General features: G+C 60.0%; 52 protein-coding genes. 27 read left to right on the top strand and 25 right to left on the bottom strand.

The features are described from left to right. Nucleotides 1–79: 79 nt before the first annotated feature. Nucleotides 80–649: an antibiotic biosynthesis monooxygenase gene (locus BLU76_RS18310; RefSeq protein ID WP_092149367.1), complete on the bottom strand. Its 570-nt coding sequence runs from the start codon at nt 647–649 to the stop codon at nt 80–82. A 221-nt stretch (nt 650–870) separates the two neighbouring features. Between BLU76_RS18310 and BLU76_RS18305 the strand changes: the two genes are divergently transcribed. Next, nucleotides 871–1,830 carry a MerR family transcriptional regulator gene (locus BLU76_RS18305; protein WP_092223760.1) on the top strand — a complete coding sequence of 320 codons (960 nt, stop codon included), beginning with the start codon at nt 871–873 and terminating at the stop codon, nt 1,828–1,830. Between the two features lie 143 nt (nt 1,831–1,973). Here BLU76_RS18305 and BLU76_RS18300 read toward each other — a convergent pair whose 3' ends face one another. Together BLU76_RS18300 and BLU76_RS18295 are read right to left on the bottom strand one after the other, a co-directional pair. Continuing rightward, the gene (locus BLU76_RS18300) at nt 1,974–2,579 is read right to left on the bottom strand and encodes a hypothetical protein (RefSeq protein WP_092149373.1); all 606 of its coding nucleotides are present in this window, start codon (nt 2,577–2,579) and stop codon (nt 1,974–1,976) included. Between the two features lie 54 nt (nt 2,580–2,633). Further along, entirely contained in the window at nt 2,634–3,107 is a 474-nt protein-coding gene (locus BLU76_RS18295) for a PAS domain-containing protein (protein WP_063324428.1), read from the bottom strand. Nucleotides 3,108–3,260: 153 nt separating this feature from the next. Here BLU76_RS18295 and BLU76_RS18290 point away from each other — a divergent pair, with 153 nt between their 5' ends. The 4 genes from BLU76_RS18290 to BLU76_RS18275 all read left to right on the top strand — a co-directional run bounded on the left by BLU76_RS18290 (nt 3,261) and on the right by BLU76_RS18275 (nt 6,710). After that, nucleotides 3,261–3,716, top strand: a complete 456-nt coding sequence (locus BLU76_RS18290; protein WP_063324429.1) for a flavodoxin — start codon at nt 3,261–3,263, stop codon at nt 3,714–3,716. 136 nt (nt 3,717–3,852) lie between these two features. Continuing rightward, on the top strand, nt 3,853–4,635 hold the full coding sequence (locus BLU76_RS18285) for a class II aldolase/adducin family protein (protein ID WP_063324430.1): 783 nt from the start codon (nt 3,853–3,855) through the stop codon (nt 4,633–4,635). Continuing rightward, a complete protein-coding gene (locus tag BLU76_RS18280) occupies nt 4,635–5,537 on the top strand; it encodes an alpha/beta fold hydrolase (protein ID WP_092223758.1) in 903 nt (300 codons plus the stop codon). The genes BLU76_RS18285 and BLU76_RS18280 overlap by 1 nt, the downstream gene beginning before the upstream one ends. 261 nt (nt 5,538–5,798) lie before the next feature. Beyond that, complete coding sequence (locus tag BLU76_RS18275) at nt 5,799–6,710, top strand: SDR family oxidoreductase (protein WP_092149376.1); 912 nt, start codon at nt 5,799–5,801, stop codon at nt 6,708–6,710. Between the two features lie 106 nt (nt 6,711–6,816). Here BLU76_RS18275 and BLU76_RS18270 read toward each other — a convergent pair whose 3' ends face one another. The 3 genes from BLU76_RS18270 to BLU76_RS18260 all read right to left on the bottom strand — a co-directional run bounded on the left by BLU76_RS18270 (nt 6,817) and on the right by BLU76_RS18260 (nt 10,716). Further along, nucleotides 6,817–7,599 (bottom strand): ATP-grasp domain-containing protein, encoded by a 783-nt coding sequence (locus BLU76_RS18270; protein WP_092223756.1) that lies wholly within the window; start codon nt 7,597–7,599, stop codon nt 6,817–6,819. A gap of 124 nt (nt 7,600–7,723) precedes the next feature. Further along, nucleotides 7,724–7,975 (bottom strand): bacteriocin immunity protein, encoded by a 252-nt coding sequence (locus BLU76_RS18265; protein ID WP_092149382.1) that lies wholly within the window; start codon nt 7,973–7,975, stop codon nt 7,724–7,726. After that, a complete protein-coding gene (locus BLU76_RS18260; RefSeq protein ID WP_092149385.1) occupies nt 7,972–10,716 on the bottom strand; it encodes an S-type pyocin domain-containing protein in 2,745 nt (914 codons plus the stop codon). Before BLU76_RS18260 ends, BLU76_RS18265 begins: the two co-directional genes overlap by 4 nt. A 630-nt stretch (nt 10,717–11,346) precedes the next feature. Between BLU76_RS18260 and BLU76_RS18255 the strand changes: the two genes are divergently transcribed. The 4 genes from BLU76_RS18255 (at nt 11,347) to BLU76_RS18240 (ending at nt 18,220) form a co-directional block, all read left to right on the top strand. Further along, on the top strand, nt 11,347–13,140 hold the full coding sequence (locus BLU76_RS18255; protein WP_092223754.1) for a DUF1302 domain-containing protein: 1,794 nt from the start codon (nt 11,347–11,349) through the stop codon (nt 13,138–13,140). A 22-nt stretch (nt 13,141–13,162) separates the two neighbouring features. Next, complete coding sequence (locus BLU76_RS18250) at nt 13,163–14,530, top strand: DUF1329 domain-containing protein (protein WP_063324435.1); 1,368 nt, start codon at nt 13,163–13,165, stop codon at nt 14,528–14,530. A gap of 304 nt (nt 14,531–14,834) precedes the next feature. Next, nucleotides 14,835–17,387: a helix-turn-helix transcriptional regulator gene (locus tag BLU76_RS18245; RefSeq protein WP_092223752.1), complete on the top strand. Its 2,553-nt coding sequence runs from the start codon at nt 14,835–14,837 to the stop codon at nt 17,385–17,387. 131 nt (nt 17,388–17,518) lie between these two features. Continuing rightward, a complete protein-coding gene (locus tag BLU76_RS18240; protein WP_092223751.1) occupies nt 17,519–18,220 on the top strand; it encodes a hypothetical protein in 702 nt (233 codons plus the stop codon). On the opposite strand, the gene BLU76_RS18235 is transcribed toward BLU76_RS18240, so the two are convergent. Beyond that, nucleotides 18,185–19,006, bottom strand: coding sequence for an IclR family transcriptional regulator (locus BLU76_RS18235; protein ID WP_092149397.1), 822 nt, complete (start codon nt 19,004–19,006; stop codon nt 18,185–18,187). The two genes, BLU76_RS18240 and BLU76_RS18235, sit on opposite strands and share 36 nt — an antisense overlap. A gap of 151 nt (nt 19,007–19,157) precedes the next feature. Between BLU76_RS18235 and hmgA the strand changes: the two genes are divergently transcribed. From hmgA to maiA, 3 genes are read left to right on the top strand one after another with little or no spacing between them, the layout of a single operon-like run. After that, a complete protein-coding gene (hmgA, locus tag BLU76_RS18230) occupies nt 19,158–20,462 on the top strand; it encodes a homogentisate 1,2-dioxygenase (protein ID WP_092223750.1) in 1,305 nt (434 codons plus the stop codon). A 3-nt stretch (nt 20,463–20,465) separates the two neighbouring features. After that, nucleotides 20,466–21,770, top strand: a complete 1,305-nt coding sequence (gene fahA, locus BLU76_RS18225) for a fumarylacetoacetase (RefSeq protein ID WP_092223749.1) — start codon at nt 20,466–20,468, stop codon at nt 21,768–21,770. A gap of 10 nt (nt 21,771–21,780) precedes the next feature. Then, nucleotides 21,781–22,416 carry a maleylacetoacetate isomerase gene (gene maiA, locus BLU76_RS18220; protein ID WP_092223747.1) on the top strand — a complete coding sequence of 212 codons (636 nt, stop codon included), beginning with the start codon at nt 21,781–21,783 and terminating at the stop codon, nt 22,414–22,416. A 165-nt stretch (nt 22,417–22,581) separates the two neighbouring features. Here the strand turns inward: maiA and BLU76_RS18215 are convergent, their stop codons facing one another. Next, on the bottom strand, nt 22,582–23,385 hold the full coding sequence (locus BLU76_RS18215; protein ID WP_063324442.1) for a SirB1 family protein: 804 nt from the start codon (nt 23,383–23,385) through the stop codon (nt 22,582–22,584). A 187-nt stretch (nt 23,386–23,572) separates the two neighbouring features. On the opposite strand from BLU76_RS18215, the gene BLU76_RS18210 reads away from it, so the two are divergent. Further along, nucleotides 23,573–24,592 carry a Glu/Leu/Phe/Val dehydrogenase family protein gene (locus tag BLU76_RS18210; protein WP_003205422.1) on the top strand — a complete coding sequence of 340 codons (1,020 nt, stop codon included), beginning with the start codon at nt 23,573–23,575 and terminating at the stop codon, nt 24,590–24,592. A gap of 268 nt (nt 24,593–24,860) precedes the next feature. Here the strand turns inward: BLU76_RS18210 and glyA are convergent, their stop codons facing one another. The 5 genes from glyA to BLU76_RS18185 all read right to left on the bottom strand — a co-directional run bounded on the left by glyA (nt 24,861) and on the right by BLU76_RS18185 (nt 30,294). Further along, nucleotides 24,861–26,099: a serine hydroxymethyltransferase gene (gene glyA / locus BLU76_RS18205; protein ID WP_092223746.1), complete on the bottom strand. Its 1,239-nt coding sequence runs from the start codon at nt 26,097–26,099 to the stop codon at nt 24,861–24,863. An 11-nt stretch (nt 26,100–26,110) separates the two neighbouring features. Further along, complete coding sequence (gene thrC, locus BLU76_RS18200; protein WP_092223742.1) at nt 26,111–27,364, bottom strand: threonine synthase; 1,254 nt, start codon at nt 27,362–27,364, stop codon at nt 26,111–26,113. Nucleotides 27,365–27,457: 93 nt separating this feature from the next. After that, nucleotides 27,458–27,889 carry a Rid family detoxifying hydrolase gene (locus BLU76_RS18195; RefSeq protein ID WP_003205417.1) on the bottom strand — a complete coding sequence of 144 codons (432 nt, stop codon included), beginning with the start codon at nt 27,887–27,889 and terminating at the stop codon, nt 27,458–27,460. A gap of 30 nt (nt 27,890–27,919) precedes the next feature. Next, nucleotides 27,920–29,092 carry an NAD(P)/FAD-dependent oxidoreductase gene (locus BLU76_RS18190; RefSeq protein ID WP_092223740.1) on the bottom strand — a complete coding sequence of 391 codons (1,173 nt, stop codon included), beginning with the start codon at nt 29,090–29,092 and terminating at the stop codon, nt 27,920–27,922. Further along, on the bottom strand, nt 29,089–30,294 hold the full coding sequence (locus tag BLU76_RS18185; protein ID WP_063324446.1) for a benzoate/H(+) symporter BenE family transporter: 1,206 nt from the start codon (nt 30,292–30,294) through the stop codon (nt 29,089–29,091). Before BLU76_RS18185 ends, BLU76_RS18190 begins: the two co-directional genes overlap by 4 nt. Nucleotides 30,295–30,636: 342 nt before the next feature. On the opposite strand from BLU76_RS18185, the gene BLU76_RS18180 reads away from it, so the two are divergent. Beyond that, nucleotides 30,637–32,028, top strand: a complete 1,392-nt coding sequence (locus tag BLU76_RS18180; RefSeq protein WP_092223738.1) for an aminotransferase-like domain-containing protein — start codon at nt 30,637–30,639, stop codon at nt 32,026–32,028. 74 nt (nt 32,029–32,102) lie between these two features. Here the strand turns inward: BLU76_RS18180 and BLU76_RS18175 are convergent, their stop codons facing one another. Continuing rightward, entirely contained in the window at nt 32,103–32,363 is a 261-nt protein-coding gene (locus BLU76_RS18175) for a YebG family protein (protein WP_063324447.1), read from the bottom strand. A gap of 315 nt (nt 32,364–32,678) precedes the next feature. On the opposite strand from BLU76_RS18175, the gene BLU76_RS18170 reads away from it, so the two are divergent. Next, complete coding sequence (locus BLU76_RS18170) at nt 32,679–33,179, top strand: phosphate-starvation-inducible protein PsiE (RefSeq protein ID WP_063324448.1); 501 nt, start codon at nt 32,679–32,681, stop codon at nt 33,177–33,179. Here the strand turns inward: BLU76_RS18170 and BLU76_RS18165 are convergent. After that, entirely contained in the window at nt 33,176–33,493 is a 318-nt protein-coding gene (locus tag BLU76_RS18165) for a DUF3509 domain-containing protein (protein WP_063324449.1), read from the bottom strand. The genes BLU76_RS18170 and BLU76_RS18165 overlap by 4 nt on opposite strands. Nucleotides 33,494–34,001: 508 nt before the next feature. On the opposite strand from BLU76_RS18165, the gene BLU76_RS18160 reads away from it, so the two are divergent. Beyond that, entirely contained in the window at nt 34,002–34,412 is a 411-nt protein-coding gene (locus tag BLU76_RS18160; RefSeq protein ID WP_092223736.1) for an HPF/RaiA family ribosome-associated protein, read from the top strand. An 81-nt stretch (nt 34,413–34,493) separates the two neighbouring features. Here the strand turns inward: BLU76_RS18160 and fecA are convergent, their stop codons facing one another. The 4 genes from fecA to BLU76_RS18140 all read right to left on the bottom strand — a co-directional run bounded on the left by fecA (nt 34,494) and on the right by BLU76_RS18140 (nt 39,391). Next, entirely contained in the window at nt 34,494–36,833 is a 2,340-nt protein-coding gene (fecA, locus tag BLU76_RS18155) for a TonB-dependent Fe(3+) dicitrate receptor FecA (protein WP_092223734.1), read from the bottom strand. Between the two features lie 108 nt (nt 36,834–36,941). After that, nucleotides 36,942–37,901 (bottom strand): FecR domain-containing protein, encoded by a 960-nt coding sequence (locus tag BLU76_RS18150; protein WP_092223732.1) that lies wholly within the window; start codon nt 37,899–37,901, stop codon nt 36,942–36,944. Continuing rightward, entirely contained in the window at nt 37,898–38,386 is a 489-nt protein-coding gene (locus BLU76_RS18145) for a sigma-70 family RNA polymerase sigma factor (protein ID WP_092149430.1), read from the bottom strand. Before BLU76_RS18145 ends, BLU76_RS18150 begins: the two co-directional genes overlap by 4 nt. 129 nt (nt 38,387–38,515) lie before the next feature. Next, nucleotides 38,516–39,391: a helix-turn-helix domain-containing protein gene (locus BLU76_RS18140; protein ID WP_092223730.1), complete on the bottom strand. Its 876-nt coding sequence runs from the start codon at nt 39,389–39,391 to the stop codon at nt 38,516–38,518. A 136-nt stretch (nt 39,392–39,527) separates the two neighbouring features. On the opposite strand from BLU76_RS18140, the gene BLU76_RS18135 reads away from it, so the two are divergent. Further along, a complete protein-coding gene (locus BLU76_RS18135; protein WP_072344318.1) occupies nt 39,528–40,430 on the top strand; it encodes a DMT family transporter in 903 nt (300 codons plus the stop codon). A gap of 222 nt (nt 40,431–40,652) precedes the next feature. Here BLU76_RS18135 and BLU76_RS18125 read toward each other — a convergent pair whose 3' ends face one another. From BLU76_RS18125 to norR, 5 genes are all read right to left on the bottom strand, one after another. After that, a complete protein-coding gene (locus BLU76_RS18125; protein WP_063324456.1) occupies nt 40,653–41,624 on the bottom strand; it encodes a 2-hydroxyacid dehydrogenase in 972 nt (323 codons plus the stop codon). Nucleotides 41,625–41,739: 115 nt separating this feature from the next. Beyond that, nucleotides 41,740–42,489, bottom strand: coding sequence for a YkgJ family cysteine cluster protein (locus BLU76_RS18120; protein ID WP_092223725.1), 750 nt, complete (start codon nt 42,487–42,489; stop codon nt 41,740–41,742). Nucleotides 42,490–42,568: 79 nt separating this feature from the next. After that, nucleotides 42,569–42,895, bottom strand: a complete 327-nt coding sequence (locus tag BLU76_RS18115) for a hypothetical protein (protein ID WP_072344311.1) — start codon at nt 42,893–42,895, stop codon at nt 42,569–42,571. Nucleotides 42,896–42,996: 101 nt separating this feature from the next. Beyond that, on the bottom strand, nt 42,997–43,899 hold the full coding sequence (locus tag BLU76_RS18110; RefSeq protein ID WP_057451776.1) for a chemotaxis protein CheV: 903 nt from the start codon (nt 43,897–43,899) through the stop codon (nt 42,997–42,999). A 366-nt stretch (nt 43,900–44,265) separates the two neighbouring features. Then, nucleotides 44,266–45,822 (bottom strand): nitric oxide reductase transcriptional regulator NorR, encoded by a 1,557-nt coding sequence (norR, locus tag BLU76_RS18105; protein WP_092223723.1) that lies wholly within the window; start codon nt 45,820–45,822, stop codon nt 44,266–44,268. A gap of 152 nt (nt 45,823–45,974) precedes the next feature. Here norR and hmpA point away from each other — a divergent pair, with 152 nt between their 5' ends. The 10 genes from hmpA to BLU76_RS18055 all read left to right on the top strand — a co-directional run bounded on the left by hmpA (nt 45,975) and on the right by BLU76_RS18055 (nt 54,391). Further along, nucleotides 45,975–47,156 (top strand): NO-inducible flavohemoprotein, encoded by a 1,182-nt coding sequence (hmpA, locus tag BLU76_RS18100; RefSeq protein ID WP_092223721.1) that lies wholly within the window; start codon nt 45,975–45,977, stop codon nt 47,154–47,156. Nucleotides 47,157–47,465: 309 nt separating this feature from the next. Continuing rightward, nucleotides 47,466–47,975 carry a disulfide bond formation protein B gene (locus tag BLU76_RS18095; RefSeq protein ID WP_033062546.1) on the top strand — a complete coding sequence of 170 codons (510 nt, stop codon included), beginning with the start codon at nt 47,466–47,468 and terminating at the stop codon, nt 47,973–47,975. Nucleotides 47,976–48,068: 93 nt separating this feature from the next. Then, nucleotides 48,069–48,416 carry a hypothetical protein gene (locus tag BLU76_RS30925; RefSeq protein ID WP_139199636.1) on the top strand — a complete coding sequence of 116 codons (348 nt, stop codon included), beginning with the start codon at nt 48,069–48,071 and terminating at the stop codon, nt 48,414–48,416. A gap of 333 nt (nt 48,417–48,749) precedes the next feature. Then, nucleotides 48,750–49,697, top strand: coding sequence for a ubiquinol oxidase subunit II (gene cyoA / locus BLU76_RS18085; RefSeq protein WP_057451773.1), 948 nt, complete (start codon nt 48,750–48,752; stop codon nt 49,695–49,697). A 3-nt stretch (nt 49,698–49,700) separates the two neighbouring features. Next, nucleotides 49,701–51,731, top strand: coding sequence for a cytochrome o ubiquinol oxidase subunit I (gene cyoB / locus BLU76_RS18080; RefSeq protein WP_092149448.1), 2,031 nt, complete (start codon nt 49,701–49,703; stop codon nt 51,729–51,731). A 3-nt stretch (nt 51,732–51,734) separates the two neighbouring features. Continuing rightward, nucleotides 51,735–52,361 carry a cytochrome o ubiquinol oxidase subunit III gene (locus tag BLU76_RS18075; protein ID WP_063324462.1) on the top strand — a complete coding sequence of 209 codons (627 nt, stop codon included), beginning with the start codon at nt 51,735–51,737 and terminating at the stop codon, nt 52,359–52,361. Further along, nucleotides 52,362–52,697, top strand: coding sequence for a cytochrome o ubiquinol oxidase subunit IV (gene cyoD / locus BLU76_RS18070; RefSeq protein WP_014340102.1), 336 nt, complete (start codon nt 52,362–52,364; stop codon nt 52,695–52,697). A gap of 11 nt (nt 52,698–52,708) precedes the next feature. Continuing rightward, a complete protein-coding gene (gene cyoE / locus BLU76_RS18065; protein ID WP_063324463.1) occupies nt 52,709–53,596 on the top strand; it encodes a heme o synthase in 888 nt (295 codons plus the stop codon). 139 nt (nt 53,597–53,735) lie between these two features. After that, nucleotides 53,736–54,080: a toxin gene (locus BLU76_RS18060; protein WP_092223719.1), complete on the top strand. Its 345-nt coding sequence runs from the start codon at nt 53,736–53,738 to the stop codon at nt 54,078–54,080. Next, entirely contained in the window at nt 54,077–54,391 is a 315-nt protein-coding gene (locus tag BLU76_RS18055; RefSeq protein WP_063324464.1) for a helix-turn-helix domain-containing protein, read from the top strand. Before BLU76_RS18060 ends, BLU76_RS18055 begins: the two co-directional genes overlap by 4 nt. A 186-nt stretch (nt 54,392–54,577) precedes the next feature. Here the strand turns inward: BLU76_RS18055 and BLU76_RS18050 are convergent, their stop codons facing one another. Then, entirely contained in the window at nt 54,578–55,282 is a 705-nt protein-coding gene (locus BLU76_RS18050; RefSeq protein WP_072348620.1) for a hypothetical protein, read from the bottom strand. Nucleotides 55,283–55,354 lie beyond the last annotated feature (72 nt).

Here is a 55,354-nt window from a genome sequence, read left to right as displayed (position 1 = left end):
TCGTCGAACACAAATGATGTGAACGACACAAATCTACTGTGGGAGCGGGCTTGCTCGCGAAGGCGGCATCCCGGTTAAATCACTGATTCTGTGTGAAAGGCTTGGCCGGCAACGTCCGCTGTGGCGCGCCGTTGAGCCAGTTCGCCAGCAGATGGGTCGACATCGGAATAAACAGGTAGACCATCAGTGGCGTCAGGATCAGCGTACTGATAAACACGCGGCTCAACAGGCCCAGTTCGCCCAGCAGCGGCCCCAACAGGAAATTGAACAACAGCGAGACGGGAAAAAACGCCAGCCAGATGGCCACGGCCTGTTTCCAGCGTGGCGGACGCTGACCGGCCGCGCCGAACCAGCCATCGATGCCGCGCACGCGGTGTTCGGAGGGATGGGCAAACAGATCGCTGCCCCGTCCCAGCCACGCCGTGCGGGAGGCTGAGTGTTCCCAGGCGTGCAGCGTCTGCTCGTCGGCAAACCGGAAGATAATCTGGAATTCATCGTCCTGGGGCGGTGGCGCGAGCACGCCTGAGCCCAGGTAGCCGGGAAAATCGGTTGCCAATTGTTCGCCTTCGCGCAACCAGGCGATCAGATCCTGATAGCGTCCATGGGCGACGCGGCGGGCAACCATCAGGGTGACGGGTGAGGTAGACATTATGCATCTCCGTAAGACAGGCGCGGCACTCCGGGTAGGAGGTTCGCGGGGGACGCCCCCGGGGTGGTGGGCAGCGTCTGGTCGCCAAAAAACAGGCAAGGATTATTCCTGATTGTGCGTAAAACAACAAAAACGCACATCGAGTACGTTTGTCCTTGTCATGACATGTCCGGGGAGGGGTAAACTAGGATCCAATTTCCCAGCCGGAATTGTCTGCCAAAATGAGTGTAATCACAGAGGATGGCTTCGTTTTCCAGGCATCAGGCGCCTTCAGACGGGAAGACCTGTTTCCCATTCGCGAAGTCGCGCGCATGACCGGCGTTAACCCCGTGACCCTGCGTGCCTGGGAGCGGCGCTACGGTTTGATCCAACCTACACGCACCGAAAGTGGGCATCGCCTGTACTCGTTGGGCGATATTGAAAAAGTGCGCAGCATCCTGGCTTGGATCGAGCGCGGGGTGGCCGTCAGCAAAGTGGGAAGGATCCTGGCGAAGACCGAGTCGGTGCAACCGGTCTCCACGCTGATTTCATCCGATCAGGTCAGGGCCGATCATGCCCACTGGCAACAACAGGTGGCGGACGCGGTTAGCAACTTTGACGATGTGGAGCTTGATCGTGTCTATGGGCAGGTCTTTTCCACCTATACCGTGCCGATCGTCTTCCAGGACATCCTGATGCCGCTTTGGCGACAACTATTGCAACGCCAGCAGACGTTTGGGAAAACCAGCGAATGGGTGTTTCTTGATGGTTTCCTGCGTTCGCGCATCATCCAGCGGCTTTTATTCAAGCGCGAAGGTACGTCGCCGCGTGTCCTGGCCTGCGCGATTGCCGATCATTGCCATGAACTGGAGTTGCTGGTCACGGGGCTTTTCCTGTCCAAGGCGGAAGTGGGCGTCAGGCTGTTGTCGATCGGCCTGCCGTTCGAGGAACTGACCCTGGTGTGCCAGAAGATCCAGCCGGTGGCATTGGTGCTGGTTTCCAATCATGCGCCGGCTCCAGACTTGCCAAAGCGCCTGGGCAAATTGGCAATGAGCCTGGATTGTCCTTTGATGCTGGCCGGTGATGCATCCGATCTGGCACAGGAGAGCCTGGTTGGATCGCCGGTCGGTTGCCTGGGGAATGAGGGGACAGTGATGCGCCAGCGCCTGCGTCAATTTCTGGCAGGCAACCTGGATACCTGAATGGAGTGTTCTGTATCGCAAGTACTGTTCCTTTATGACGGCGTCTGTTGCCGTCATGCTGCGTCGGGCTATGACTCGTCGCGGCGTCTTGCCTGACGACACCAGCCACCCGTCAAAAAGAAACGTGTTTGCGAAACAGGATACTAGAGGTGCATGGTCGGATGGGTCAGGCGATGTTGCTGCAGGATGTACTGGCGCAGGCGCTCGGTCTCGTCCTGGTCATTCTGGCTCAGGTGGTAGGCAAACAGGCCGCGATCGGTTTCCCGTTCGAAGCTGCCTCGCAGCGAAATTCTCTCGTAGCCTGATGGGCTGAACCACAAGGCAAACTGCTTCGGCGGTTTGGTCCGACTGCGGTTTTCCAGCAATACGCCCTTGCAGGAGACTTCGTGGACCCACAGCGGTCCCGGCTGCCCCTTGATGTTTTCCAGCGCCACCGGCTCTTCGAGCGCCAGGCGCCATGGGCGAATCTTCGGTCCGTCCTCGTAGATGCTTGGCACACCCAAGCGCAGGTGCATCGCATGGAATTCGTCTTCCACCAGATGCAGCGGAAAGGTCATTTGCTGGTTTTCGAAATTGGCTTGCAGCGTAACCTGCTCATTTGCCGCCAGACGTGTCAGCAAGTCACGGATCTGCGACCCACCGTTTACCAGCAAGCTCGACGTGACATCCCGCTCGTTCAACTGCGGGTTGTGTTGCATGGTCCGGATGAAATCCAGTTCATCCTGCGTCAGGAGGGCATCGCGCTGCATGATCTGCTCGAAATGATAATTTACGTGTTCACTGGTGATTGTAGTGACTGACCATTAATTCGTGGTTTTGTTTGAACCGTCCGTCGCTTCGAGTCGGGCAATTGTCTGCCGCGCTTCGGCCAGCTCCTTTTCCAGCTGGGCGACGCGTTGTTGAGCCTTGACCTGGGTCGTGACGTCTTTTTGCACACCCACGAAATAGGTATGCCCGTCAGCCTGGTTTTTTACCGTGGACAGTGACAACTCATTCCAGAACGGCGTGCCGTCCTTGCGGTAGTTGCGCAGCACCTCACGACAGGTACCGCCCTCTTTCAAGGCTTTGCGAATGGGCTCCAGCGAGGGCTGGTCCCGATCACCCGATTGCAGGAACCGGCAATCCTGATAGAGGATTTCGTCGCGGTGATAACCGGTCAATCGTTCGAAGGCCGGGTTCACGTAGATCAGGATATTGTCTTCACCTTCTTTTTCGGCGATGACAATCCCATCGTTCGAAGCATTGATGACCAGTTGCATCAGTTGAGCGTTGATCATGGGGAGAACCCTTTGAACATCCTTGTAGAAGCAGCATTCTAAAAGAAATCGATAGGCTGTCCACTGGCCATTAGGGCCGTTGAGAGCCATTCGCAGCCTGACAGGTGCAACTGTTACTATCCTGGCTCTTTTTTCAGGTTCAGGATCAGATCGATGAAAGTCGCCATTCTTTCCGGCTCAGTGTATGGCACCGCCGAAGAAGTCGCCCGGCACGCCGCCAAACTGCTTCGCGAGGCAGGCTTTGAATCCTGGCACGACCCTCGTGCGACCCTGGCGGATGTGCAGGCATTCGCACCGCAGGCCGTGCTGGCAGTGACTTCCACGACCGGCATGGGTGAGTTGCCGGACAATTTGATGCCGTTGTATTCGGTCATCCGCGACCAGTTGCCCGGGTTCTTTCGCGGTTTGCCTGGCGCGGTGATCGGCCTGGGCGACGCCAGCTACGGGGATACCTTCTGCGCCGGTGGCGAGCAGATGTGCGAGCTGTTCGTCGAATTGGGCGTACGTGAGGTGCTGCCGATGCTGCGTCTGGATGCCAGCGAGAGCGTCACGCCGGAAACCGACGCCGAGCCATGGCTTGCTGAGTTGATTGACACGTTGCGCCCTTGAAGCGGATGCGCTGACTCGTTCGGCCAGTAAGCTGGCTGCGAACGCAACTACCGCCTCTGAAAGAGCTGACTAGACTGATTTTCTTGCGTACGACGTTTCGATCGAAACATATAACAAGAAACCAGAGGTCAGAGCCGTGAGCGTAGCGCCCGTCCAAACGACACTCAGCATCAAAGATCAGGTCAGTGCGGCCGAATGGCAAACCCGGGTGGACCTTGCCGCCTGTTATCGGCTTGTTGCGCTGCACGGTTGGGATGACCTGATCTTCACCCATATTTCCGCAAAGGTTCCCGGTACCGAGGATTTCCTGATCAACCCGTTCGGGATGATGTTCCATGAAATCACCGCCTCGAGCCTGGTCAAGGTCGATCAGGCCGGCAACAAGTTGATGGACAGCCCCTACGAGATCAACCCGGCCGGCTACACCATCCACAGCGCGGTGCATGAGGTACGCCATGATGTGGCCTGTGTGCTGCACACCCACACCGCTGCTGGCGTGGCGGTATCGGCCCAGAAACAGGGGGTGCTGCCGATCAGCCAGCAATCGCTGTTCGTGCTGTCGAGCCTGGCCTATCACGCCTACGAAGGTGTGGCCTTGAATCACGAAGAAAAGGCTCGCCTGCAGGCGGACCTGGGCGAGAGCAACTTCCTGATGCTGCACAACCATGGCTTGCTGACCTGCGGCGGTACCATCGCCGATACCTTCCTGATGATGTTCACCTTTCAGCGGGCCTGTGACATCCAGGTCCTGGCGCAGAGCGGCGGGGCCGAGCTGATTGCCATCGAGCCGCAGATCCTGGCTGGCGCCCGGGCGATGATCGCCGGGGTGACCAAAAGCGCCCAGGGCATGGGCGGCGCGTTGGCCTGGCCGGCGTTGTTACGCAAGCTCGATCAACAAGACGCCGGGTATCGAAGCTGATGCCCCTGGCCCAGATTCCCCTGCGTATCTGGCGCCAGCGCAGCCAGATCTTCATGTTCCGAGGTCATGCCATCCGTTACTGGGTGGCCGGGCAGGGCGAGCCGCTGCTGCTGATCCACGGGTTCCCCACAGCCAGTTGGGATTGGCACTACCTGTGGCAACCGTTGGCGCAACGTTATCGGGTGATCGCGTGTGACATGCTCGGTTTCGGCGACTCCGCCAAACCGACGGATCACGTCTACAGCCTGCTGGAGCAAGCCGATCTGCAACAGGCCCTGCTCGCGCACCTGAATGTGAGGGGCGCGCTGCATGTGTTGGCCCACGATTACGGTGATAGCGTGGCCCAGGAACTGCTGGCGCGGCATTACGAAGCGCGCATCCATCTCGCCAGTTGCGTCTTTCTCAATGGCGGCCTGTTCCCGGAAACTCACCGCCCAGTCTGGGCCCAGAAACTTTTGCTCAGCCCCCTGGGGTGGCTGCTGGGGCGGGCGTTCTCCCGGGAAAGCCTGGTCAGCAGCTTTCGGCAGATTTTCGGCCCCAGGACCACCCCCACCGAAAGCGAGCTGGATGATTTCTGGAGTCTGGTGGAAGCCCATCGTGGCCCGTGGATCATGCACAAGCTCATAGCCTATATTCCCGAACGCCGTGTGCAGCGGGATCGCTGGGTGCAGGCGATGCAGCGCGGCGACGTGCCGTTGCGGGTGATTGACGGCGCGGTCGACCCGATTTCCGGAGAACACATGGTGGCGCGCTACGAGGCCCTGATCCCGAGCCCGGACACAGTGTTGTTGCCCGACATTGGTCATTACCCGCACACCGAGGCGCCGGTGCAGGTGCTCAAGCATTACCTGGCGTTTCGCGAAGCCATCGCCGCGCCGCACAGACAAATGGCCTGTTCATGACGATACCTTGTGGGAGCGAGCTTGCTCGCGAACGCGTCAGCACATCCAGCATCTATTCTGATTGAAAGACCGCTATCGCGAGCCTGCTCGCGATAGCGGTGCCTCTGCCAGCAGGAAAATCGAATAGGCCGCTGTGGCTTGGGCCCGCATCATCCCCTCACCTTATCGCCCACCATTCACTTGCAACCGTGTTGATTGTGACCGGTCGACTTGTGCCGGACACTCGTGTCCATTGTCCTGTCCGCCTGCTGGAGTTCTGCCATGAGTGAGTCTGTGCGCTTCGAAGATAAAGTCGTGATCGTCACGGGAGCCGGCGGGGGCCTGGGCCGCGCCCATGCGCTGCTGTTCGCCAAACAAGGCGCAAAAGTGCTGGTCAACGACCTTGGCGGCTCGGCTCAAGGGGAAGGGGCCAATGCCTCGGCAGCAGACCGGGTGGTCGCCGAAATCCGCGAGGCGGGCGGCATCGCCGAGGCCAACCACGACTCGGTGACCGATGGCGACAAGCTGGTACAAAATGCCCTCGACGCGTTCGGCCGGGTTGATGTGGTGGTCAACAACGCCGGGATCCTGCGGGACAAGACCTTTCACAAAATGGACGACGCCGATTGGGACCTGGTCTACCGCGTCCATGTCGAAGGCGCCTACAAAGTCACCCGCGCCGCATGGCCGCACCTGCGTGAACAGAATTATGGACGGGTGATCTTCACCGCGTCCACGTCCGGCATCTACGGCAACTTCGGCCAATCCAACTACGGCATGGCCAAGCTTGGCCTGTATGGCCTGACCCGCACCCTGGCCATCGAGGGGCGCAAGAACAATATCCTGGTCAACGCCATCGCCCCCACAGGCGGCACGCGCATGACCGAAGGCCTGATCCCGCCGCAGGTATTCGAGCAACTCAAACCTGAACTCGTCAGCCCGCTGGTGGTGTACCTGGCCAGTGAAACCTGCCAGGAAACCTCCGGCCTGTTCGAAGTGGGCGGCGGCTGGATGGGCAAGGTGCGCTGGGAACGCAGCCTGGGGGCGGGCTTTGATCCGCGCAAAGGGTTTTCGCCCGAAGACGTCGCCGCCCATTGGCAGCAGATCTGCGACTTCGAGCATGCGGTGCACCCGAATGACAATCTGGAAGCCTTGAAAGAAATGATGGCGAACTTGCAACACCACGCCATTTAAGTCTCATTACCTGGGCCGGTTGTCGCCCGCTGCGGTAACCGTGCTCATGGAAAATATTTTTGCACCAGGGCCGCCAGGTTCGCGGCGGTCTCGATAGGGCACAGACCTATCCCGCACGGCTCAACATCCAGGCAAAGCGCTCAGCGGGCCATTCCTTGCGGTCTGATACCTGCCCGTCGCCGAGCTCGACCACCCGCAGCACACCGTCTGACCTGAGTACTACGTCGACCGAGAAAAAAGGACTGTCGATCAGCCGTGCGCATTCGGTCACCAACTCAGGAATCTCATCGGTGCCGCCATAGGTCTGACCATGGAATACAAAATAGCGACGCTCGGTTTCTTCAATGTAATCCTCTCGTCGCCTGACGCATATACCGCCTTCAATCTGCCCCCGGTATTGGCGCATCTCTTCAACAAGCGGTGCTATGCCTTCGGGAGTGTCCACTAGACTGCCACCACCGGTGTTAAGTGACTTTACGTAGTCCTTGATGAAGTAGCCTGGCCATTGCAGGTCTTCGAGCGCTTGAACGAAGTTTGCATCGCTGTCCAGCACCACCGTTTCGCTCGTATAGGCAGTCAACAACGGATACCACTGTGGCAGGTGATGACAGTGTCGGTATTGCGTGGCGTTGGTGACTTCAATGACGCCTTTTTCACGCAGTTGGTTAACCAAAGCAGCATAAGCGTCGGGTGTCAGCATCCACCCGCGGTACAAAATCGAGTCTCCGGGCGTGAGGGATGCAGAAGTCTTGAAAAGGCCCGCTTCGAAATCTTCAAAAGAGAACAGCACAGTCCTCAGTCCCGCAGTCATTACCGCTTCGTACTCTTCAGCGTACTGCTCGTCAGGACGTTTTTTATAAAATGGGTCGCTAGGATAGAGGAGGTGCATTGCTTCTTACCGATGAGGAGTGGATGGTCAAAATGCTGCTGGGTTCGGTACATCATGACGCCGGAGTCGAGAGACCCCTGCTGCCGATTATTCAGCAGCAAGGGGCGTTCAAATATCTGGAGCGTCAGGGTTGCTTGAAGCCTGGTTTACCGTTGGCTGCACGCCAGTTTTTTATCTCGTCGACTATCGCCTCAGAGCTTTCCTTGCCAGGCTCTGGATAAAATAGAAGATCTGATCCTGCGGGGTGCTCTGAGATACGCTTGAAATCCAAGACTGCGTTGTTATGTGCTTTTTCAGAAGGAAAATTTCCTTCTGAAATTTTTATTATGAAGGCGAGAAATTCTTTTTCAGTTATTTCGGTTATCGATTTCTTCATTGTTTGTGCTCTCTATGAATTTCAATATGTCTTTTAGGGGTGGCGAGAGTGATATTGTCAATGTCGTAAACTCCACCATTTAAAGAAATGTATTGTTTATGGTGAAGCTCATATTTGGTTCGTGCGCCAATCTGTTCAGTCTCCTTGGTATAGGCAGAACGACCTTTTTTCATTTCTACTAGATTACGTGAATTAAATTGTTGCGAAAGTATAGGATCGCCAGCGACGGCTTTCCAAAAAGCCTCCCGAAACTTCCTGAAACGCCTAAACTCCTTTCCCCTCAACTGATCCGCAATCTGCGACGGAATGGGTGCCCCTTCACCTTTCGATGCTGCATCCGTCCACACGCCTGAAACCGGAGCCCCCATTCCCAGCGCAACCCCAGGGTCTTCCCGTCGATCCCTGAACATGACGTACAGAGGCGGCAGGCCTGAGTCGATTGGGAAAACGAAAACATAATCATCGAAGCTGTTTGCGGTTATTTCGGGAAACGGATCGATCCTTCCCTCTATGGGCGTTACCGATGCGCCTGTATAAACAGGCGGGGCGGGCGGCTCGGCGGGAAGGGCCGTGGAGCTGTTTCCGGGTTGAACGACCGGCGTCCACGTCAAGGTTCTGGGTGGGGTTTGTTCAGTTGTAGCGATGTAGAGGTTCTGTTGTGCGTTATAGGTAACCGGCACCACTCTGGTTTTTGACGGGTGGGTTACACCGTCGGTGTTGATCACGAGGATTTCGGATTGACCATCCACGGTTGCTTGAGAAGTGAGGCGTACCGGCAAGTCAACGAATCCGTCGGCCGCCGCGATTGCATGCAAGTCGTGGTGATGTGTCGGTGCGAGCTCCGAGAGTGGCGTGCTGAACGCATATCGCTCGGGTAATTCACCGTTTGCCAGCTTGGGTGAATAGAGCAGCGCCGCAAAACCCGCCAAGGTCGGCGCTGCCACTGCGGTAAGCGATTCGACAGCCATGGCGACTGCGGCTCGTAGCGCGGCCTGGATGGCCAAGGTCGCTTCCGAACTTATGGCCAGGCTACTGCCGACAAGCGTGAACACCGGACCGGCTGCGGCCGCCGCGCCCGGTATAGGATAGGCGCGGCCCGCCAGGACTTGTTCCAGTGCTTGTGCCTGGGCTACGCCTAGGATCTCGGCTTCGGCTGCCTTGCGTGCCTCTTCCGTGGAAGCCCATTCAGAAGAGTTGTTAAAGACGGTATAGATGGGCGGAATACCCGACTCAACCGGGAACACCGTGACGAACCCACTACCAAAATCGTAATCCTCCAGCTCCGGATCCTTATCGACCCCTCTGGTTATGGCCCAGGGGGTTCCGCCCTCATAGAGGTCGATCTTCGGCACGATCGATGGCAGTGTCGTGGATGCATCCGTCTCTTTTACGATAGGCGTCCAGGTCATCAAGGTGGATGAGCCATCTGGACTGTAGGATTTGTAGACGTTGCTGTGAGGGTCGAGTGTTGCAAGCCTGACCGGCACGCTGGAGGGCACCGATGTTCCGTCGGCACTCGCGACGACGAACATCATCTCGTCGTCGGTGGTCATGGAACCCAGCACCACCGGGAGATTGACCTCTCCCTTCGATGTTGCGACTGCCAGCAAATCATCGGTGTTGGCTGGAGCTAGTTCTGACAGCGGAACACTCAGGGCGTAGCGTTCTTCGTTGCCCAGCTCCGACGGGTCAATCAGTGACGCAAACCATGCAACAGTGGGTAATGCCGTTGCGGTAACTGTTTTTAGGATCGCCGAAACCGCGGTGCGTAACTCATCCGTGATGCCCGAGGCGGTCACCCGGTTGGGGGCGAAGGTCCCACCTGCGATTGTAAATACTGGGCCGGCGGCTGCGGCGGAGCCCGATACTGGAAATGTACGGGTAGCCCGGGCTGGTTGACGTGCCTTTTTGACTTCTGCCTGACGCCTCGCTTCCTCCGCCTCCAGTTCTTCAGCAGCGGCCCACCTTTCGGCCTCCCATAAGGCCATGGCGGCATCGTGGGCTTGTTTAGCAGCTACTGTTGCGGCAATCCGTGCAATCCGTGCTTGTTCTTCAGCCGCGCGTTTAGCCTCGGCTTCGGCGGCCTTGCGCGCCTGTTCCTGAGCCACGCGTTTGGCTTCAGCTTGAGCCTTTGCCCGAGCCTCCGCGGCTGCTTTTGCGTTTGCCTGGGCAATGGCTTTGTTGTGTGCGGTTAAGCGAGCATCCAATAGCTTGATCTGCTCAGCCAGGAATTTTGCCTCGTACGCCGCAGCATAAGAAACATTCCACTTGGAAATTGCGTTGTAGTAAGCCCTTTCACCTCCACGACGGCCAATGAGCTCGAACCCCTTATAACGAGCGTCTTGAGTTTTGTGAGTCAGTGGATCATGACCATAATAAAGATTGGCTATCGCTATGTGTTCTTGATGATCTTTTCTCGCTTTGAACAGTTGTAGCTTGAGTGTTCGTAATTCAATTTCGGCTGCATCGGTTCCACGAGGGACCACCGCAGCAACGGCTGCTCTTGTTTTGGCGAGTTCGGCGTTGGTTATATGAGTGATATTCCTGACATTTTCTTTGAAGAGCTCTTCGGTAGAAGTGTTGCTTTCATCTAGCCAATCAAGAGCATAATCAACGGCATCGTATGCACGATCAGAGTGGTCTGGGCCTGACACGCGCCTTGCGTTAAACCCAAACCCGTCAGGTGACGAAGGCGTGCGAGGTATACCTCTATTTACAAGTAGATTTTTTTCTTGCTGCATATCGAGTTCCTTTCGAATCGAATCTGAATAGCCATGCCGTGATTCAATACGTGCAGTCGTTCATGGCTATTTGCGTAGTCACCCATCCTGGGCGACCAAGGAAACTATAAGTTCGTTCTCTTAAAACAGGCAGGTGAGCCTTTCCGACAACAACGTAGGAAACAAGAAGTTTTAACTCGGAAATAGGCGCACATAAAAAAGGCCGCTGCAAAAAGCAGCGGCCTAAGCGTGACGTTGCAAAGGAGCTACAAACCAACGTCGGTAAACACGGGATGATGGACCGATACGCCAATCCATCCGAAGACGGTGTGCCAGGCATGAGGGATGCCATGAGGCTTGTGCTTGCAGGCCCGTTGCCCTGAAAGCCCGGCCAGCATAGGCATCGAGCCCCGCGGGAAACAGCCCGGATTCAGGCATGCACCGTTGCAGGGCGCGTAACAGTCGAAGGCTGGGCATGGGTATGCGCGGCGCTGATGACCCATCATCCAGTCCATCCATGCACGGCGCAAAGGCCTGCGCCGCATGGGCTGTAATCCTTTTTAGGTACAGTGCGAATACCTCCTTGGTGCGCTTATCGCCCCTGGCGTGCGGCAGTAGGGTGAAGCCTCTGTCACTCACCGGGGAAGACGCATGACAACAATAACAATGCGCGCCATCTTCAAGCCGCAGGCGCTGGCCGTCGCGGTGGCCTTGGGTTGCTGTGCCCAGGCGCAGGCCGTTTCATTCAACATTGGCGAGATCGAGGGTCAGTTCGATTCGTCGTTGTCCGTGGGCGCAAGCTGGGGCATGCGCGATGCCGACAACGACTTGGTTGGCACGGTCAACGGCGGTCGGGGCCAATCGTCCACCGGTGATGATGGGCGGCTGAATTTCAAGAAGGGCGAGACCTTTTCCAAAATCTTCAAAGGCCTGCACGACCTTGAACTCAAGTACGGCGATACCGGCGTGTTCGTGCGTGGCAAGTACTGGTATGACTTCGAACTCAAGGATGAAGGCCGCGAGTTCAAGGACATCAGCGACAGCAATCGCAAGGAAGGCGCCAAGTCCTCGGGGGCGCAGATTCTCGATGCATTCGTCTATCACAACTATTCCATCGCCGATTTGCCGGGCACCGTGCGCGCCGGCAAGCAGGTGGTCAGTTGGGGGGAAAGTACCTTCATCGGCAACTCGATCAACAGCATCAACCCGGTGGACGTGTCCGCGTTCCGTCGCCCTGGTGCGGAGATCAAGGAAGGCCTGATCCCCGTGAACATGCTGTTCGCCTCCCAGGGCCTGACCGACAAGCTCACCATCGAAGGCTTCTATCAGTTGGAGTGGGACCAGACCGTGGTGGATAACTGCGGCACGTTCTTCGGCAACGATGTGGTGGCCGATGGTTGCACCAGTGGCTACACGGTGGGCAGCCCGGCGATTGCGCCGTTCGTGCCATTGACCGAGGCATTCGGCCAGGGCATCCAGGTGTCCAGCGAAGGGGTGATCATTCCCCGTAGTGGCGACCGCGATGCCCGTGACTCCGGCCAGTGGGGTACCGCGTTGCGCTGGCTCGGCGATGATACCGAGTACGGCCTGTACTTCATGAATTACCACAGCCGCACGCCTACTGTTGGCACCATCACCGCAGGTTCCTCTACGCTGGCGGCCTTGCCGGGAATGATCTCGATTGCCAACATTCTGGCCCCAGGCAGCGGCAGCGGCCTGGCGCAAAGCGTCATGCTGGGACGCGGTCAGTATTACCTTGAATACCCGGAAGACATCCGCCTGTACGGTGCCAGTTTCTCCACGACGTTACCCACCGGCACCGCCTGGACCGGGGAAGTCAGCTACCGTCCCAACGCGCCGGTGCAGGTCAATACCAACGACCTGACCCTGGCGCTGCTCAACCCGATTGTCGGTGGCGCGACCTCGCCCATCGCGACCTCGGCCGGGGCGGATAACACCGGCTACCGGCGCAAGGAAGTGACCCAGGTCCAGAGCACCCTGACGCACTTCTTCGATCAGGTGCTGGGGGCTGATCGCCTGACGCTGGTTGGCGAAGCGGCGGTCGTGCATGTCGGTGGCCTGGAGTCCAAGGACAAGCTGCGTTATGGCCGTGACTCGGTCTACGGCCAATACGGCTTCCAGGGCGACACCGATGGTTTCGTCACCTCGACATCATGGGGCTATCGCGCCCGGGCCATCCTCGATTACTCCAACGTGATCGGCGGGGTGAACTTCAAGCCCAACATGTCCTGGTCCCACGACGTGGCCGGCTATGGCCCCAACGGTCTGTTCAACGAAGGCGCCAAGGCCATCAGCGTTGGTGTCGATGCCGACTACCGCAACACCTACACCGCCAGCCTGAGCTACACCGACTTTTTTGGCGGCGATTACAACGTTCTCGAAGACCGCGACTTCCTCGCGTTGAGCTTCGGCGTGAACTTCTGATCTGGCTGACAAGGAAAACCCAATGCGCAAGATGATCCTGCAATGCGGTGCCCTGGCCCTGAGCCTGCTGGCCGCGAACGTGATGGCGGCGGTCTCGCCGGATGAAGCGAATAAACTGGGTACCAGCCTTACGCCGTTGGGCGCGGAAAAAGCCGGCAATGCCGATGGCTCGATTCCGGCCTGGACCGGCGGCATCCCGAAAAACGCCGGTGCCGTGGACAGCAAGGGCTTTCTGGCCGACCCGTTCGCCAATGAAAAACCGCTGTTCACCATCACCGCCGCGACCGTGGACAAGTACAAGGACAAGCTGTCCGAAGGCCAGGTCGCGATGTTCAAGCGCTACCCGGAAACCTACAAGATCCCGGTCTATCCGACCCACCGCAGCGTGGGCCTGCCGCCGGAAATCTACGAGTCGGCCAAGCGCAGCGCCCTCAACGTGAACGCCATCAACGACGGCAATGGCCTGGCCAATTTCACCGGCAACCGCTACTACGCCTTCCCGATTCCCAAGAGCGGCGTGGAAGTGCTGTGGAACCACGTCACCCGTTATCACGGCGGCAACCTGCGCCGGGTCATCACCCAGGTGACGCCGCAGACCAATGGCAGCTTCACGCCGATCCGCTTCGAAGAAGAAATCGCCGTGCCGTTCCTGATCAAGGACGCCGACCCGGAAAAGGCCAGCAACGTGCTGACCTATTTCAAGCAGGAGGTCACTGCCCCGGCACGTCTGGCCGGTAACGTACTGCTGGTGCATGAAACCCTCGACCAAGTGAAGGAGCCACGCCTGGCCTGGATCTACAACGCCGGCCAGCGCCGGGTGCGTCGTGCCCCGCAAGTGGCTTACGACGGCCCGGGCACCGCCGCCGACGGGTTGCGCACCTCCGACAACTTCGACCTGTTTTCCGGTGCGCCGGATCGCTACGACTGGAAGCTGGTCGGCAAAAAGGAAATGTACATCCCGTACAACAGCTACAAGCTCGACTCGCCAAGCCTCAAGTACGACGATGTAATCAAGGCCGGTCATATCAATCAGGACCTGACTCGCTATGAATTGCACCGGGTCTGGGAAGTGGTCGGCACGGTCAAGCCCAGCGAGCGGCACATCTATGCCAAGCGCCACATGTACATCGACGAGGACAGCTGGCAGGCGGCGCTGGTGGATCACTACGACGGTCGCGGCCAGTTGTGGCGGGTGGCCGAAGGTCATGCCCAGTTCTACTACGACCATCAGAACCCGGGCTACACCCTGGAGGCGCTCTACGACATCATTGCCGGCCGCTACATCGCGCTGGGCATGAAGAACGAAGAGAAACACAGCTATGAGTACGGCTTCGAAGCCCGGGCCGCCGACTACACACCGGCAGCGCTGCGTTCGACCGGGGTTCGCTAACCCTTCGGACGGACACCGCATCTGTGGCGAGGGAGCTTGCTCCCGCTGGGGCGCGCAGCGGCCCTGAAACCAGACGGCTCGATGTATCAGGTGCATTGAGTGGACCGTTTTGGGGCTGCTGCGCAACCCAGCGGGAGCAAGCTCCCTCGCCACGGGACCGAGTCTGATTTGAACCCGACATGACGACCGGCAGCGCTCCTGCCGGTCGTTTCTTTATGAGCGCCAATCAGCGCGCTGAATACTTCTCCAAAGCTCGGCGACACAGGACTAGGGTGGTGAAATAACAATAAACAGGATCACCCACATGACCGCCATGACCCCGTGTCCGGACCGTCCAGGATTGTTGCCTCGCCTGTCCTCGACGCACGTGCCGCGGCGGTCCCTGAGTGAGTCTTTGCTGACGTCCGAAGCGCGGGTAAAACTGCTTTGCGCGCCAGCGGGCAGTGGCAAGAGTGCATTGTTCGCCGAGTGCTTCCTGCAGGCTCCCGCCGGGTGTCGGTTGCATTGGTTGCCATTGGGGGGCGCGGCGTTGAGCGCGGTGCAACTGTGCGAGCGCCTGGCCCAGGCCCTCGGGTTGCCGATGCTTGATGAAGCGGGACTGCTGGCCCACCTGGCGCGTTTGCAGACACCTACGTGGTTGTTCCTGGATGACTACTGCCGGGTGCCGAATCCCGAACTGGACCAGTTGCTCGACCGTCTGTTGAACACCAGCAGTCCAGCGTTGCACCTGTGGCTCAATAGCCGCCGCCGTCCCCAATGCAACTGGCCGCGGCTGTTGCTCGATGACGAACTGCACGAGTTCGATGCGCAGGCGTTGTTCTTTACCCCGGACGATGTCCTGCCATTGCTGCGTCATCTGCCCGGCCCCCAGGCTGCCCGCACTGCCCGCGAGGTGATTCAACGTAGTGGCGGCTGGTGTGCCGGGGTGCGCATCACGCTGCTGGAACGTTGCGATTGGGCGCGCAAACATGCAACGCCCGGACGGCCGGGGACCTTGGTCGACTATCTGGAGTACGAACTGTTCAGCGCGCTGACTCCAGACCTGGCGCAGGCCTGGCATGTGCTGGCGCATCTACCGCGCTTCAATGCCCGGCTATGCGAGCATCTGTTCGGCGACACCGTGGGCGTGCAATGCCTGCCCTTGTTACTGGACCTGGGATGTTTCATCGAACCATGGGAGCAGACGTCGGACTGGTTGCAGATTTTTCCGGCGCTGGCCCGGCTGGTACGTGAAGAGCCCTGGCCGCAGGGGCGTTCCTGGCATCGACGGGCCTGCCAGTGGTTTGCTGCCGAGCAGGACTGGCAAATGGCGTTCGAGCAAGCCATGTTGGCCGAGGAGTTCGAGACTGCCGTGAGTTTCTTGCAGCATCTGAGCTTCGAGCACGTCTTGCAGCGTCGCAACGTGGTGCTGTTGCTGGGCCTGCACGATCAACAAGGTGAAGCGCTGACCCTCTGTACGCCACAATCGGTGGGGTTGGTCACCGCTGCGCTGTTGTTCGCCGGACGCTTCAACCAGGCGTCGACATGCATTGAGCAGTTGGCCAGGTTCATGCCGCAGCCTTCGGCCTGCCGGCAGCGACAGCTGCTGGCCAGGTGGCAGGTCTTGCAAGGCTGGTTGCTGCACCTCTCGGGCGATGGCGAACAGGCGCGCGAGCACTTTCTCCAGGCCCAGGCCAGCCTGGACCCCGAGGCCTGGGCCCAACGGTTGCTGTGCCTGGGTGGGCTGACGCAGCAGGCGCTGCTTGAAGGCGAACTGGCTTCCGCGCATCGGATCAACCGCCAGGCGCTGTGCCTGGCGCGCGCACAGGGTTCGCTGGTGTTCGAAGGATTGCTGGAACTGGATCACGCCCAAGTCCTGGAACAACGTGGCGCGCCTCATCGGGCCGATCATCTGCTGGCCGCTGTCCAGGCGCTGCTGGATAAACCAGGCCAGGACTTTTCCCCGTTGTTGGGACGTATTGCCCTGCGGCGCGGGCGCCTGGCGTTGCGCATGGGGTTTGAAGAGCGCGCCGCCGAGCAGTTTCAAGCGGGTCTGGAAACGGGCCTGCACAGCCTGGACAAACAGGTGCTCTACGGATTTCTCGGCAAGGCCAGCCTGGCTGCCAACCAGGGCGATTATGGCGAGGCCTTCATGCAACTGCGCGATGCCGAGCGGATCATGCAGCAGCGGCACATCCCCGACACCGTTTACCGTGGCGTGTTATTGCAAACCAGCTGTCAGTTCTGGTTGCAACAGGGGCGGGCGGAATTGGCCCATGAAGTCTTGACCCGCGTCTTGCGCCACTTTCGTGGGCCGCAGGCCAAGCACGCACCTCCCGCGACGCTGGAATTGATTGCGCGACTTGAATACCTGCTGGTGCTGGCCGAGGTCTACCTGCAACGGGCACAGGAGCCGCAGGCGTGCCTGCAAGCCATGATCACCCGGGCACAGCAGAGTGAAATGCACAGCCTGGAGACCGAACTGCATCTGGTGTTGACGGAGGTTGTCTGGTTGTCCGGCGATCGCTCCCAGGCCCGGACACTCCTGCAAGAAGGGCTCAAGCGAGTCACGTGCTGGCGGGCCCAGCAAGCCTTGTGCGAGCTGCGTTTGCGCCAGCCCGAGCTGGGCCACTGGACGCAATCGGCAGCGCCCATCGAACCATCAACGGCTGGCGCCGAAGATACGTTACTCAGTCACCGAGAGCTTGAAGTTCTGCAATTGATTGCACAAGGTCATTCCAATCAACAAATTGCCGAGCAACTGTTCATATCGTTGCACACGGTAAAAACCCATGCGCGTCGCATACATAGCAAGTTGGGGGTGCAGCGGCGTACTCAAGCAGTTGCGAAGGCTAAAGTCATGGGGGTGATGGGGTAGGTTGAAAACAACTCCCGAAGGTCTTTACGCACGCTTACATTTGTCTTTTTACAGTATGGGGTTTGTCTGATGTATAACTAAGCCTGCGGATCGAACAGGAAGTTCGGTCTATGACATGACAAGGATGTCTTATGAATACCAAGTTGTTTTCTTCTTACTCTGAAAAACTGCTCGCACTGAAGAATACCCGTGTGGATTTTGCCGTGCAGGTGTTGTTGGGGCGCTATTTGGAAGCGCTGGGTGTCAATCCGTTCAGCAGTTATCTGAATACATTGGCAGACTTTCCGAATCCCGAAGTTGGCTCGTCCGAAACCCTGTTCGATGAAGCATTGGCCTGGGTTGAAAAGCAGCGGGTGCCCAACTACAAACAAGGCGTCAGTAACGTGTTCAACAAGCGTTATTCTTTTGCCGTTGAAGACCGTGTCAGGGCGCTGGATTTGATCGCGTTCGAAAAAATCGTTTCGGATATCGTCACCCAACTGACTGAAAAACCTGCAATGGATTTATCCTGGCGTTCCATCAAGCCGTTGTCGGTTGAGGATATTCATGGTGCATTGAAACTGCACTTGCCCGGGGTCGATCTGGATAAAGTCTACGTCACCGGTTTTGTTACCCATGGCGCTGGTGAGCGCGTGGTGTCTTCTTCTGAACCGCTGGTCGACTATCTACTGGGCCATTTCGACAATAATGAGATTCCCTACCACTCCAAAGGCGATCACCAAGCTATTTACATGGTGCCCTTCAGTGGGGATGACCGTCATCTCCATCCGCGACTTGCCCCCGCTCACCTCAATGATCTAATGATCAAGATTGTCCCGGATTTCCTGGGCTGATTCCGAACTCGCTTCATAGCCCATTCGCCAACTCACGGCCTGGGTCGCTGCCAGCAGGCGTTGCGCCGCCGGGCCGTGCTCGTCGGCATGGAACAGCGAGGTCGGGCCAACGATGGTCATGACCGCTGTCACTTGGCCGACGGCATTGAATACCGGGGCGGACAAGGCATCCACCCCCGGCATCAGCAAGCCATGCACATGGTGCAGGCCGCGGCTGCGAATCTGCTCGCACAACACGGCGTAAGCGCGGTCGTCGGCGAGGGCGTGGTGCTCGGTGCCTTGTACTTCCTGTTCGCGCAAGCCGATGGTCTCGCGCTCCGGCAGATAAGCGCTGAATACCAGCCCCGTGGACGAACTGAGCAGTGGCAATACCGAGCCCAGTTGCGTTACCACGGTCACGGCCCGCACGGCGGGTTCGATGCGCACCACGGTCGCGCCATGGTTGCCCCACACCGCCAGGAAGCAGGTTTCGTTCAAGTCGTCGCGCAATTCGGCCAGGGGCAGGGCGGCCACTTGCAGCACGTCCATGCCGTTGAGCGCTGCCAGGCCTACGCGCAGGGCCTCGCGGCCCAGGCCGTAGTGGTTGGTGGCGGCGTTCTGCTCGGCAAACCCGCTGGCGATCAAGGCTTGCAGATACCGATGAACCTTGCTCGCCGGCATTTGCACGTGTTCGGCCAGCCGCGACAGCGACGTGGAGGGCGACAGTTCGGCCAGGGCCTTGAGGATGTCGGTGCCGACTTCGGCCGAGCGGACTTTCTGTTTACCGTTGCTGAGCGGGGTTTCCATGGAGGCGCTGGGTCCTGAGGCGAATGGGCGTCTTTATAGCTTGACGGTCGCTGTCGAGCAAATTACGTTATGCGTAATTGAATTACGATAAAAACAACCCGGTACGCCTCAACCACTCCGTTGAGTGACGGGCCGCATTCCTGGAGGCTCCATGAACCTCGTTTCCCCAGCGTCGGACCTGGCTTACCAATCAGGCTTCGGCAATGAATTTGCCAGCGAAGCCTTGCCCGGCGCCTTGCCCGTCGGCCAGAACTCGCCGCAGAAAGTCCCATACGGTCTCTATGCCGAGTTGTTCTCCGGTACGGCGTTCACCATGGCTCGCAGCGAAGCGCGGCGTACCTGGATGTATCGCATCCGACCGTCGGCCAATCACCCGGCCTTCACCAAGCTCGAACGGCAACTGGCGGGTGGCCCATTGGGCGAGGTCACGCCCAATCGCCTGCGTTGGACCCCGCTGGAGATCCCCGCCGAGCCTACCGATTTCATCGACGGGCTGGTGTGCATGGCGGCTAATGCCGGTGCGGACAAACCGGCCGGCATCAGCCTTTATCAGTACCGCGCCAACCGTTCCATGGAGCGGGTATTTTTCAATGCCGACGGTGAATGGTTGATCGTGCCGCAACTGGGACGGCTGCGGATCGCCACCGAGTTGGGCGTGCTGGAACTGGCACCGCTGGAAATCGTCGTGCTGCCCCGGGGCCTGAAATTTCGCATTGAACTGCTCGACCCGCAGGCCCGTGGTTACCTCGCCGAAAACCACGGAGCGCCGCTGCGCCTGCCGGATCTCGGGCCCATCGGCAGCAATGGCCTGGCGAACCCACGGGACTTCCTGACACCGGTCGCCCATTATGAGAACCTCGCGCAACCCACCTCGCTGGTGCAGAAATTCCTCGGTGAGTTATGGGGTTGCGAGCTGGATCATTCGCCCCTCGACGTGGTGGCCTGGCACGGCAACAACGTGCCGTATAAATATGATCTGCGCCGCTTCAACACCATCGGCACGGTCAGCTTCGATCACCCGGACCCGTCGATTTTCACCGTGTTGACCTCGCCCACCAGCGTCCACGGCCTGGCCAACCTCGATTTCGTGATTTTCCCGCCACGCTGGATGGTGGCAGAGAACACCTTCCGTCCACCGTGGTTCCACCGCAACCTGATGAACGAATTCATGGGCCTGATCCAGGGTGCCTACGATGCCAAGGCCGAAGGTTTCCTGCCGGGCGGCGCGTCCTTGCACAGCTGCATGAGTGCCCATGGCCCGGACGGCGAGACCTGTACCAAGGCGATCAATGCTGAACTGCAGCCGGTGAAAATCGACAACACCATGGCGTTCATGTTCGAGACCAGCCAGGTGCTGCGTCCAAGCCGTTTCGCCCTGGACTGCCCGCAACTGCAAACCGACTACGATGCATGTTGGGCCTCGCTGCCTGTCACGTTCGACCCGACCCGGAGATAACCCATGACTCAACTTTCCCCTGCCCGTAGCTGGGTCGCCTGTGCCAACGGCCATGCGGACTTCCCGTTGCAGAACCTGCCATTGGGTATCTTCAGTGTCGATGGCGGTGCCCTGCGCAGCGGCGTGGCGATTGGCGAGCGGATTTTCGATTTGCAGGCGGCGCTGCACGCGGGCTTGTTTGACGGCGCGGCACGCCAAGCTGTCGAAGCCATGGCCGACGGCCAGTTGAATGGGTTTTTCGACCTTGGCCGAGGCGCCCGGGTTGCCCTGCGTGAGCGACTGCTGGAACTGCTGCGCGAGGACAGCCCCCTGCGGGGCAAGGTCGAAGCCCTGGGCGCGAAACTGCTGCTCCTCGCTGCCGACTGCCAGATGCACCTGCCGGCCAGGATCAACGACTACACCGACTTCTACGTCGGTATCGAGCATGCGCAGAATGTCGGCAAGCTGTTCCGCCCCGACAATCCGTTGCTGCCCAACTACAAATACGTCCCCATCGGTTACCACGGTCGCGCCTCGACCATTCGCCCGTCCGGCACCGACGTGCGTCGCCCCAAGGGCCAGACCCTGCCGGCCGGCCAGACCGAGCCGACGTTCGGCCCGTGTGCACGGCTGGACTATGAGCTGGAGCTGGGCATCTGGATCGGCAAGGGCAATGCCCTGGGCGAACCGATCCCTATCGGCGATGCCGCCGAGCACATTGGCGGGTTCTGCCTGCTCAACGATTGGTCGGCCCGGGACATCCAGGCCTGGGAATACCAGCCCCTGGGGCCGTTTCTGTCGAAGAGTTTCCTGACCAGTATTTCGCCATGGGTGGTAACGGCTGAAGCCCTGGAACCGTTCCGTCGTCCGCAACCGGCACGCCCGCAAGGCGATCCGCAGCCGCTGCCGTATCTGCTGGACAAGCGTGACCAGGCCGGTGGTGCCTTCGACATCGAATTGGAAGTCCTGTTGCTGACCGAGGCCATGGGCCAGCAAAACCTGCCGGCCCAGCGCCTGACCCTGAGCAACACCCAGTACATGTACTGGACCGTGGCGCAAATGGTCGCGCATCACAGCGTCAACGGTTGCCAGTTGCAGGCCGGCGACCTGTTTGGCTCGGGCACCTTGTCGGGCCCTGAAAACCATCAATTCGGCAGCCTGCTGGAAATCACCGAAGGCGGTAAAAAACCGATCGAACTGGCGTCTGGCGAAGTGCGCCGATTCCTCGAGGACGGTGACGAAATCATCTTGCGGGCCCGTTGCCGCCGCGAGGGTTTCGCCTCCATCGGCTTCGGCGAGTGCCGGGGCAAGATCCTGCCGGCGCGTTGAGGGGCAGGGCATGGAACTCTACACCTACTACCGCTCCACCTCGTCCTATCGGGTGCGCATTGCGTTGGCGCTCAAGGGGCTGGATTACCAGGCCTTGCCCGTCAACTTGATCGCTGCGCCTGGGGGCGAGCATCGCCAGCCAGCCTATCTGGCGATCAACCCCCAGGGCCGGGTACCGGCGTTGCGTACCGATGAGGGCGCGCTGCTGGTGCAATCGCCCGCCATTATCGAATACCTGGAGGAACGTTATCCACAGGTGCCGCTGCTCAGCGCCGACCTGACGGTGCGCGCCCATGAGCGTGGCGTCGCCGCGCTGATCGGTTGCGATATTCACCCCCTGCACAACGTCAGCGTGCTCAACAAATTGCGGCAGTGGGGCCACGATGAAACGCAGGTGACGGAGTGGATCGGGCACTGGATCAGCCAGGGATTGGCGGCCGTGGAGCAGTTGATGGGTGACGACGGCTATTGCTTCGGTGCAGAGCCGGGGCTGGCGGATGTGTACCTGATCCCGCAGTTGTACGCGGCTGAGCGGTTCAATGTGTCTTTGCAGGCGTATCCACGGATTCGTCGGGTCGCGGCATTGGCGGCTGGGCATCCAGCGTTCCAACAGGCGCACCCGGCGAATCAGCCGGATACCCCCTGAGGGCTTCACACGGTTCTGAAAACCAGGTGATCCCCTGTGGCGAGGGAGCTTGCTCCCGCTGGGACGCGAAGCGTCCCCAAGCTTTTCGGCGGTTGCTGCGCAACCGAGCGGGAGCAAGCTCCCTCGCCACAGGGCCGTCATCGCTCCTGAACAAAGTCCACCGGTTCAATGCACCACCGAATTCGGCGGCAAATGCCCCAGCCGCTCGGTCAACCGGATTCGCTGGATCGGATCGTCGCTGAGCATCAGGGCATGCTCCAGGTCGAAGCGTTCGGCGTTGGGGCAATCGAGTCGCTGGTACAGGCTGGCGCGGGCCAGGTAGTCGGCGGCGCTGGCGTTGCCCAGTTCCAGTACCCGTTCGGCGTCGATCAAGGCGGCGATGTAATCGTCGTTCGCCAGATGCAGTTGACGCAGGTTGCGCGACAGGCGCTGCAGCATCTGCATCGGCTCGGCATTGACCAGGTGTTCAGCCTTGAGCTGCATGTTCGCGCCGTATTGGCGCTGTAGCAGTTCCCGACAGTCATTGGGGTACAACCGACGGCCGCCGCACGGATCGAGCAGGTGATCGGCGCCGGGTACCTTCAACAGGAAATGCCCGGGGAAATTGACACCGACCATCGGAATTTCCAGGCCTCGGGCCAGTTCCAGGGCAATCAGCCCGAGAGCCAGGGGCTGCCCGCGTTTGCGTGCCAGGACTTTGTCCAGCAACGCTGCTCGTGGTCGCAGAGGCGTGAAGTCGTCCTGGGCGAAGCCCAAATCATTGAGCCGTCGCAGCAAGGGCTGGCCCAGTTCGCTGACAGGCAGCATCGGCAGGCCATGGCTGACCCGCTGTTGCAGCTCCTTGAAATCCTTCAGCAAGGCCGGTACGTCGACCTCGCGATCATGTTCGGCGGCGATCCACAGCGCCGCTTCGAACAGCGCCGGTGGGGAGCGGTGCAGACAATCAAAAAAGGCTTGGCGCGGTTTCATCGAACTCTCCGGGCTACGCTCCCGTTTTAGCCCTGCCGTGGATTTTCGTCCAGTCTCGGACAGAGGCTATGACAGGTTATGCCGAAAAAGACTGAGCACGGTGGCGACTTATTCCTGCGTGCTCCAGCAAATTTCGACTGCGCGCCTATACTGGCGAAACAAACAAAAGTGATTCGGGAGCCTTTCGATGTTTGCTCTCATGCAAAGCTCCCGCCTTGAATCGCTGCACCTAAGCGTAGACCCGGCAACCGGGTTGAAGGCGGTGATTGCCATTCATTGCAGTCGTCCGGGGCCCGCCCTGGGGGGGTGTCGTTATCTTGCCTACCCCGACGACGAAAGTGCCGTGGCCGATGCCGTACGCCTGGCCCAAGGCATGAGTTACAAGGCGGCGCTGGCCGGCTTGCCCGTGGGCGGCGGGGTGGCGGTGATCATGCGCCCCGCCCATGTCGAGAGTCGGGCAGCGTTGTTCGAAGCCTTTGGTCGTTGTATCGAGCAGTTGGACGGTCGCTATATCACGGCCATCGACAGCGGCACGTCGGTGGCCGACATGGATTGCATCGCCCAGCAGACTCGCCATGTCACCAGCACCACCGCCTCGGGAGACCCCGCGCCCCACGCGGCAATGGGGGTTTTTGCCGGTATTCGTGCCACCGCCATGGCCCGCCTGGGCAGCGATAACCTCGAAAGCCTGCGGGTGGCGATCCAGGGCCTGGGCAACGTCGGTTATGCCCTGGCCGAACAACTGCACGCCGCAGGTGCCGAGCTGCTGGTCAGTGACATTGACCCAGGCAAGGTGCAATTGGCGATGGAGCAACTCGGCGCCCATCCGATCGCCAACGACGCGCTGCTCAGCACGCCCTGCGACATCCTTGCTCCTTGCGGGCTGGGTGGGGTGCTCAACAGCCAAAGCGTGGCACAACTGCGCTGCTCGGCCGTTGCCGGCTCGGCCCATAATCAGTTGAGTAACCTGCAAGTGGCCGACCAGTTGGAAAGACGTGGAATCCTCTATGCGCCGGACTATGTGATCAACTCCGGTGGCCTGATCTACGTCGCCCTGAAACATCGCGGCGAAGAGCTGTCGACGATCACCGCGCACTTGTCGAAGATCGGTGCCCGGCTCACGGAAGTCTTTGCCCATGCCCAGGCGGAGAAGCGCTCACCGGCCCGGGTGGCCGATGAGCTGGCGGAGCGTTTGTTGTACCGCTGAAAAGCCAATTGTGGGAGCGAGCAAGCTCGCTCCCACAGGTTTTTTCTGGTGCTCCCAGACTGACTATTCCCGCCAACAAAACACCAACCCTGTGGCGAGGGAGCTTGCTCCCGCTCGGCGGCGCAGCCGTCGTAAAACCGGCTGGCGCGGTCTGCCTGAACGGTCGCGGTGATCCAATGGGGCCGCTTCGCAGCCCAGCGGGAGCAAGCTCCCTCGCCACGGTTTGTGCTCGCCTCTATTGCATTGCGCTTAAGCGACGGGTGTTGGCTTACCTCAACAGATACACCGGAAAGCATTCGCACAAATGCATCACTCGACGCCGGGTGTTGTCCAGGCGTGATGCGTTGTCCGGCTGTTCCAGCAGGTCGGCGATCAAGTTCGCGACTTCGGCACATTCCGCTTCACCAAAGCCACGGGTGGTCAGCGCCGGCGTGCCGATGCGAATGCCGCTGGTGATGGCCGGTTTCTGCGGATCGTTGGGGATCGCGTTTTTATTCAAGGTGATATGGGCGCTTTCCAGCAACGCTTCGGCGTCTTTGCCGGTGATGTTCATCGAGCGCAGATCGAGCAGGAACATGTGGCAATCGGTACCGCCGGACACCACACGCAAGCCGCGTCGGGTCAGGACGTCGGCCATGACGCGGGCGTTGTCGATCACCCGCTGCTGGTAATGCTTGAACCCGTCGCCCAAGGCTTCGTTGAACGCCACGGCCTTGGCGGCGATGACGTGCATCAGCGGGCCGCCCTGGTACACCGGGAAAATCGTCTTGTCGAGCAGGGCTCCATATTGCGCCTTGGCCAGAATCAGGCCGCCGCGCGGGCCGCGCAAGGTCTTGTGGGTGGTGGAGGTGATGAAGTCGGCGATGCCAACCGGCGACGGATAGACGCCCGCGGCGATCAAGCCGGCGTAGTGCGCCATGTCCACCATCAGGTAGGCACCGATTTCATCGCAGATCTTGCGAAAGCGCTGGAAGTCGATGGTCCGGGAATAGGCCGAGGCCCCGGCGATGATCATCTTCGGCCGGTGTTCCCTGGCCAGGGCTTCCATTTCTTCGTAGTCGAGGGTTTCGGTTTCCGTGTCCAGGCCATAGGAAAATGCCCGGTAGATCTTGCCGGAAAAATTCACCGAGGCGCCGTGGGTCAGGTGGCCGCCATGGGCCAGGGACATGCCCAGGATGGTATCGCCGGGTTCAAGTACCGCCAGGAAAACCGCCTGGTTGGCTTGGGAGCCGGAGTGCGGCTGCACGTTGACGTATTCGCAGTTGAACAGCTTGCGAGCGCGTTCGATGGCCAGGTTCTCGATTTCGTCGACGACCTTGCAGCCGCCGTAGTAACGCTTGCCCGGATAGCCTTCGGCGTATTTGTTGGTGAGCACGGAACCCTGGGCCTGGAGCACTTCCTCGCTGACATAGTTTTCCGAAGCGATCAGCTCCAGGTGGGTTTCCTGGCGGTTGCGCTCGCGGTCGATCAGGCGGGCAAGGGTGGGGTCGAAATTTTGCAGGCTCATGGTGCGATTCCCTAGATAAGCGCCTCGGCCAGCGGCGCAGTCACGTGATGCGGCAACACCCGTGGCTGGCTTTTGGTCGAGTCGGATAGAAAAATGGAGGTGTCTTTCAAACCGCTGCCGGTGATCAGGATCACGGCGGTTTGCGGTGTGTCGGGGTGTGTTTCGGCGTACTTGAGCAGACCGGCGAAGGCACTGGCGGCGCCGGCTTCTGGAAACACGCCGGTGCTGGCGGCCAATCTCGAGGCGGCGGCGACAATGCTCGGATCGCTGACACAGATGAACTCACCGCCGCTGGCGGTGACCGCACGCATGGCCTTGAGGCGATCACGCGGCAGCGCCACATTGATGCTGCTGGCCAGGCTGGTGGGGGGGCGGCGCTCGGTTTTCTGCATCGAGCGGTCGTTGCGCCAGGCGCGGTACATGAAGTTGCTGTGCTCGGCCTGCACGCCGATCAGGCGAGGGATGCGTTCGATCCAGCCCAATTGCAGCAAGTCGAAAAAGCCTTTGTAGACCGAGCCCAGGATGCAGCCGTTGCCGACGGGCACGAACACCAGGTCCGGCACTTGCCAGTGGAGTTGTTCGCACATCTCGAAGGCGACGGTCTTCTTGCCTTCGCTCATGTACGAGTTGATCCCGGTGGTGCGGTTGTACCAGCCGTGCTCTTGGCAGGCGTTGAGACATTGTTCGAAGGCTTCGTCATATTGCCCGTCGACCAGCACGATCTCGGCGCCGTAGCCCTGCATCTGCGCGAGCTTTTCGCGGGGCGCGCTCTTGGGCAGGTAAATGACGTTGTGCAAGCCCAGGCTGGCGCTCATCCCGGCCAATGCCGAAGCGGCATTGCCGGTGCTGGCCACTGCCACGGTGCGTGCACCGGATTGCAGGGCGTGGGCTACCGCCAGGGCGCTGGCGCGATCCTTCAACGACCCGGTCGGTTGCCGCGATTCGTCTTTTACGAAGACTTTGATCCGGGCGCCCTTGCCGAGCAATTCCGGGCGCGAGTACAGCGGCGTGTTGCCCACCAGTAACGGTGGAATGAACTGCGTCGAGCTCAACGGCATCAAGCGGTCATAGCGCCACATGCCACGGGCGTGGTCATGGGCCAGGCTGTCCCGGGACCATTCGCGCTTGAGTGCCGGGTAATCGTAAAGCGCGTCCAGGGCACCATCGACTTTGCAATGAGGGCAGTAATAGCTGACCTCATGGGGCTGGTAGCTTCGATCGCAAACCAGGCACTGCAATACATACTCTCTGTACGAATTTTTCATGTCACCCTCCGAAAGTACGCTGTGCTGGTGCTTTCCTTGCCAACGTCGGTCCAGCTCACCAGACCGACGGGCACTCCGCTGACAGAAGGTGTTTCAGATCACCATGATGGCGTCGATGGCAACCAGGGTGTTGCGTGCCAGTGCACTGGCGCCCGCGGTGGTGCGGGCCGGGTAGGGCTTGGTGAAGTACTCTTCCATGACGCGGTTGAGGGTCGGGAACTCACTCAAGTCAGTGATGAACGCCGTGACCTTGACCACGTTCGCCAGGGTGCCACCTGCCGCTTCGGCCATTTGCACCAGGTTGTCGAGGGTCTGGCGCAGTTGGCCTTCGAAATCCTTGGCCAGCACTTCGTTGTTCAGCGCCGAGACCGGGGTCTGTGCCGACAGGTAGATGGTCTGCCCGTGGCTGACCTTGATGCCCTGGGAATAGGTACCCAGCGGCAATGGCGCCTTGTCGGTGAAAATGACGTTCTCTTCGCCCAGGAAAGGTTTGGCGGCGGGCTGGATTTGAGCGGTGGTTTGCATAGTGACGTTCCTTGTTAAGTGGGATGGGGGTTAGTGCAAATCGGCAACCTGCTTGACGGCCTGGCTGGAAAATTCCTCATCGCGGCAACGGGCCGGGGAAAAATGCTGATAGTTGAGCTGCAGCGCCGCCAGGTCGTCCGGCATGGCGATGCCCAGCGCCGCATGGCTGCACAGGCGTGCAATGGCGGGCGCAGCCTGGATGCCGTAGCCACCGAGGGCGGCGAGCCAGATAAAACTCTCTTGCTGTGGGTCCTGGCCGAGCACCGGCGAGCGGTCGGCGACGAAGGTTCGCAGGCCCGCCCATTTGTTGATGATCGAGCGCGGACGCAGGCGCGTGGTGTTTTGCAGGCGATCCATGGTGATGGCCAGGTCAAGCTCTTCCGGCAGTGCGTCGCAGGGCAACGAAGGGCTTTCATCGCAGGGGGAGACGATCAGCCGCCCGGCTTCAGGCTTGATGAAAATGTCCTCGTCGACCGTGCCCAGGTAGGGCGTGTGGTGCACGTCGCACTGTGGATCGACCGCCAGTACGGTGCGCCGCAATGGTCGGACACCGACCTTGGGCACGCCGCAGCGCTCGGCGAATTCGTCGGCCCAGGCACCAGCGGCGTTGACCACGATGGCTGCTTGCAATTGCTGTCCGTCCTGGGTGTGCAAGCGCCAGTGCCCGTCGCGATGTTCGCCACGCAGCACTTCGGTCTCGCGCTTGATCACGCCACCACGGGCCCGCAGCCCACCGAGGTAGGCGCCGTGGATGCCATGCACATCCAGATCGAAGGCGCTGGGCTCGTAGATCCCGGCGCTCCAGGCGCCTTCGGCGAGGTAGGGGACCAGCTCCTGCACTTGCTTGTCGTCGAGCAGCTCGGCCGTGGGCACTTGCCCCAGGACGGCGCTGAAACGCGCTTTGAGTTTGTCCACCCGTGCCGCCTGGGCCACGATCAGCGCGCCCCGGGGCGACCATAGCGGATGCTCGGCCAGGCCCTCGGGCGGGTTCTCGAAAAAGCGCCGGGATGCGCAGGTCAGTGAGCGGATCTGTTGGTTGCCGTAGCTTTCCATCGAGATCGCGGCTGAACGCCCCGTGGTGTGATAGGCCAGTTGCTGTTCCTGTTCGAGCAGGCAGACGCTGCCATGGGCTGCCAACTCATAAGCGGCAGACACGCCGGCGATGCCACCACCCACCACAATGAAGTCGTAACGAGTGGTCATGGTCGGCTGCCCTCGGCAATAACGGCGGCTTTGCGTTCGCGGGTGTAGGTCAGCACGAAGTGCGCCACGAGGCCGAAGATCAAGCCCCAGAACGCGGCGGCCAGGCCGAGGAAACTCATGCCCGAAGCCGTTACCAGGAAGGTGATCAGTGCCGCTTCGCGTTGTTTCTCGTCAGCCATGGCGCCGGTCAGCCCGGCACTGATCGCGCCAAACAAGGCGAGACCGGCGAGGGAGGCGATCAATTCTTTCGGCAGTGCGGAGAACACCGAGGCCAGGGTGGCGCCAAAGGTCCCCATCAGAATGTAGAACACCCCGCAGGCGATCCCGGCCATGTAGCGTTTGTCGCGGTCTTCGTGAGCTTCGCGGCCGGTGCAGATCGCTGCGGTAATGGCCGCCAGGTTCAAACCGTGGGAACCGAACGGGGCCATCAGGATCGAGCCAATCGCGGTGACCGAAATGATCGAGCGTGCTGGCGTGTTGTAGCCAGAGGTGCGCAATACCGCCATGCCTGGCACGTACTGGCCGGTCAAGGTCACCAGCGCCAGGGGCAGGCCGATGTTGATGATTGCATGCCAGTTCCATTCAGGGGCGATGAAGACCGGTTGGGCCACGGCGATGGTGATCGAGGTGCTGTTGAGTTCACCGAACGAGGCGGCCACCGCGCAACCGACGATCAGCACCGACAGGATCGCGTAGCGTGGCGAAAAGCGCTTGAAGATCAGGTACGCCGCGATCATCGCCAACACCAGCGCCGGCTGCAGTTTGATCGACGTGAACAGCTCGGCGCCGAAGCGGAACAGGATCCCGGCGAGCATGGCGGCGGCAATGGCCTTGGGCAGGCGGCTCATCAGTTTGTCGAACGCACCGGACAGGCCGACCAACGCGATGATCATCGACGCCACCACATAGGCACCGATGGCCTGGGGCAGGGTCACGGTGGGCAGCATCGACACCAGTAACGCTGCACCCGGTGTCGACCACGCGGTGATGACCGGAACACGCAGGCGCCAGCTCAGGAACAGGCCGGTAATCCCGCTGCCAATGGAAATGGCCCAGATCCATGAAGACACCACGTCATTGGGCAGGTGCGCTTCCTTGGCTGCCTGGAACACGATGATGAGTGGGCCTGCGTAGGAAATGATCACGGCGATGAAGCCCGCGATGATCGCCGACAGAGATAGATCCTTTCTGAATGTGTCCATGATGTCTCGACTTGGCGCGACAGGAGCGCGCAGTGAATGATTGAGTCGATTGCTTCGATTCGGGATCAGTGTATTTGAATGAATTGAGTTGATTCAATAGGGGGCGGGATTGTTACGAGATATTTTTCTGCCATGACAGGCTATTTTTGCGATTTTTATGAATTAACTATTTGATTTTAAATAATATTATTTCTAATAAATTTTTCTTCATGTCGCATTGAAAAACGATTCAATAATCGTATCAATCGATTCAATGTGTCGATTGTGTCGAATTATTAGTTGCCTAACCTCCATGTGATATGCTCGGATATTCATCATTTCTACGATGGGCAGTGATCATTCATGTGGGTTCCCCAGCTAAGCGAGTTCAGCCAACCGATGTATTTGTCGATTGCCGATGCGTTGGCGCGCGATATCAACAACGGCGTGCTGAACGAGGGCGATCGCCTGCCGACCTTGCGGGAGTTGGCCACCACCTTGAATGTCACGCCGGGCACCATCAGTCGGGCCTATAGCGAGGCCCATCGGCGTCGGTTGGTGCAGGGGGAGGTGGGGCGTGGCACTTACGTGCTCAACCAGAAGCAGCTGGAGCTGCCGGCCAGCAACAGTGCCGCCGCGCCACTGAACCTGGGGCAATCCGAACTGCTCGATCTTTCGATCATCAAGCCCTACAGCGAAACCCTGGAGTACTGGTTGCGTGGCGCCCTGGTGGGCATGGCCAAGAGCACCGATTTCGCTCGCGCACTGGATTACGCGCCGGATGGCGGTCACCCGGCGCATCGCGAGGCGGGGGTGCAATGGTTGCGTCATTCATTGCCCGACGCGCAATGGCAGCAAGTGGTGATTACGGCAGGGGCCCAGCATGGCTTGATGGTGGCGATGAGCGCCCTGACCAACGCCGGTGACCTGGTGCTCTGCGAAGCGCTTTGCTACCCGGGCATCATTTCCCTGGCCCACGGTCTTGAGCGTCGCCTGCGTGGCGTGCCAATGGATGACGAAGGCATCATTCCCGAAGCGTTGCGCGAGCTGTGCCTGCGAGAGAAGCCGGCGATGCTGGTCTGCGTGGCGACTTGCCAGAATCCGACGGCGGCGATCATGTCGCAGAAGCGCCGGGCCCAGATCGCCGCGCTTGCCGAGGAATTCGACTTCATCATCCTGGACGATGATATCTATGGCTTCCTGGCCACCGATCCGTCGATCAAGCCGCTGTCGGCCTTTGCGCCGGACCGTTCGGTGTACCTGACCAGCCTGTCGAAATCGGTCATGCCGGCGCTTCGCGTCGGTTATATCTACAGCCCGCCAAAACTGCTGTCGCGCCTGACCTCGATGGTGCGCAGCAGCGTCTGGATGCCGTCGCCATTGACCGCGCAGTTGGCCAGCAATGTGATTACCGAAGGCCTGGACAAGAAACTGATTCGCATCCAGCGCAACGAGGCGGCGGGGCGACAAGCGATCGCCCGGGAAATCTTTGCCAATTTCGAGCTCAAGACCCAGCCATATTCCTATCACGTCTGGTTGACGCTGCCGGAGCCATGGACCAGCGATGAGTTCACCATGCTCGCCCGGGCCAACGGCGTATTGGTGCTCAGCGGCACCCAGTTCCAGGCTGAGCGCTCAGGCACCACTCGCTGTGTACGGCTGGTGTTGATGTCCCCCACCAGCCAGGACGAACTGCGTTTCGCCCTGACCAAGCTGGCGAGCCTGATCGATTCGGATCCGCGCCGTTATTACTGAAAAGATCGCAGCCTTCGGCAGCTCCCGCACGGTGTATTCCCTGTGTGAGCTGCCGAAGGCTGCGATCTTTTTAGTTATTCGTTCGACGGATTGAGCAGTTCGGACAAGGCGTCCGGCTGGCTCTTGAACGCCTTGGCGAACACATCACGATTCTTCGCCATGTAGATCCCGGCTTCCTCGACCTGTTGCTCGCTCAGCGATGGAACGGCTTTTTGCAACACTTCTGCCAGCAATTCGGCGAGTTCCAGCATTTTGTCATGACGGTCAGCTTCGGCTTTATCCATGAACAAGCGCTCCAGATCTCGGCTGCTGCGGTATACCACTTCGACGGCCATTCACCACCTCACATGCCTTCACATTGGTTGTCTTTGTGACTACTGTATTTATATACAGGCAAAAGAATAAGCGAATCCTGTTGCTTTGGATAGTGGCTTTTTAATGTAGACCGGTTTCGGCATGTGAGGGCAAAGCTTGTGGGAGCAAAGCTGGTGTGGGAGCTTGCTCGCGATACGGCGAATGAAGCTCCCAAAAGTGCCGGATACCAGCCTATCGCCATCTCACCTTCAGTCGCTGGCCTTTTTTCTGCATGCAGAACAACCGTCACGTCCAACCCGCATCATCCGGTCGAGTCGACCTAAGGAAACTACATCGTGAAAATCAACTGGGCCGAGACCCTGCGCCAGAACGTCCATCAACTGGCCGAGTCCCTGGGGAACCTGTTCGTCGAGACCTTCCATTACCTGGCCCTGTTCGCCATTGGTGCGGTGACCGCGTGGGCGGCGGTGATGGAATTCTTGCAGATGATCGAAGCAGGACACATCAAGATCGATGACATCCTGCTGCTGTTCATCTATCTGGAATTGGGGGCGATGGTCGGGATCTACTTCAAGACCAACCACATGCCGGTGCGGTTTCTGATCTACGTGGCGATCACGGCGCTGACGCGGCTGCTGATTTCCAACGTTTCCCATCACAGCCCGCCAGACCTGGGGATCATCTACTTGTGCGGTGGCATCCTGCTGCTGGCGTTTGCGATCCTGGTGGTGCGCTACGCTTCGTCGCAGTTCCCCTCGGTGAAGATCGAGCACCCGCACCGCAAGGTCGGCGCGGGTTCCAGCGAACATGCCGAGGTGGAGAAAGGAGAAATCTAGATCCCGGCGGCAGAGGGCGCCGGCCCCTGTGCGTGCGGTGGTGGCAGCTTGATGCTGTCACCGCCGGTCATGGCTTCGAGGATGGCCACGGCGCTGTGGCCCTGCTCAATGGCGATGCCGAACTGAATGCTTTGCACCAGGCGCTTGAGACGCTCCGGGTCGTTGCGCTGCAGGGCGCTGATCATGCGTTTGGCGACGATGCGCCCGCTCTTGGACAGGGTCAGCATGATGCTGCCGTCCAGGCCCTGAATGCTCAGGTTGATTTGATAATGCGGCGCAAAGGCGTCGGTAATGATCTGAAAAGGGTTGTCCATGATGCGTCACCGCCTGATTGAACGTGCAGTTGTTGACCGGCCATGATCGGGATTAGTTCGCAACGCCGGACCACCGGCCATTCCATGATCGTGTTCAGCTCAAGATTCCAGGGGCCAGGCAGGCCTCAGGATCAAAAGATCGCAGCCTGCGACAGCTCCTACAGGGAGTTAGCAAGTGGCATGCCGGAAAAACTGTCGGACAATGATCACGGAGCCTGGGCGCCGAACGCTCTGGAATGCGGCTGTGGTCGCTGCCCGTTTCGGGGCAATAACGCGCGGATGTTCGCTGACGGTGCAGGTGGGGAGGCGATTTACGGTGGGTAGGCAGGGCAGGGGCAACTCCCGACATTAACAGCGCTTTTGCCTGTTGTCTGGCTTTATTTGCGTATGAATATTTATCTTTTTTTAGGGGTTGAATTGTTCTTCCGCCAGCCCGACTCTGTATTCAAGGGGCCGTTGCATCAACGTCGACGGCCCCCGGCGAGCTAGCTGAAATAAGGGATGAACTATGCAAATCCAAGTCAATAGCGATAACCATATTCAAAGCAGCATCCGACTGGAGGAGTGGGTACGTACTACCATCGAAAGCACGCTCGAACGTTATGAAGAGGACCTGACACGGGTTGAGGTTCATTTGCGAGACGAGAACGGCGACAAGCCGGGTCCCCATGACCTGCGTTGCCAGCTTGAAGCACGGCCGAAGGGCCATCAGCCGATTTCCGTGACGCACAAGGCCGAATCGCTGGAACTGGCGATCGAAGGCGCGGCCACCAAACTTGAAAATGCCCTGGAGCATTTGTTCGGCAAACTGCGCGGCAAGCGCGCCGCCGTTGCGACACCGACCGAATCCGTTGCCTTGGCCGATGCGCTATTGGAAGAAGAATTCCTGGAGAACGAACGGGCCGCCCTCAACGGCTGAGCCCGATCGCTTGAAGTCACTCACCGAACGGGCCTGCAATCGCAGGCCCGTCTTGTTTCAGCGGTTCACCGTAGCCCCGAATCAAAACGCCACGGACGTCTGCACATACACCGTGCGCGGTTCCCCCACGTACTTGCCTCGGTTGTTGTCGTCGAACGAGCGGGTGAAGTATTGGGTATTGAAGATGTTCTTCACGCCCACCGCCACGTTCAGGTCCGACAGTTGCGGGCCGAAATCATAGGCAGCGCGGCTGCTGAACAGCATGTAGCCGGGGATATTGCCGGTACTGCCGTCGGCGCTTTCAGCCCGGGTGTTGGCGTTGTCGGCAAACTGCGCGCTCTGATAGGTGCTGTCCAGGTTCAGCTTCCACGGCCCGTCCGTATAACCCACGCCCAGTGTGCCTTTGTGCTTCGAAGAGAATGGCACGCGGTTGCCTTTGTTCGGTCCGTCTTCACGAATGGTGGCATCGACGAAGGCATACGTGGCATACACGTCGAAACCGGCCAGTGCAGGGCTCAGGCCATCAAGGGCGTAGTTGATGCTGGTTTCGATGCCTTGGTGGCGAGTCTCGCCTCGGGCGATCACCGAATCGTTGGTCTGATTGCTTTCATACTGGTTGTCGAAGTTGATCAGGAACGCGCCGATCTCCGCCCGCAGGTTGCCATCGTCATAGCGGGTGCCAAGCTCCCAGGTGCGGGCCTTTTCCGGTTTCACTTCGCCGCTGCTGACACGGTTGGGCATCTGGCTGTACTGCACACTGCCGAACGAGCCTTCGGTGTTGGCATACAGATTCCACTCATCGGTCAGGTGATACAGCACGTTCAATGCCGGCAAGGCCGTGTTGTAGTCGCCCTTGTACTTCACATTCGTCAGGTTGTTGGTCTGCTGGGATTCGATCATTTCGTAGCGAACACCCGGCGTGATGGTCCATTTTCCGATGTCGATCCGGTCATCGATGAAAAATGCATTGGCCTCGGTGCCCCCGCGCGTATCACGGTCGTTGCGGCTGGAGGTTGTCGGCAATTCGTTGCTGGCGATCGGCGTGCGGTATCGCAGTTCGTGGCCGGCCTCGTTGATGTAGCGATAGCCGATGCCAACCTCGTGGCTGGTCGGGCCGAGGTCGAAACCCTGGGCGAAACGGGTTTCCAGGCCGCGTACCCAATATTCACGGGGTGACAGGGACAGGAAGGTGCCTTGGTCCAGGTAGCCGCTGCGCAAGGTCTTGGTGAAGAACGTGCTGGCGGTGAATTCCCGGCGGTCCTGTTGGTAGCGGTAGCCGACATTGACCAGGGTGCGACGGCCCCAGAAACGGTCGTTCGGACGCGTGGATTGATACGGGTCGGCATCGTAGTCGGCCACATTCAGGCCGCCGGGCATGTCGGCTTCGCCTTCGTAATACTGGGCCATGGCATTGAAACTGTTGGCCTCGTCCAACTGGTAGTTGCCCTTGAGGATCAGGTCATCGATTTGTGTGTCGCTATGTTCGCGCCAGTCGCCGCCGCGGGTGCCGGAATACAGCAGGGCACCGCCCAAGCCGTTGTCGGCGGTGCCGCCGGCCAGCAGATTGGAGGAGGTCTTGAAGCCGTCATGGCTGGAGGACGGGCTCGTCTCGGTCTGCAAGCCCCCTTTTATCGTGGGTGCATCGGGAATCGCCCGCGTCACGAAGTTGACCACGCCGCCGACGTTCTGTGGGCCGTAGCGCACCGCGCCGCCGCCGCGCACGACATCTACCGCGTCCATGTTACCCATGCTGACCGGCGCGAACGATAGCTGCGGTTGGCCGTAAGGTGCGAAAGGCACCGGGATGCCGTCCATCAGCACCGTGGAGCGTGAAGCCAGGCGAGGGTTGAGCCCGCGAATACCGAAGTTCAGCGCCATGTCATGGCTGCCGGTGCCATTGTTTTCCGGTGCATTGACGCCGGGAATGCGATTGAGCACATCCCGCGCCTGCGTCGCACCCTGGCGTTCGAACGTTTCACGGCGGATAACGTCACGAGCGCCGGGGTGTTCGAAGACATTGGCCTGCGCGGCGTCGCCGAGCCAGTCTCCGACCACGGTGGTGGTGCCGATGTCCAGCGCGGTGGTGGAGGCCGGCTGCAGGCTGAAGGCATTATCTCCCTCGGGCCGGGCTTGCAGGCCTGTGCCTTCGAGCAGCGCACTGAGCCCTTGCTCTGGGCTGTAGCTGCCTTCCAGGCCACGACTCTGCAGACCAGCGGTCGTCTGCGAGCCGAAGGAAATCAACACCCCGGCCTCCCGCCCGAACTGATTGAGGGCATTTTCCAGTGACGACGGCGCGATGTGATAGGCCTTGGCATCTGCAGCCTGTACGCAAGGCAGTGCGACGAAACTCAAGCTGGCCCCCAGGAGCCATTGACGCAGGGTACGGGCGAGCGGGGTGAGGCGGGTAGGTTGCTGCGGCATGGATGAGGATCCCGAGAAGGTTGTATCGAAGTGGCTTTCCTTCTCTGTCACCCGAGTCCGGGAAAACGGCTCACGGTTGCGTGTTTTTTTTGGCAAGGCGATCATGGTTCAAGCGCGAGCCTCGACCGAGACCCAATAGCGGGTAAAGCGGCGTACTTTTACCGGCAGGCTGACTTCCAGCAGATCGAGGATTCGTTCGCTGTTGTCCAGCGGATAAGTTCCGGAGATCAACAGGTTGGCGACCGCCTCGTCGCAGCGCAATTGGCCGCGGCGGTACCGGCCGAGTTCGTCGAGAAAGTCCGCCAGGCGCATGTGCGCGGCTATCAGCATGCCCTCCGTCCAGGCACCGCTGTTGGCATCCAGCGCCGTGGCGGGCCCGGCGCCGTTGATGCCAAGGCTCAGTTGCCGTGATGTGCCCAGCAACGACGACGGGCCGTTTCGGCTGCGAATGTCCACCTCGCCGTCAAACACCGCCACTTGGGTGTGTTCCGGATATTCACGTACGTTGAACCGGGCGTTGCGGCTTTCCAGCCGGCCATGGGCGGTCAGTACGTACAGGGGCCTGGGGTCCCGGGCCGCAGTCAACAACAGTTCACCCTCCAGCAGGCGGATCAAGCGACGTTGAGCGTCGAAGCGAACGTCGACCGCGCTGCCGCTGTTGAGCTGCAACTGGCTGCCGTCATCCAGCATCAGGCGACGCCGTTCGCCCACCGGGCTGCGGAAATCGGCCATCAAGGGTGGCAGCCATTGGCGCTCACGCAGGCCCCAGGCCAACGTTGAGCCGGCCCCCAGTACCAGCAACGTCTTGAGTGCCCGCCGCCGCATGGCGGACTTCGGTGCATTGAGGGCCGCATGGGCTAACGCAGGGGATACGCTACGCAGCCGTTGATTGACCCGTTGGATATGTTCCCAGGCGCGGCGATGTTCGCTATGGGCATCGAGCCATTGCTCCCAGGCTTGCTGCTGGCGGGTGTCGAGTGGACCTTGCTGCATTTCCAGGAGCCAGTGCACGGCCTGCTCGGCAACTTGGGCGCTGACGTCAGGTGCGCCATTGATCGACGGGGTCATAAAGCAAAGTAGCAGCGCATCGCTGCCTTGTTCAGATGGCGCTTGACCGTTGCCAGGGAAATCCCCAGTTCACGGGCGATTTCGTTGTAGGTCAGGCCATCGACCTGGGCCAGCAGAAACGCCTGCTTGACCGCTCGCGGCAACCCATCGAGCAGTTGGTCCAGTTCCGTCAGGGTTTGCAGGATGATTGCCCGTTCTTCCTCCGACGGCGCCACCTGCTCCGGCAGTTGGGCGAGGGTGTCGAGGTAGGCGCGCTCCAGGTCCTGGCGGCGGTAATGGTTGAACAGTACGCGCTTGGCAATAGTCGTAAGGAACGCGCGGGGTTCCAGGACAGGCTGCGGATCGCGCGTCGTCAGTACGCGCATGAACGTGTCCTGCGTCAGGTCGGCGGCACTGTCGGGGCAGCCGAGTTTTCTTCGCAACCAGCTGTTGAGCCAACTGTGATGGGCGTTGTAGAGCACTTCGACGGTGTGTGCAGGCGGCAACGAGGAACATCCCGACAGCGCTGAGCTGTGCTAGAGAACAAGAATTGTTCGCATTGTAGGGGCGCGGCAGTGGCTACGGCAATCGGGATCAGTGCCTGGTTGTTTCATTTGACCGGAGCGCGGTGGTGCCTAGCGCAAGAATGCCTGTCGATATTCCCCGGGGCTTGCCCCCAAGGTCTGGCGAAAACGATTGGTGAAGTGGCTGGCGCTGGCAAATCCGCAGGCCAGCGCCACGTCGCCCAGCGGTTGTGAGGTGGTGCGCAGTAAATGCCGCGCGCAGGTCAAGCGTCTGGCCAGCACATATTGATGAGGAGGCAGCCCGAAGCTCTCGCGGAACATCCGCGCGAAGTGGTATTCGGACAACGCACACAACGCCGCCAATTGGCCGAGGCTGATGGCATCGGCCAAGTGGCTGTCGACGTAATCCACCAGCAACCGCCGCTGATGAGCGGCCAGGCCGCCTTTGAGGCGAAGTCCCTGGCGTTGGCCCACCTGGCTGAGCAGCAGGTGATTGAGCAAGTCATGGGCCAGGCTGGTGGTCAGCAGGCGTTCACCGGGTTCGTCCCAGTTCAGCGCGATCAACTGGCGAAAACGCTGTGCCTGTCGCGGGTCGTCGAGGAAGGTCTCTTCGTGCAGTTGCACCTGCCGGGGTTCGCGGTCCAGCAGTGTGACGCAACCAAGGGCAAATTGTTCAGCACTGAAATACAGGTGGGCGAGGCGAATGTCGCCGTTGATGACCCAGGCTGATTCATGCCCGGCCGGCAGGATGCAGAGTTTGTCCGGTGCCCCCGTGGTGTCGGGCCGCTCGCGGCGAAACGTACCGGTGCCGCCAGCGATGTAGCACGACAGCGTATGGTGCGTTGGCGCCTCGTAGTCCCGGGCGTCGTGGTGGTTGCTCCACAAAGCGGCCGCCATGCCGTCCCCGAGCTCGGCGCTGTGCTCCAGGCGAGCATTGGGCGAGCTGTTGAGGGCTTGAAAGACTTGTAGGGTTTGCAGTGTGGACATGATCGGTTCTCCAACGCTTGCATCCTACTCTGTCGGTCGATCCGTGCCAGCCTGTCAGCCGACAAAACCGCAAGTTTACGCAAGCGCCGGGTCAATGGCAGCGGGACACTGAGCGTCATTGTCAGGAGCCGTCACCATGAACCTCTCGTTGTACCTGCTTACCGTGCTCATCTGGGGCACCACCTGGATTGCCCTGAAATTGCAGTTGGGCGTCGTCGCCATTCCCGTGTCGATTGTCTATCGCTTCGGCCTTGCAGCCCTGATCCTGTTTGCGATGCTCTTGCTCAGCCGGCGCTTGCAGGTGATGAATCGGCGCGGCCATTTGATTTGCGTTGCCCAGGGCCTGTGTCTGTTCTGCATTAATTTCATGTGCTTCCTGACCGCCAGCCAGTGGATTCCCAGCGGGTTGGTCGCTGTGGTGTTTTCCACCGCCACGCTCTGGAACGCCCTCAATGCCCGCGTGTTCTTCGGTCAGCGGATTGCCCGTAACGTGCTATTGGGGGGCGCCCTGGGGCTGCTGGGGCTGGCGCTGCTCTTCTGGCCGGAACTGGCCGGCCATAGCGCAAGCCCGCAAACCTTGCTTGGCTTGGCGCTGGCGTTGCTGGGCACCTTGTGTTTCTCGGCAGGCAACATGCTGTCGAGCCTGCAGCAGAAGGCGGGCCTCAAGCCGTTGACCACCAACGCCTGGGGCATGGCCTATGGCGCGGCGATGCTGGCGGTGTGGTGTGCGTTCAAAGGCATCCCGTTCGACATGGAATGGAGCACACGCTACATCGGCTCGCTGTTGTACTTGGTGATCCCAGGTTCGGTGATCGGCTTTACGGCCTATCTGACGCTGGTGGGACGCATGGGCCCGGAGCGGGCGGCGTATTGCACCGTGTTGTTCCCGGTGGTGGCGTTGAATGTCTCGGCGTTTGCCGAAGGGTATCAGTGGACCGCGCCGGCGCTGGTCGGGTTGGTCCTGGTGATGCTGGGGAACGTGCTGGTGTTCCGCAAGCCGCGGCCGGTGGCGACGAATGTCGCGCTGGGTGCCCGCTGAGACAGAACGCCTGGCGATAACCCCGTGGCGAGGGAGCTTGCTGTGGCGAGGGGATTTATCCCCGTGGGGCTGCGGAGCAGCCCCAAACCCTGACAGCTCGGTGAGTCAGGTCGACCACATCAGCCGGATCAGGGCTGCTGCGCAGCCCAACGGGGATAAATCCCCTCGCCACAGCAAGCTCCCTCGCCACGGTGTGTTCCGCCGGGGACTTTTGCGGAAGGTTTACTTCCAGACTTGCGGGTTGACCAGGTTCTTTGGTCGCTCGCCCAACAAGGCACTGCGCAAGTTATCCACAGCCAGATTGGCCATGGCCTCACGGGTTTCGTGAGTCGCCGAGCCAATGTGGGGCAGGGTCACGGCGTTTTTCAGCTGGAATAGCGGCGATTCGGCCAATGGCTCTTTCTCGTAGACATCCAGCCCGGCACCGCGGATGCGGTTGTTCTGCAACGCTTCGATCAACGCTGGTTCGTCTACCACAGGGCCCCGGGAAATGTTGACCAGGATGGCACTCGGCTTCATCAGGCCCAGTTCACGCTGACCGATAAGGTGGCGGGTCTTTTCGCTCAACGGTACGACGAGGCAGACGAAGTCCGCTTCGGCCAGCAACTGATCCAATTCGCGAAACTGTGCGCCCAGTTGGTTTTCCAGTTCAGTCTTGCGACTGTTGCCGCTGTAGAGGATTGGCATGTTGAATCCAAGTCGGCCACGCCGGGCAATGGCCGCGCCGATATTGCCCATGCCGACGATACCCAGGGTCTTGCCATGTACATCGCTGCCGAACAGTTGCGGGCCGACTGTCGCCTGCCATTGGCCAGCCTTGGTCCAGGCGTCCAGTTCGGCCACGCGCCGGGCGCTGCTCATCAGCAGGGCGAAGGCCAGGTCGGCGGTACTTTCGGTGAGCACGTCGGGGGTGTTGGTGAGCATGATCCCGCGTTCATTGAAGTAGGCCAGGTCATAGTTGTCGTAGCCCACCGACACGCTGGAGACCACTTGCAGGTTCGTGGCGCTCTGCAGTTGCTCGCGGCCGAGCTTGCGACCGACACCGATCAGCCCGTGGACGTGAGGCAAGGCTTCGTTGAACTGCGCGTTGATATCGCCGTTCGACGGATTGGGGACGATCACGTCGAAGTCCTGGCGCAGGCGTTCGATCATGGGGGGCGTGATACGGCTGAAGGCAAGTACGGTTTTTTTCATCGTGCAAGGCTCATCTGCAGGGAATACCAAGCACGCTAACATTCATGGCGCGGGTTAGGCGAGAGGGGAGAGTGTAATCGCAGCGCCGCCAGTCCTCTGGGGGATCTTTACAGACTCAGGCGGCTCGCAGGGAAATGAACGCGTAGGTGACCGGTGCTTCAGTGACCACCCGCGCGCCGCTGGCCGAGACCTGGTTGGCCACATCCTCGCCGGACAGGTGGAACTGCCATTCGCCAGCCGCTTGGTCCAACGGCCGAGAGCGGGCTTGATCGATGGCGGCGGCAAACGCAGCCATGTTCGGCAGGTAGGCCGTGAATCCGTCGCCCTTCAACGCCGTCGTGTGGATACCCAGGGACATGCAGATGCGTTCCTTGATCGCGATTTCCTCACGATCGGCCTGGCGTGAACGCTCGATCAACCGGGCCAGTTCCTGGTCCACCAATTCACCGCCAAGTATCAACTGCGGCCCCGTTTCCCACGACTCCGGTGGGCAATCCTTGGCGGCGGGATTGAGCGGGATGTGTGGGTTGATTTCCATGGGATAGATGCGGCACACCAAGGGTCTGCGCTCATAGATGCGGCACAGGTTTTCGTCGTCCAGATTATGGCAACGACCCACGTTATAAGCGGCGAGCGTGATCGCCACCAGCGCGTCGCTCGTGCCGCTACGGACCACCGCCGAGCGTCGTTCGGCATGCTCGCGTTGCCCTGCCGGCAGGCCGAGGCCATTGGGCAGGAAGGCTTCCACCAGGACAATCACCTGGCCGCCGTCGTCCGCCCACATCCGGGCCTCGTCGAGGGTCAGGGGGACGTGGTGATCGGTGCAGCATTTGCCGCACCCTACACAGGAAAACGTTGTGTTCATTGAGCGCCCGGTCGCAGAAAGCTGGGGACGGCGACAGAAAAACGCCGTGATGGACCGTGCGAAGCAAGTTATGCGCCACTCACCGGTCGGTAGCGGCAGGGTGGATCGAGTCCCACTCGGTCACGTAGGCGGTTTTGGTTTTTTTGCGGTAGAGGCACAACTCGGTGCCGATCGCCCCTTTCATGTGTTCCTGCGGATATTGGCCTTGCAGCAATAGCGCGGTGTAGCCGACCCGGTCGTCGAATTGAGCGGCGCTACCTACCGGCTCAGCGCTCTTCAAGCTGCTGGCCTTGATGCAACTGGCCAGCACGGCTTTATCGTGGGTGGCCCAGGCGTCCGGGCTGGAGGCATGAGCCTGGGAGGCCAGGACGGTGAGACCAAGGAGAATCAACAGACGGATTTTCATCAGGGAGCCTTGTTCCGGGAAGCCAGGACAAGAGTATGCCTGAGGTTGTCGGACGGTGATCGCTCCCGCGCTGGAACGCAGAAGCGAGCAACCGAGATGACTCAGTGACCTTGCTCGGCAACGGCCTTGGCCGCCGTGATCAGGCACTTGGTCAGTTCCGGTGAAGAGAACTTGGTGAGCACGCCGTTGGCACCCGACAGCCGGGCTTTTTCGCTGTTCATGGCACTGTCCAGCGAGGTGTGCAGCAACACGTAGAGGTGGGCGAAGTCAGGCGTTTCGCGCAGGGTCCGGGTGAGGGCATAGCCGTCCATCTCGGACATCTCGATATCGGAGACGATCAGGTTGATCTGTTCGGCCGTGCCTTGCAGGTCCAGCAGGCATTCGATGGCTTCCTTGGCGCTGCGGGCGGTGTGGCATTGCAGGCCCAGGTTGCGCAGGGTGTGTACCGATTGCTGCAGCGCGACCTGGCTGTCATCGACCACCAGGATCCGTGCGTTGCCCAGCACCTCGGCGTCTTCCATGCTCAGTTCGGTCGGCGCGGTTTCGATCTGCGCTGGCGCGATGCCGTGGATGACCTTTTCGATGTCCAGCACCTGCACCAGCGTGCCGTCCACCGAGGTCACGCCGGTGATGAACGAACGCACACCGCCGGAGCCGTAGGGCGGTGGTTTGATGTCGGTGGTCAGGCAATGCACGATCTTGCTCACGGCCTGCACATGCAAACCCTGTTTGGAGCGGCTGACGTCAGTGACGATCAGGCAGCCACCATCCGGGTCTTCCAGCGGTCGCTCGCCAATGGCGCGGCTCAGGTCGATCACCGACAACGATGTCCCGCGCAGGGTGGCGATGCCTTTGACGTGCGGATGCGACTCCGGCAGCTTGGTCAATGGTGGGCAGGGAATGATTTCGCTGACCTTGAGCAGGTTGATTGCCATCAGCTTGCCGCTGCGCAAGGTAAACAGCAGAAGCGAAAGTGAATCTGCGCGGGCTTTGTTGGAAGACATAAAAACCTTCTGTGGAAAAAGGTGGGGCGAGCATGCCGCTCGCCAAAACAGCTTTTGATATTGGGTTATCGACTTGTCGGGGGCAGGCTTTAGGGCGAAAGCCGCCGACAGTCAATTTCAAGTCAATGACCTGTGAGTACACACCTTGTGGTGAATGGATTTATCTCTGGCAAGGGGATTTATCTGTGACAAGGGGATTTATTTGTGGCGAGGGGATTTATCCCCGCTGGGTTGCGTAGCAACCCCCCCCAGAAAGGTTGAACGCATTTAGTCTGGCACTCCGAGGCGAGAGGTTTCAGGGCTGCTTCGCAACCCAGCGGGGATAAATCCCCTCGCCACAACAGCGGTCGGCGGCAACAGACGGGATTATTTCAGCCCCAACCGCCGGGCCATCCGCCCCAGGTTCGCCCGGTCCAGCCCGAGCTCCCGGGCGGCGCTGGCCCAGTTGTGTTGGTGACGCTCCAGGCAGGCAGCGATCAGCGTGCGCTGGAACTCGTTCACCGCTTCGCGCAAGTCCCCCGTTACGCCCTGCGCGGTCGACGCCGGGCTGATGGACGAAGGAGTGGGGTTGTCCACAGGCGCCTGGGGCAAATCCAGGTCCTGGGCGCTGAGGCTGAGGATTTTCGGGCGCGTCGCGCACCGGCCCAAGGCCTTCAAGGCGCTGCGGCCGATCAGGTGTTCCAGTTCGCGCACATTGCCTGGCCAGTCGTAGGCCAGCAGCGCGGCCTGGGCGTCGCCGGTCAGGCGCAGGCTGCCCAGGCCCATGCGCGAACGGTTGTGCTCCAGGAAAAAACCGCTGAGCAGCAGCACATCACGTCCACGATCGCGCAGCGCCGGCACCTGCAGCGGGTACACACTCAAGCGATGGTAGAAGTCGGCCCGATAACGGCCGTTGCGCACTTCCTCGGCCAAGTCGCGATTGGTGGCCGCGATCAGGCGCACATCGACCCGGTGTTCCCTGTCCGAGCCCAGGCGTTGCAGTTGGCCGCTTTGCAGTACCCGCAACAACTTGGCCTGGACGGCCAGGGACAACTCGCCCACTTCGTCGAGAAACAAGGTGCCGCCGTCGGCCAGTTCGAACTTGCCGCGCCGGTCGTTCGTGGCCCCGGTGAAGGCGCCTCGTACATGGCCGAAGAGTTCACTTTCCACCAGGGTATCGGGCAGGGCGGCGCAATTGAGACTGATGAGTGGCTGCTCGGCACGTTTCGACGCGGCATGGATGGCCTGGGCGACCAGTTCCTTGCCTACGCCGGTTTCGCCGGTGATCAATACCGTCAGGTCGCTGCTGCCCACCAGCGTGATCTCTTCCACCAGGCGTTTGTGGGCCTTGCTCTGGCCGACCATGTCGCGAGGTTGCTGGCCGCTGGCCTGGCGATAGACCTCGGCGCGGCGGTGCTCGTCCTCGGCCTTCAGGGCCAGGCGCTCAATACGCTCGGCGGCGCTGACCGTGGCGGCGGCGAGGCTGGCGAAGGCTTGCAGGGCACTCAGGTCGATGGGCTCGAAGCGCTCCGGATCCAGCGAATCCAGGGTCAGCAGGCCCCAGGGCCGCTCGTCGACGAACAGCGGGCAGCCCATGCAGTCGTGAACCTCCAGATGCTCGGCGAGCCCCTCGACCAGTCCGTCGTAGGGATCGGGCAGGCCGCTGTCGGCGGCGAAGCGGGTGGGCTGTGGGTTGGCCAGCAGCGCTTCGAAGCGCGGGTGTTCGCTGACCCGGAATCGCCGGCCCAGTGTATCGGTGCTCAGGCCATCCACGGCGAGCGGCACCAGGCAGTCGCCGTCCAGGCGCAACAACGCCGCCGCATCGCAGGGCAGCAGGGTTCGCAAGGTGCCGAGCAGGCGCCGATAACGTTCGCCTTCAGGCAGTTCGCGGGACAGATCGGCCACCAGTGGCAGCAGGGAGGTCAGCAGGGCGGTTGCGGTCATAATGACTCCATGTAGTCTTAACGACTATAAGATGAACCGTGTCGATATGACTACACTGTATGTAACTGACTGATATTCAATAAAAAAATTAATGGCATGGAAACTGATAAGACTTACCTAACTGTTATCGGTCATACGCCAGGAGTCACCTTATGCTCAGTCGAGAAGAACGCGCCATCATTCGCTCCACCGTTCCGTTGCTTGAAAGTGGTGGTGAGGCGCTGATCACTCACTTCTATCGCATGATGCTGTCCGAATACCCGCAGGTACGCCCGTTGTTCAACCAGGCTCACCAGGCCAGTGGCGATCAGCCGCGGGCTTTGGCCAACGGTGTGTTGATGTATGCGCGGCACATTGACCAACTCGATCAATTGGGCGACCTGGTGGCGAAGATCGTCAACAAGCACGTTGCCCTGCAGATCCTGCCGGAACATTACCCGATTGTCGGTGCGTGCCTGCTGCGAGCAATCGCCGAAGTGCTGGGCGCGGAGATCGCCACACCCGAAGTGATTGCGGCGTGGGGCGCAGCCTACAACCAGTTGGCCGATATCTTGATCGGCGCCGAAGCTGGCATGTACGACAAGAAGGCCCAGGCGCCGGGCGGCTGGCGTGGCGAGCGTGAATTCATCCTGACAGCCAAGGTCCAGGAAAGCTCGGAGATCACTTCGTTTTACTTTGAACCGGCGGACAAGGGCCCGATCCTGTTGGCCGAGCCGGGCCAGTACATCGGCATGAAGCTCATGCTCGATGGCGAGGAAGTACGCCGCAACTACTCATTGTCAGCCCTGGCGGACAACGGTCAATACCGTATCAGCGTCAAGCGCGAGCCGGGCGGGCGGGTGTCCAACCACCTGCATCATCATTTCGACGTCGGCAGCCGCATCCAGTTGTTCCCGCCGTCCGGCGATTTCTACCTGACTGCCAGCGACAAACCGCTGGTGCTGATCAGTGGCGGCGTCGGCATCACCCCGACCCTGGCCATGTTGCAGGCGGCGCTGCAAACCGAGCGGCCGGTGCATTTCATTCATTGCGCGCGCAACGGCCGTGCCCATGCTTTCCGCGACTGGATCGACGACCTGGCCAAGCGGCATCCGCAGCTCAAGCGCTTCTACTGCTACGACGAAGACGACGGCTTGAGCCCGGCGGCCGACAAGGTGGGGCTGCTGAGCCAGGAACAACTGGCGCAATGGCTGCCGCAGCAACGTGACGTGGACGCCTATTTCCTCGGCCCGAAGGGCTTCATGGGCGCCGTCAAGCGTCACCTCAAGGCCTTGGGCGTGCCGGAGCAGCAGAGCCGTTACGAATTCTTCGGCCCGGCGGCAGCGCTGGAATAAGGTCTCCACGCCCGCCACAGATCCCTTGTGCGAGCGGGCTTGCTCGTGAAGACGGCGGCACATCCAACATTGATGCAAGCTGACCCATCGCTTTCGCGAGCAAGCCTGCTCGCGATGGCGACGGCAGGTCCATCCTTGTCCAGCTGCCAGAATTAATCCGCACTTAACCTTCTTGCGGTCTATTCCCCTTCAATGTCGACGCCCGCTGCTCGTTCACTGTCATGGTCTGCGTGTAGACTTCGGGCATCCGACCGCGCGCCCGAATGTTGCCGTGCCGCGCGTCGATCCATGCAGACAAAGGGAAACGCAATGAGTGAGGAAATGATGCGGTTAGGGCGTGAGCGGCGCTATCTGGTGCTGCTGGGGCTGATCTGCCTGGCGCTGATTGGCGGTGCGCTGTATATGCAGGTGGCCCTCGGTGAGGCGCCGTGCCCGCTGTGTATCTTGCAACGCTATGCGCTGTTGCTGATCGCAATCTTCGCCTTCATCGGCGCCGCCATGCGCACCCGCCGCAGCCTGACGATTTTCGAAGGCCTCGTGGTGCTCAGCGCCCTGGCCGGTGCCGGTGTGGCGGGGCATCACGTGTACACCCAGTTCTTTCCGGCGGTCAGTTGCGGCATCGACGTGTTGCAACCGATTGTCGATGACCTGCCGTTGGCGAAGATCTTTCCGTTGGGATTCCAGGTCGACGGCTTTTGCTCCACCCCCTACCCACCGATCCTGGGGCTGTCCCTGGCACAGTGGGCACTGGTGGCCTTCGTGTTGACAGTGGTGCTGGTGCCGTTGCTGGTGTCACGTAACCGCAAACCGCTTCGCTGAAACGCCTCGATGAAACGCCCCGGTTCTCTTCTGGAGAGCCGGGGCGTTTTACGTTTCACGCTCAAGCCGGAGCGTCCTTGATCCGAGGCAAGAATGACCTGCGGCAATGTGCGACACGTTGTCACATATCTTGCGGCGCTCAGCCCTTGCGAGGGAGATAAAGCACGCTTTCCTGTAACAAAAAAATGTCTGGTTTCGCAATCAGGGTATCGCCTGCAGCAGGCATTTTTAACAGCGCCGCGTCAGGCGCCGCAGGCCCCGAAAACTGGGCGCTTGCCGGGCAAAAAACCTCTTGATGATCCTCTCGAGCTGTCTAAATCGGGCGTAGTAGGCCTACGTTTTTTGGGGTTCTTGTTGAGAATGAATTTCGATAACATGCTGGCTCGTTGCAATATCGGCAAGAGATTGTTGCCGGATCGGATAAAAATTATTTCGAGATGAGACATGGTCTACAGCGCGTCAGCTCACTACAATCGCCCGCACCGATTTTCCGACCCGGCTCAAGCTTGAGCACGAGAGTGGTCGAAGGGCGCCAGCGCCCCATGCGACCCCAGGTGTCGGTGCCTCCAACTACCCGCACCAAATGGAATTGGGCTTGAACTAGGCCTTTGACCAACGAATAAGAACTCACTGCTGGCCCAGGATGTGTCGAACTGCCGCTGACGTTCGACGGGCAGCCCTTATTCAATCCAAGAAAATGCCAACCCTTGGCAGGGTGAAGTGTTGGCGATCAAAACCCAACTGCATTGCGCAAGCTGCTTTAGAGGTCGTGAGATGAGTAAAAACAGGTACCCCCGATTACTAGGCTTGTTGCCGCTGCTCGGCACGTTGCTGCTGGGAGGCTGCAACATGACCTTGCTCGATCCCAAGGGCCAGGTCGGCCTGGATGAACGAAACCTGATCATCACCGCTACGCTGCTGATGTTGCTGGTCGTTGTGCCGGTCATCGTCATGACCTTCCTGTTCGCCTGGAAGTACCGCGCAACCAATACCAATGCCACCTACACGCCGAAGTGGTCGCACTCGACCAAGATCGAAGTGGCGGTGTGGACCATTCCGGTGCTGATCATCATTGCCCTGGGTTACATCACCTACAAGTCGACCCACGCCCTGGACCCCTATCGTCCGCTGGATTCGGACGTCAAGCCGATCACCATTGAAGTGGTCTCCATGGACTGGAAGTGGCTGTTCATCTACCCGGAACAAGGCATCGCCACGGTCAACAAGATCGTGTTCCCGGCCCACACGCCGATCAATTTCAAGGTCACTTCAGACACCGTGATGAACTCGTTCTTCATCCCGGGCCTGGGCGGCCAGATCTACGCGATGGCGGGCATGCAGACCAAGCTGCACCTGATCGCCAACCAGAACGCCGAACTCGACGGTATCTCCGCCAACTACAGCGGCGCGGGCTTTACCGGCATGAAGTTCAAAGCAATCGCCACGACCCAGGAAGATTTCGACGCCTGGGTCAACGATGTGAAGAAGGCACCTAAACAGCTTGAAAAAGCTGAATACGAAGCCCTTTCCAAGCCGAGCCAGAACAACCCAGTCGAACTCTACTCGTCGGTTACGCCGAACCTGTTCCAGACCATCATCGACAAGTATGAAGGGATGAATCCGGGCAAGCCGATGCACCACGAGAAGAACGAGAAGGAAGTGGCTCACAACATGGAAGGGATGGACATGAGCTCGCATTCAGCTGCCGGGGCAGAGGAGTAAACGATGTTTGGTAAATTAAGTTGGGAAGCGATCCCGTTCCACGAGCCGATTGTCATGGTGACCCTCGCCATCATCGCGCTGGGTGGTCTGGCATTGTTTGCAGGCATCACTTATTTCAAGAAGTGGACCTACCTGTGGACCGAGTGGCTGACCTCGGTCGACCACAAGAAAATCGGCGTGATGTACATCATTGTCGCCATGGTCATGCTGCTGCGTGGTTTTGCCGACGCCATCATGATGCGTACCCAGCTGGCCATGGCCACCGAGGGTTCGCCTGGCTACCTGCCGCCTGAACACTATGACCAGATCTTCACCGCCCACGGTGTGATCATGATCATCTTCATGGCGATGCCCTTCTTCACCGGCCTGATGAACCTCGCAGTGCCGCTGCAGATCGGCGCCCGTGACGTGGCCTTCCCGTTCCTGAACTCCTTGAGCTTCTGGTTGCTGGTGTCCGGCGTGGTGCTGATCAACCTGTCCCTGGGCGTTGGTGAGTTCGCCAAGACCGGCTGGGTTGCCTATCCGCCGCTGTCGGGCCTGCAATACAGTCCGGGCGTGGGGATGGATTACTACATCTGGGCGCTACAGCTTTCCGGATTGGGTACGACGCTGACGGGGGTCAACTTCCTCGCCACCGTGGTGAAGATGCGTACCCCGGGCATGAAGCTGATGGACATGCCGATCTTCACCTGGACCTGCACCTGGGCCAACGTGCTGATCGTCGCTTCCTTCCCGATCCTGACCGCTACCCTGGCCCTGCTGACGCTTGACCGCTACATGGATTTCCACATTTTCACCAATGAACTGGGTGGAAATCCGATGATGTACGTCAACCTGTTCTGGGCTTGGGGTCACCCTGAGGTGTACATCCTGATCCTGCCGGCGTTCGGGATTTTCTCCGAAGTCATCTCGACCTTCTCCGGCAAGAAACTGTTTGGCCACCACTCGATGATCTACGCTTCAGGCGCGATCTCGGTACTGGGCTTCATGGTCTGGCTGCACCACTTCTTCACCATGGGCTCGGGTGCCAGCGTCAACGCCTTCTTCGGCCTGGCGACGATGCTGATTTCGATCCCGACGGGGGTGAAGCTGTTCAACTGGCTGTTCACCATCTACCAGGGCCGTCTGCGTTTCACCAGCCACGTGATGTGGACCCTGGGCTTCATGGTGACCTTCGCCATCGGCGGCATGACCGGCGTATTGCTGGCCATCCCGGGTGCTGACTTCGTGTTGCACAACAGCCTGTTCGTGATCGCGCACTTCCACAACGTGATCATCGGCGGTGCGGTGTTCGGCTACATCGCCGGCTTCGCCTTCTACTTCCCGAAAGCCTTCGGCTTCAAGCTGCACGAGGGCTGGGGCAAGGCAGCGTTCTGGTTCTGGATCACCGGCTTCTTCGTCGCGTTCATGCCGCTCTATGTACTGGGCTTCATGGGCATGACCCGTCGCCTGAACACCACCACCAACCCTGAGTGGGTGCCGTACCTGTACGTCGCCATGTTTGGTGCGGTGATGATCGCTGTTGGTATCGCCTGCCAGCTGATCCAGTTGTATGTCAGCGTGCGCGATCGCAACAAGCCAGAGAACATGTGCGAACACGGCGACCCGTGGAATGCCCATACCCTGGAATGGTCGACCTCTTCGCCACCGCCGTTCTACAACTTCGCCGTGCTGCCAAAAGCAGACGTCATCGACCCGTTCACCGAAGCCAAGGAAAACGGTACCGCGTACCCGGTCCCGGCCAAGTACGAGCCGATCCACATGCCCAACAACACGGCTACCGGTGTGGTCATGGGCGCGCTGCTGACCGTGTTCGGTTTCGCGATGATCTGGCACATCTGGTGGCTGGCCATCGCCAGCCTGGTCGGCACCGTGGTGTATTTCGCTATCCATGCTGCCCGTGACGATCAGGGCTACATGGTGCCGGTGGATGTCATCGAGCGCATCGAAGCCGAGCAGCACAAACGTCTGGTCGCGGCCGGGAAAGTCCCCGCCAACGCCACCCGTGTTGAAACCTCGTTGGAACAGGCTTAAACCATGTCGAACTTAGTGACCACTGTTGGACACGCCCATGGTCATGACCATGGGCACGATGACCATCACCACGATTCGGGCGAGATGACCGTATTCGGTTTCTGGCTCTACCTGATGACCGACTGCATTCTGTTTGCGTCGATCTTCGCAGCGTACGCGGTGCTGGTTAACAACGTCGCCGGTGGCCCATCGGGCCACGACATCTTCGAACTGCCGTACGTACTGGGCGAAACCGCGCTGCTGCTGTTCAGCTCGATCACCTACGGCTTCGCCATGCTGGCGTTGTTCAAGGGCAAGAAAACCCAGGTACTGGGTTGGCTGGCCATGACCTTCCTGTTCGGTGCCGGCTTCATCGGCATGGAGATCAACGAGTTCCACATCCTGATCTCCGAAGGCTTCGGTCCTAGCCGCAGCGGTTTCCTGTCCGGGTTCTTCACCCTGGTCGGCACCCACGGCCTGCACGTGACCAGCGGCCTGATCTGGATGGCGATCATGATGTACCAGGTCCACAAAAACGGCCTGACCGCCACCAACAAGACGCGCCTGAGCTGCCTGAGCCTGTTCTGGCACTTCCTGGACGTGGTGTGGATCTGCGTATTCACCGTTGTTTATCTGATGGGGACCCTGTAAATGGCTAACGCACATTCCCATGATGGCCACGACGCCGGCCACGGCAGCGTCAAGTCCTACGCCATCGGTTTCATCCTGTCGGTGATCCTGACCGTCATTCCGTTCGGCCTGGTGATGTACCCGTCGCTGCCCAAGAGCCTGACCCTGTGGATCATCCTGATCTTCGCCGTGGTCCAGGTATTGGTGCACCTGGTGTACTTCCTGCACCTGGACCGCTCCGCCGCCCAACGTAACAATGTGGTCGCGTTTGTCTTTGCCGCGATCGTGATTGTCCTGCTGGTCGGCCTGTCGTTGTGGATCATGTTCAGCATCCACACCAACATGATGGCGCACTGAGGAAAGTCCGGATGTCCCTGAAGCACTTTATCCAAATCACCAAGCCGGGGATCATTTTCGGTAACGTGCTTTCTGTGGCAGGCGGGTTTTTCCTGGCCTCGAAAGGGCATGTCGATCTGGCCATCTTCCTGGCGGCGATGATCGGCACTTCCCTGGTGGTGGCGTCCGGTTGCGTGTTCAACAACTGCATCGACCGCGATATCGACATCAAGATGGAGCGCACCAAGAATCGGGCGCTGGTCCAAGGCCTGATTCCGGTGCAACTGGCCCTGGCATTCGCCACGGTGCTGGGCGTGGCCGGCGTGGCGCTGTTGTACTGGGTGGCCAATCCATTGGCGGCGTTGTTCGCGGTGATCGGTTTTGTCATCTACGTCGGCCTCTACAGCCTGTACCTCAAGCGCAAGTCGGTCCACGGCACGCTGGTGGGCAGCCTGTCGGGGGCGATGCCGCCGGTGATCGGCTACGTGGCGGTGAGCAACAGCTTCGACATGGCGGCGCTGACGCTGCTGGTGATGTTCAGCCTGTGGCAGATGCCGCATTCCTATGCCATCGCGATCTTCCGCTTCAACGACTACCTGGCAGCGTCGATTCCGGTGTTGCCGGTCAAGCGCGGTATCCTGGTAGCCAAGAAGCACATCCTGCTCTACATCCTGGCCTTCCTGGTGGCGACCTTGATGCTGACTTTCAGCGGTTACGCCGGCATGAGCTACCTCGCCGTCGCCGCCGCCATGGGCATGTACTGGCTGTACATGGCCTGGACCGGCTACAAGGCGGTGGATGACACGGTCTGGGCACGCAAGCTGTTCGTGTTCTCGATCTTCACCATCACCGCCCTGAGCGTCATGATGTCCCTGGACTTCAAAGTGCCGAGTGAGCTGCTGCTGACTTACGCGCCTTAAGCTTCAGAAGCTGCACGAAAAGCCCCGCCTTCGAGAGAAGCGCGGGGCTTTTTGTCTAGGTGGGGCATGGATTGGCTGTCATTCGTCGCAATAGATTTTGGTTTGTTGAACTATAAGCAATTTGCCTATAGTTTTTGCCATGCGTACCCTATTTTTTGAAACGACTACGTTCACCGCCACGGTTGGCCATTACCTGACTGACGATGAATATCGCCTGCTTCAGTCCTATATGCTGCAGCATCCTGAGGTCGGGGACGTCATGCCACGTACCGGCGGCTTTCGTAAGCTGCGCTGGTTCGATGAACGCCGTGGCAAAGGGAAGCGAGGTGGGTTGCGAGTCATTTACTATTGGCTCATGAATGATCGTCAGTTCTGGATGTTCGCGATTTATGACAAGGACGAGTTGGAAAACCTCACCTCCGAGCAAGAGAAGACGCTCAAGCGCGCCATAGAAGCAGAGTTGAAAGTGCGAGGTACCTTATGAAAAAACGTGATCTGTTTGCCGAGATGATGCAAGGCGTCGAGGAGATGGCTGCTCACCGTGAGGGCAAGATTACCCTTCGCCAGATATCGATCGAAGACAAACCGGTTCCCGAGGTGTCGGCGCAAGAAATCGTAGCGTTGCGCGACAAGCTCCATATGTCTCAGGCCGTTTTTGCCAAGAGCATCAGGACCAGTCCTGGCACCCTTAGGAACTGGGAGCAGGAGAAGTCCAAACCCAATGCCCAGGCGGCTCTTCTGATCAGGCTGGTCGAGAAATTTCCAGACATGGTCGAGCGGCTCGGAGCTGTTTGAGACGATCTCCTCATCCCCATGAAAAAGCCCCGCCTTTGAGAGAAGAGCGGGGCTTTTTCATGGGCGTTGCCTGGACGCTCTGCGTGGGAATGCAGCCAGGGACGCTCTGCGTCCCAAGAAGCCGAACGCGGAGCGTCCGAGGAGGCATTCCCACGCGGAGTGTGGGAACGATCGTTGGGCGATGGCTTATTGCTGGGCGATGCTGTAGCCGTCGAATGCTTTTTGCTGTTGCAGGGCGGTGACGATGCTTTTGCGGGTGGCCTGTTGTTCGGTGCCGTCATTGTCCAGGAAAGTTTCGCTTTCCAGCTCGGCTTCGTCGCCTTCGCCTACGAAGTTGAAGCCCAGGAACTCGAAGGCCTCGCGGTCGACGTTCGGCTTGGAGCGTGGTGTGCGCAGGGGCAGGGTGACGCTGATGCCGTCCTTGCTGATGACAAACACTTCGGCTTCTTTCTTGGCGCGTGAGGCCTTGCCCTTGCTGCCGCTCGGATTGCTGATGGCCTGATGGGTCTGGTTCAGTACTTTCAGGGCCAGGCCGTAGACCAGTTCTTGAAACGACGGGTCGTCCTTGTAGCTGGAGAGGATACGGCTGATGGGGAAGCGGCTGCTCAGGTCTTCCAGGGCCGCGAAATCGGCGGCTTCGGCGTCTTTGAGTTGTTTGAGCTGGCCCATCAGTTCGTAGGCCTTGTCGTCGTCGAACGCATCGTGAGCCTGGCGGATGGCGTTGCGCAGTTCGCGGATCTGGTCGCTTTCGCGATTCGACTGGAATGCATCGAGGACCATTTCGCTGATGGTTTTGGCCTGGGGCAGATGCTGTGAAAGATTGATGGAGTTTTCGTATTCCGCTTTGGACGACAGGGTGACTACGGATTCAGCGGTGTTGGAATCGGACATTGAAATTTCACTACTTCTGTTAGCGGGATGAGGCGAGAAAGGCATTGAGCTTTTTTCCGGTCGCCTAATCTA

The sequence above is a fragment of the Pseudomonas sp. NFACC08-1 genome, from assembly GCF_900106735.1.
Lineage (GTDB): Bacteria > Pseudomonadota > Gammaproteobacteria > Pseudomonadales > Pseudomonadaceae > Aquipseudomonas > Aquipseudomonas fluorescens_Q.
Note: the sequence above shows the minus strand (reverse complement) of the source record. Positions and strands in the feature narration are given on the sequence as shown.

What these genes read in the sequence shown, in the direction of transcription:
- BLU76_RS18310 (WP_092149367.1), bottom strand. Translation starts at nt 649, where the DNA reads ATGTCTACCTCACCCGTCACCCTGATGGTTGCCCGCCGCGTCGCCCAT.
- BLU76_RS18305 (WP_092223760.1), top strand. Translation starts at nt 871, where the DNA reads ATGAGTGTAATCACAGAGGATGGCTTCGTTTTCCAGGCATCAGGCGCC.
- BLU76_RS18300 (WP_092149373.1), bottom strand. Translation starts at nt 2,579, where the DNA reads ATGCAGCGCGATGCCCTCCTGACGCAGGATGAACTGGATTTCATCCGG.
- BLU76_RS18295 (WP_063324428.1), bottom strand. Translation starts at nt 3,107, where the DNA reads ATGATCAACGCTCAACTGATGCAACTGGTCATCAATGCTTCGAACGAT.
- BLU76_RS18290 (WP_063324429.1), top strand. Translation starts at nt 3,261, where the DNA reads ATGAAAGTCGCCATTCTTTCCGGCTCAGTGTATGGCACCGCCGAAGAA.
- BLU76_RS18280 (WP_092223758.1), top strand. Translation starts at nt 4,635, where the DNA reads ATGCCCCTGGCCCAGATTCCCCTGCGTATCTGGCGCCAGCGCAGCCAG.
- BLU76_RS18275 (WP_092149376.1), top strand. Translation starts at nt 5,799, where the DNA reads ATGAGTGAGTCTGTGCGCTTCGAAGATAAAGTCGTGATCGTCACGGGA.
- BLU76_RS18270 (WP_092223756.1), bottom strand. Translation starts at nt 7,599, where the DNA reads ATGCACCTCCTCTATCCTAGCGACCCATTTTATAAAAAACGTCCTGAC.
- BLU76_RS18265 (WP_092149382.1), bottom strand. Translation starts at nt 7,975, where the DNA reads ATGAAGAAATCGATAACCGAAATAACTGAAAAAGAATTTCTCGCCTTC.
- BLU76_RS18260 (WP_092149385.1), bottom strand. Translation starts at nt 10,716, where the DNA reads ATGCAGCAAGAAAAAAATCTACTTGTAAATAGAGGTATACCTCGCACG.
- BLU76_RS18255 (WP_092223754.1), top strand. Translation starts at nt 11,347, where the DNA reads ATGACAACAATAACAATGCGCGCCATCTTCAAGCCGCAGGCGCTGGCC.
- BLU76_RS18250 (WP_063324435.1), top strand. Translation starts at nt 13,163, where the DNA reads ATGCGCAAGATGATCCTGCAATGCGGTGCCCTGGCCCTGAGCCTGCTG.
- BLU76_RS18245 (WP_092223752.1), top strand. Translation starts at nt 14,835, where the DNA reads ATGACCGCCATGACCCCGTGTCCGGACCGTCCAGGATTGTTGCCTCGC.
- BLU76_RS18240 (WP_092223751.1), top strand. Translation starts at nt 17,519, where the DNA reads ATGAATACCAAGTTGTTTTCTTCTTACTCTGAAAAACTGCTCGCACTG.
- BLU76_RS18235 (WP_092149397.1), bottom strand. Translation starts at nt 19,006, where the DNA reads ATGGAAACCCCGCTCAGCAACGGTAAACAGAAAGTCCGCTCGGCCGAA.
- hmgA (WP_092223750.1), top strand. Translation starts at nt 19,158, where the DNA reads ATGAACCTCGTTTCCCCAGCGTCGGACCTGGCTTACCAATCAGGCTTC.
- fahA (WP_092223749.1), top strand. Translation starts at nt 20,466, where the DNA reads ATGACTCAACTTTCCCCTGCCCGTAGCTGGGTCGCCTGTGCCAACGGC.
- maiA (WP_092223747.1), top strand. Translation starts at nt 21,781, where the DNA reads ATGGAACTCTACACCTACTACCGCTCCACCTCGTCCTATCGGGTGCGC.
- BLU76_RS18215 (WP_063324442.1), bottom strand. Translation starts at nt 23,385, where the DNA reads ATGAAACCGCGCCAAGCCTTTTTTGATTGTCTGCACCGCTCCCCACCG.
- BLU76_RS18210 (WP_003205422.1), top strand. Translation starts at nt 23,573, where the DNA reads ATGTTTGCTCTCATGCAAAGCTCCCGCCTTGAATCGCTGCACCTAAGC.
- glyA (WP_092223746.1), bottom strand. Translation starts at nt 26,099, where the DNA reads ATGAGCCTGCAAAATTTCGACCCCACCCTTGCCCGCCTGATCGACCGC.
- thrC (WP_092223742.1), bottom strand. Translation starts at nt 27,364, where the DNA reads ATGAAAAATTCGTACAGAGAGTATGTATTGCAGTGCCTGGTTTGCGAT.
- BLU76_RS18195 (WP_003205417.1), bottom strand. Translation starts at nt 27,889, where the DNA reads ATGCAAACCACCGCTCAAATCCAGCCCGCCGCCAAACCTTTCCTGGGC.
- BLU76_RS18190 (WP_092223740.1), bottom strand. Translation starts at nt 29,092, where the DNA reads ATGACCACTCGTTACGACTTCATTGTGGTGGGTGGTGGCATCGCCGGC.
- BLU76_RS18185 (WP_063324446.1), bottom strand. Translation starts at nt 30,294, where the DNA reads ATGGACACATTCAGAAAGGATCTATCTCTGTCGGCGATCATCGCGGGC.
- BLU76_RS18180 (WP_092223738.1), top strand. Translation starts at nt 30,637, where the DNA reads ATGTGGGTTCCCCAGCTAAGCGAGTTCAGCCAACCGATGTATTTGTCG.
- BLU76_RS18175 (WP_063324447.1), bottom strand. Translation starts at nt 32,363, where the DNA reads ATGGCCGTCGAAGTGGTATACCGCAGCAGCCGAGATCTGGAGCGCTTG.
- BLU76_RS18165 (WP_063324449.1), bottom strand. Translation starts at nt 33,493, where the DNA reads ATGGACAACCCTTTTCAGATCATTACCGACGCCTTTGCGCCGCATTAT.
- BLU76_RS18160 (WP_092223736.1), top strand. Translation starts at nt 34,002, where the DNA reads ATGCAAATCCAAGTCAATAGCGATAACCATATTCAAAGCAGCATCCGA.
- fecA (WP_092223734.1), bottom strand. Translation starts at nt 36,833, where the DNA reads ATGCCGCAGCAACCTACCCGCCTCACCCCGCTCGCCCGTACCCTGCGT.
- BLU76_RS18150 (WP_092223732.1), bottom strand. Translation starts at nt 37,901, where the DNA reads ATGACCCCGTCGATCAATGGCGCACCTGACGTCAGCGCCCAAGTTGCC.
- BLU76_RS18140 (WP_092223730.1), bottom strand. Translation starts at nt 39,391, where the DNA reads ATGTCCACACTGCAAACCCTACAAGTCTTTCAAGCCCTCAACAGCTCG.
- BLU76_RS18135 (WP_072344318.1), top strand. Translation starts at nt 39,528, where the DNA reads ATGAACCTCTCGTTGTACCTGCTTACCGTGCTCATCTGGGGCACCACC.
- BLU76_RS18125 (WP_063324456.1), bottom strand. Translation starts at nt 41,624, where the DNA reads ATGAAAAAAACCGTACTTGCCTTCAGCCGTATCACGCCCCCCATGATC.
- BLU76_RS18120 (WP_092223725.1), bottom strand. Translation starts at nt 42,489, where the DNA reads ATGAACACAACGTTTTCCTGTGTAGGGTGCGGCAAATGCTGCACCGAT.
- BLU76_RS18115 (WP_072344311.1), bottom strand. Translation starts at nt 42,895, where the DNA reads ATGAAAATCCGTCTGTTGATTCTCCTTGGTCTCACCGTCCTGGCCTCC.
- BLU76_RS18110 (WP_057451776.1), bottom strand. Translation starts at nt 43,899, where the DNA reads ATGTCTTCCAACAAAGCCCGCGCAGATTCACTTTCGCTTCTGCTGTTT.
- norR (WP_092223723.1), bottom strand. Translation starts at nt 45,822, where the DNA reads ATGACCGCAACCGCCCTGCTGACCTCCCTGCTGCCACTGGTGGCCGAT.
- hmpA (WP_092223721.1), top strand. Translation starts at nt 45,975, where the DNA reads ATGCTCAGTCGAGAAGAACGCGCCATCATTCGCTCCACCGTTCCGTTG.
- BLU76_RS18095 (WP_033062546.1), top strand. Translation starts at nt 47,466, where the DNA reads ATGAGTGAGGAAATGATGCGGTTAGGGCGTGAGCGGCGCTATCTGGTG.
- BLU76_RS30925 (WP_139199636.1), top strand. Translation starts at nt 48,069, where the DNA reads ATGACCTGCGGCAATGTGCGACACGTTGTCACATATCTTGCGGCGCTC.
- cyoA (WP_057451773.1), top strand. Translation starts at nt 48,750, where the DNA reads ATGAGTAAAAACAGGTACCCCCGATTACTAGGCTTGTTGCCGCTGCTC.
- cyoB (WP_092149448.1), top strand. Translation starts at nt 49,701, where the DNA reads ATGTTTGGTAAATTAAGTTGGGAAGCGATCCCGTTCCACGAGCCGATT.
- BLU76_RS18075 (WP_063324462.1), top strand. Translation starts at nt 51,735, where the DNA reads ATGTCGAACTTAGTGACCACTGTTGGACACGCCCATGGTCATGACCAT.
- cyoD (WP_014340102.1), top strand. Translation starts at nt 52,362, where the DNA reads ATGGCTAACGCACATTCCCATGATGGCCACGACGCCGGCCACGGCAGC.
- cyoE (WP_063324463.1), top strand. Translation starts at nt 52,709, where the DNA reads ATGTCCCTGAAGCACTTTATCCAAATCACCAAGCCGGGGATCATTTTC.
- BLU76_RS18060 (WP_092223719.1), top strand. Translation starts at nt 53,736, where the DNA reads ATGCGTACCCTATTTTTTGAAACGACTACGTTCACCGCCACGGTTGGC.
- BLU76_RS18055 (WP_063324464.1), top strand. Translation starts at nt 54,077, where the DNA reads ATGAAAAAACGTGATCTGTTTGCCGAGATGATGCAAGGCGTCGAGGAG.
- BLU76_RS18050 (WP_072348620.1), bottom strand. Translation starts at nt 55,282, where the DNA reads ATGTCCGATTCCAACACCGCTGAATCCGTAGTCACCCTGTCGTCCAAA.